General features: G+C 71.4%; 48 protein-coding genes (1 of these 48 running past the window's edge). 14 read left to right on the top strand and 34 right to left on the bottom strand.

Annotated elements, in window-relative coordinates; translation table 11 throughout:
* Positions 1-136: 136 nt before the first annotated feature.
* Together ACFQV6_RS36705 and proS are read right to left on the bottom strand one after the other, a co-directional pair.
* Complete coding sequence (locus tag ACFQV6_RS36705) at positions 137-790, bottom strand: DUF402 domain-containing protein (protein WP_378032375.1); 654 nt, start codon at positions 788-790, stop codon at positions 137-139.
* On the bottom strand, positions 787-2,193 hold the full coding sequence (proS, locus tag ACFQV6_RS36710) for a proline--tRNA ligase (RefSeq protein ID WP_378032298.1): 1,407 nt from the start codon (positions 2,191-2,193) through the stop codon (positions 787-789). Before proS ends, ACFQV6_RS36705 begins: the two co-directional genes overlap by 4 nt.
* A 76-nt stretch (positions 2,194-2,269) precedes the next feature.
* Between proS and ACFQV6_RS36715 the strand changes: the two genes are divergently transcribed.
* A complete protein-coding gene (locus tag ACFQV6_RS36715; RefSeq protein ID WP_378032299.1) occupies positions 2,270-2,473 on the top strand; it encodes a hypothetical protein in 204 nt (67 codons plus the stop codon).
* 62 nt (positions 2,474-2,535) lie between these two features.
* Here ACFQV6_RS36715 and ACFQV6_RS36720 read toward each other — a convergent pair whose 3' ends face one another.
* From ACFQV6_RS36720 to ACFQV6_RS36735, 4 genes are all read right to left on the bottom strand, one after another.
* On the bottom strand, positions 2,536-3,612 hold the full coding sequence (locus tag ACFQV6_RS36720) for an amidohydrolase family protein (protein WP_378032300.1): 1,077 nt from the start codon (positions 3,610-3,612) through the stop codon (positions 2,536-2,538).
* Between the two features lie 173 nt (positions 3,613-3,785).
* Positions 3,786-4,394 carry a Uma2 family endonuclease gene (locus ACFQV6_RS36725; RefSeq protein ID WP_378032301.1) on the bottom strand — a complete coding sequence of 203 codons (609 nt, stop codon included), beginning with the start codon at positions 4,392-4,394 and terminating at the stop codon, positions 3,786-3,788.
* A 65-nt stretch (positions 4,395-4,459) separates the two neighbouring features.
* On the bottom strand, positions 4,460-6,010 hold the full coding sequence (gene ffh / locus ACFQV6_RS36730) for a signal recognition particle protein (protein WP_378032302.1): 1,551 nt from the start codon (positions 6,008-6,010) through the stop codon (positions 4,460-4,462).
* Positions 6,011-6,093: 83 nt separating this feature from the next.
* Positions 6,094-6,324, bottom strand: a complete 231-nt coding sequence (locus tag ACFQV6_RS36735; RefSeq protein ID WP_378032303.1) for a hypothetical protein — start codon at positions 6,322-6,324, stop codon at positions 6,094-6,096.
* Positions 6,325-6,563: 239 nt separating this feature from the next.
* Between ACFQV6_RS36735 and ACFQV6_RS36740 the strand changes: the two genes are divergently transcribed.
* Positions 6,564-8,342 carry a stealth family protein gene (locus ACFQV6_RS36740; RefSeq protein ID WP_378032304.1) on the top strand — a complete coding sequence of 593 codons (1,779 nt, stop codon included), beginning with the start codon at positions 6,564-6,566 and terminating at the stop codon, positions 8,340-8,342.
* A gap of 31 nt (positions 8,343-8,373) precedes the next feature.
* The gene (locus ACFQV6_RS36745) at positions 8,374-9,636 is read left to right on the top strand and encodes a nucleotide sugar dehydrogenase (RefSeq protein ID WP_378032305.1); all 1,263 of its coding nucleotides are present in this window, start codon (positions 8,374-8,376) and stop codon (positions 9,634-9,636) included.
* Between the two features lie 745 nt (positions 9,637-10,381).
* Here the strand turns inward: ACFQV6_RS36745 and ACFQV6_RS36750 are convergent.
* From ACFQV6_RS36750 to ACFQV6_RS36770, 5 genes are read right to left on the bottom strand one after another with little or no spacing between them, the layout of a single operon-like run.
* Positions 10,382-10,846 (bottom strand): GtrA family protein, encoded by a 465-nt coding sequence (locus ACFQV6_RS36750; RefSeq protein ID WP_378032306.1) that lies wholly within the window; start codon positions 10,844-10,846, stop codon positions 10,382-10,384.
* Complete coding sequence (locus ACFQV6_RS36755; protein ID WP_378032307.1) at positions 10,833-11,813, bottom strand: glycosyltransferase family 2 protein; 981 nt, start codon at positions 11,811-11,813, stop codon at positions 10,833-10,835. The genes ACFQV6_RS36750 and ACFQV6_RS36755 overlap by 14 nt, the downstream gene beginning before the upstream one ends.
* The gene (locus ACFQV6_RS36760; protein ID WP_378032308.1) at positions 11,810-13,414 is read right to left on the bottom strand and encodes a hypothetical protein; all 1,605 of its coding nucleotides are present in this window, start codon (positions 13,412-13,414) and stop codon (positions 11,810-11,812) included. The genes ACFQV6_RS36755 and ACFQV6_RS36760 overlap by 4 nt, the downstream gene beginning before the upstream one ends.
* On the bottom strand, positions 13,411-14,124 hold the full coding sequence (locus ACFQV6_RS36765; RefSeq protein ID WP_378032309.1) for a hypothetical protein: 714 nt from the start codon (positions 14,122-14,124) through the stop codon (positions 13,411-13,413). Before ACFQV6_RS36765 ends, ACFQV6_RS36760 begins: the two co-directional genes overlap by 4 nt.
* 5 nt (positions 14,125-14,129) lie before the next feature.
* The gene (locus ACFQV6_RS36770) at positions 14,130-16,472 is read right to left on the bottom strand and encodes a glycosyltransferase (protein ID WP_378032310.1); all 2,343 of its coding nucleotides are present in this window, start codon (positions 16,470-16,472) and stop codon (positions 14,130-14,132) included.
* Positions 16,473-16,620: 148 nt separating this feature from the next.
* Here ACFQV6_RS36770 and ACFQV6_RS36775 point away from each other — a divergent pair, with 148 nt between their 5' ends.
* The gene (locus tag ACFQV6_RS36775) at positions 16,621-19,038 is read left to right on the top strand and encodes a glycosyltransferase family 2 protein (RefSeq protein ID WP_378032311.1); all 2,418 of its coding nucleotides are present in this window, start codon (positions 16,621-16,623) and stop codon (positions 19,036-19,038) included.
* Between the two features lie 129 nt (positions 19,039-19,167).
* Complete coding sequence (locus ACFQV6_RS36780; protein WP_378032312.1) at positions 19,168-19,650, top strand: CAP domain-containing protein; 483 nt, start codon at positions 19,168-19,170, stop codon at positions 19,648-19,650.
* Positions 19,651-19,744: 94 nt separating this feature from the next.
* On the opposite strand, the gene ACFQV6_RS36785 is transcribed toward ACFQV6_RS36780, so the two are convergent.
* The 8 genes from ACFQV6_RS36785 to ftsY form a co-directional block, all read right to left on the bottom strand.
* Positions 19,745-21,787: an acyltransferase family protein gene (locus tag ACFQV6_RS36785; protein ID WP_378032313.1), complete on the bottom strand. Its 2,043-nt coding sequence runs from the start codon at positions 21,785-21,787 to the stop codon at positions 19,745-19,747.
* 1 nt (position 21,788) lies between these two features.
* A complete protein-coding gene (locus ACFQV6_RS36790) occupies positions 21,789-22,823 on the bottom strand; it encodes an O-methyltransferase (protein ID WP_378032314.1) in 1,035 nt (344 codons plus the stop codon).
* 55 nt (positions 22,824-22,878) lie between these two features.
* Entirely contained in the window at positions 22,879-25,329 is a 2,451-nt protein-coding gene (locus ACFQV6_RS36795; protein WP_378032315.1) for a glycosyltransferase family 2 protein, read from the bottom strand.
* Between the two features lie 75 nt (positions 25,330-25,404).
* Positions 25,405-27,672: a [protein-PII] uridylyltransferase gene (locus tag ACFQV6_RS36800; RefSeq protein ID WP_378032316.1), complete on the bottom strand. Its 2,268-nt coding sequence runs from the start codon at positions 27,670-27,672 to the stop codon at positions 25,405-25,407.
* A 6-nt stretch (positions 27,673-27,678) separates the two neighbouring features.
* Positions 27,679-28,017, bottom strand: a complete 339-nt coding sequence (locus tag ACFQV6_RS36805) for a P-II family nitrogen regulator (protein WP_328461554.1) — start codon at positions 28,015-28,017, stop codon at positions 27,679-27,681.
* Between the two features lie 33 nt (positions 28,018-28,050).
* Positions 28,051-29,430: an ammonium transporter gene (locus tag ACFQV6_RS36810; RefSeq protein ID WP_378032317.1), complete on the bottom strand. Its 1,380-nt coding sequence runs from the start codon at positions 29,428-29,430 to the stop codon at positions 28,051-28,053.
* A 173-nt stretch (positions 29,431-29,603) separates the two neighbouring features.
* Positions 29,604-30,401, bottom strand: coding sequence for an aminoglycoside phosphotransferase family protein (locus tag ACFQV6_RS36815; protein WP_378032318.1), 798 nt, complete (start codon positions 30,399-30,401; stop codon positions 29,604-29,606).
* A 76-nt stretch (positions 30,402-30,477) separates the two neighbouring features.
* The gene (gene ftsY, locus ACFQV6_RS36820) at positions 30,478-31,674 is read right to left on the bottom strand and encodes a signal recognition particle-docking protein FtsY (RefSeq protein ID WP_378032319.1); all 1,197 of its coding nucleotides are present in this window, start codon (positions 31,672-31,674) and stop codon (positions 30,478-30,480) included.
* A 138-nt stretch (positions 31,675-31,812) separates the two neighbouring features.
* On the opposite strand from ftsY, the gene ACFQV6_RS36825 reads away from it, so the two are divergent.
* Together ACFQV6_RS36825 and ACFQV6_RS36830 are read left to right on the top strand one after the other, a co-directional pair.
* The gene (locus tag ACFQV6_RS36825; protein WP_378032320.1) at positions 31,813-33,540 is read left to right on the top strand and encodes an alkaline phosphatase D family protein; all 1,728 of its coding nucleotides are present in this window, start codon (positions 31,813-31,815) and stop codon (positions 33,538-33,540) included.
* Entirely contained in the window at positions 33,537-34,058 is a 522-nt protein-coding gene (locus tag ACFQV6_RS36830; RefSeq protein WP_378032321.1) for a DinB family protein, read from the top strand. Before ACFQV6_RS36825 ends, ACFQV6_RS36830 begins: the two co-directional genes overlap by 4 nt.
* Before the next feature lie 7 nt (positions 34,059-34,065).
* Here the strand turns inward: ACFQV6_RS36830 and ACFQV6_RS36835 are convergent, their stop codons facing one another.
* The 3 genes from ACFQV6_RS36835 to ACFQV6_RS36845 all read right to left on the bottom strand — a co-directional run bounded on the left by ACFQV6_RS36835 (position 34,066) and on the right by ACFQV6_RS36845 (position 38,711).
* Complete coding sequence (locus ACFQV6_RS36835; RefSeq protein ID WP_378032322.1) at positions 34,066-34,680, bottom strand: HAD family hydrolase; 615 nt, start codon at positions 34,678-34,680, stop codon at positions 34,066-34,068.
* A 7-nt stretch (positions 34,681-34,687) separates the two neighbouring features.
* On the bottom strand, positions 34,688-38,269 hold the full coding sequence (gene smc / locus ACFQV6_RS36840) for a chromosome segregation protein SMC (protein ID WP_378032323.1): 3,582 nt from the start codon (positions 38,267-38,269) through the stop codon (positions 34,688-34,690).
* 247 nt (positions 38,270-38,516) lie between these two features.
* The gene (locus ACFQV6_RS36845) at positions 38,517-38,711 is read right to left on the bottom strand and encodes a hypothetical protein (RefSeq protein WP_196413816.1); all 195 of its coding nucleotides are present in this window, start codon (positions 38,709-38,711) and stop codon (positions 38,517-38,519) included.
* Between the two features lie 560 nt (positions 38,712-39,271).
* Between ACFQV6_RS36845 and ACFQV6_RS36850 the strand changes: the two genes are divergently transcribed.
* From ACFQV6_RS36850 to ACFQV6_RS36860, 3 genes are read left to right on the top strand one after another with little or no spacing between them, the layout of a single operon-like run.
* Positions 39,272-40,789 carry a DUF3492 domain-containing protein gene (locus ACFQV6_RS36850; RefSeq protein ID WP_378032324.1) on the top strand — a complete coding sequence of 506 codons (1,518 nt, stop codon included), beginning with the start codon at positions 39,272-39,274 and terminating at the stop codon, positions 40,787-40,789.
* Positions 40,786-42,378, top strand: a complete 1,593-nt coding sequence (locus ACFQV6_RS36855; RefSeq protein ID WP_378032325.1) for a hypothetical protein — start codon at positions 40,786-40,788, stop codon at positions 42,376-42,378. The genes ACFQV6_RS36850 and ACFQV6_RS36855 overlap by 4 nt, the downstream gene beginning before the upstream one ends.
* Positions 42,375-42,929: a spherulation-specific family 4 protein gene (locus ACFQV6_RS36860; RefSeq protein ID WP_378032326.1), complete on the top strand. Its 555-nt coding sequence runs from the start codon at positions 42,375-42,377 to the stop codon at positions 42,927-42,929. The genes ACFQV6_RS36855 and ACFQV6_RS36860 overlap by 4 nt, the downstream gene beginning before the upstream one ends.
* Before the next feature lie 608 nt (positions 42,930-43,537).
* Here ACFQV6_RS36860 and mutM read toward each other — a convergent pair.
* The 9 genes from mutM to rsmD form a co-directional block, all read right to left on the bottom strand.
* Complete coding sequence (gene mutM, locus ACFQV6_RS36865; RefSeq protein ID WP_378032327.1) at positions 43,538-44,386, bottom strand: bifunctional DNA-formamidopyrimidine glycosylase/DNA-(apurinic or apyrimidinic site) lyase; 849 nt, start codon at positions 44,384-44,386, stop codon at positions 43,538-43,540.
* 11 nt (positions 44,387-44,397) lie between these two features.
* Positions 44,398-45,564, bottom strand: coding sequence for a mannosyltransferase family protein (locus tag ACFQV6_RS36870; RefSeq protein ID WP_378032328.1), 1,167 nt, complete (start codon positions 45,562-45,564; stop codon positions 44,398-44,400).
* 8 nt (positions 45,565-45,572) lie between these two features.
* On the bottom strand, positions 45,573-46,388 hold the full coding sequence (gene rnc / locus ACFQV6_RS36875) for a ribonuclease III (RefSeq protein ID WP_378032329.1): 816 nt from the start codon (positions 46,386-46,388) through the stop codon (positions 45,573-45,575).
* Complete coding sequence (locus tag ACFQV6_RS36880) at positions 46,381-47,337, bottom strand: phosphate acyltransferase PlsX (RefSeq protein ID WP_378032376.1); 957 nt, start codon at positions 47,335-47,337, stop codon at positions 46,381-46,383. The genes rnc and ACFQV6_RS36880 overlap by 8 nt, the downstream gene beginning before the upstream one ends.
* A gap of 45 nt (positions 47,338-47,382) precedes the next feature.
* Positions 47,383-47,556 (bottom strand): 50S ribosomal protein L32, encoded by a 174-nt coding sequence (rpmF, locus tag ACFQV6_RS36885; protein WP_378032330.1) that lies wholly within the window; start codon positions 47,554-47,556, stop codon positions 47,383-47,385.
* Positions 47,557-47,561: 5 nt separating this feature from the next.
* The gene (locus ACFQV6_RS36890; RefSeq protein ID WP_378032331.1) at positions 47,562-48,170 is read right to left on the bottom strand and encodes a YceD family protein; all 609 of its coding nucleotides are present in this window, start codon (positions 48,168-48,170) and stop codon (positions 47,562-47,564) included.
* A gap of 86 nt (positions 48,171-48,256) precedes the next feature.
* Complete coding sequence (locus ACFQV6_RS36895; RefSeq protein WP_378032332.1) at positions 48,257-48,754, bottom strand: hypothetical protein; 498 nt, start codon at positions 48,752-48,754, stop codon at positions 48,257-48,259.
* Between the two features lie 134 nt (positions 48,755-48,888).
* Positions 48,889-49,368 carry a pantetheine-phosphate adenylyltransferase gene (coaD, locus tag ACFQV6_RS36900; RefSeq protein ID WP_378032333.1) on the bottom strand — a complete coding sequence of 160 codons (480 nt, stop codon included), beginning with the start codon at positions 49,366-49,368 and terminating at the stop codon, positions 48,889-48,891.
* Positions 49,365-49,928 carry a 16S rRNA (guanine(966)-N(2))-methyltransferase RsmD gene (rsmD, locus tag ACFQV6_RS36905; RefSeq protein ID WP_378032334.1) on the bottom strand — a complete coding sequence of 188 codons (564 nt, stop codon included), beginning with the start codon at positions 49,926-49,928 and terminating at the stop codon, positions 49,365-49,367. The genes coaD and rsmD overlap by 4 nt, the downstream gene beginning before the upstream one ends.
* Positions 49,929-50,241: 313 nt before the next feature.
* Here rsmD and ACFQV6_RS36910 point away from each other — a divergent pair, with 313 nt between their 5' ends.
* Positions 50,242-51,288, top strand: a complete 1,047-nt coding sequence (locus ACFQV6_RS36910; protein ID WP_378032335.1) for a hypothetical protein — start codon at positions 50,242-50,244, stop codon at positions 51,286-51,288.
* A gap of 95 nt (positions 51,289-51,383) precedes the next feature.
* Positions 51,384-52,706, top strand: a complete 1,323-nt coding sequence (locus ACFQV6_RS36915) for a hypothetical protein (RefSeq protein ID WP_378032336.1) — start codon at positions 51,384-51,386, stop codon at positions 52,704-52,706.
* A gap of 71 nt (positions 52,707-52,777) precedes the next feature.
* On the opposite strand, the gene ACFQV6_RS36920 is transcribed toward ACFQV6_RS36915, so the two are convergent.
* Genes ACFQV6_RS36920 through ACFQV6_RS36930 form a run of 3 tightly spaced genes read right to left on the bottom strand, consistent with a single transcriptional unit; the run spans position 52,778 to position 56,933 of the window.
* On the bottom strand, positions 52,778-53,128 hold the full coding sequence (locus tag ACFQV6_RS36920) for a DUF952 domain-containing protein (protein WP_378032337.1): 351 nt from the start codon (positions 53,126-53,128) through the stop codon (positions 52,778-52,780).
* Positions 53,125-55,308, bottom strand: coding sequence for an ATP-dependent DNA helicase RecG (gene recG / locus ACFQV6_RS36925; RefSeq protein ID WP_378032338.1), 2,184 nt, complete (start codon positions 55,306-55,308; stop codon positions 53,125-53,127). Before recG ends, ACFQV6_RS36920 begins: the two co-directional genes overlap by 4 nt.
* Positions 55,305-56,933: a DAK2 domain-containing protein gene (locus ACFQV6_RS36930; protein WP_378032339.1), complete on the bottom strand. Its 1,629-nt coding sequence runs from the start codon at positions 56,931-56,933 to the stop codon at positions 55,305-55,307. The genes recG and ACFQV6_RS36930 overlap by 4 nt, the downstream gene beginning before the upstream one ends.
* Positions 56,934-57,106: 173 nt before the next feature.
* Between ACFQV6_RS36930 and rpmB the strand changes: the two genes are divergently transcribed.
* Both rpmB and ACFQV6_RS36940 read left to right on the top strand, forming a co-directional pair.
* On the top strand, positions 57,107-57,298 hold the full coding sequence (rpmB, locus tag ACFQV6_RS36935) for a 50S ribosomal protein L28 (protein ID WP_026207002.1): 192 nt from the start codon (positions 57,107-57,109) through the stop codon (positions 57,296-57,298).
* Between the two features lie 261 nt (positions 57,299-57,559).
* Positions 57,560-57,671, top strand: partial view of a DUF559 domain-containing protein gene (locus ACFQV6_RS36940; protein ID WP_378032340.1) — the 5' portion only. 803 nt of this gene lie beyond the right edge of the window; only the first 112 of its 915 coding nucleotides appear in the window; its start codon is at positions 57,560-57,562; its stop codon lies beyond the right edge, outside the window.

The raw sequence follows: 57,671 nt of genomic DNA on the forward strand, positions 1-57,671 counted from the left end.
ACCCGGCCGAACACCGCGCCCTGCAAAACCTACTCACCTCACCCCAGCCAACCGGTTGACACAGGGCACTCCCGCCGGGGCCGGGCCGGGGCCCACCTTCGGCGGCCCTGGCCCTTCATTCTGCGTGAGTGTGAAATCAAAAGCCGGCGCGCGGCCTGTCCCAGCCGGCGGGAACCTCGGCCGGGACGGGCCAGGTGGGGTCGGGGTGGAAGGTGGTCCAGGTGCCGTCGAAGGGGAAGTCGGCGGCCTCGATGCGCTTGATGACGCGGCGGCCCTCGGCCCAGACGGCGGCCTCGTCGGGCACCCAGTAGTGCTCGGGGAGGGCGAGGCGCTCGGCGAACTCGTCCTCGTCCTTCCAGCGCCACGAGCGGTCGGGCATCACCTCGATGTCGAGGTCCTGGTCGACCACGTCGACGCCGGCGATCACGCCGTCGTCCCAGCGGACGGCGTGTTCCTCGAGGTTGACGTACCAGTTCTTGAACGCGCCGTCGCCGGTGCGGAAGAACCACACCGAGTGCTCACCCTCCGGCGGGATGAACTTGAGGATCCCCGGGCCGTTCCAGCTGGACGGGACCAGCTTGTGTTCCAGGGTGACCCACTCCGCGAACGGCATGTCCCGGACGCCCCGGTCGTCGGCGGCGACCTCGATGATCACCGGCGTGTGGCGGGCCAGCCAGAGCAGCAGGCCGCGCTCGTCGTCCGAGACCACCCGGCACGGGCGGACGTTGACCAGCCGCCCGGCCGAGAAGTTCCGGTAGAGAACCGCTCGGCCCGGCGCGAAGACACTCAGTAGGACCGGCCCAGGTAGGCGATCAGGCCGGGCTCCTCGTCGGACTCCGGCATCGTGCCGTCCTCGCGGGTCAGGCAGCGGACGGTGACGGCCTTGCCGTTCGCCTCCTTCTCGCCCGCCTCGCCGACGGCCGACCACGGCACGCGGGCCCAGCCGGTCTGTGACGCCTCGAGCGCCTCACCGAGCGTCTTCACCTCGACCGTGTGCTCCTCGCGGAAGGCCAGGGCGTCGTCGTAGAGGCGCTGCTGGTCGGCCTTGAGCGAGGCCTGAACCATGGCGGCGACCTCGGCCAGCGCGATCGGGGTCTTGGAGCCGTCGATCCGCCGGGCCACGACCACGTTGCCGGTGGCCAGGTCGCGCGGACCCACCTCGACGCGGATCGGGATGCCCTGCAATTCCGCGTCCACCGCGCGACGACCGAAGGGGATGTCCGAACGGTCGTCGAGTTTTACCCGTACGCCCGCGTTTTTAAGATCTTCATGGAGCTGGGCCGCCACCTCGGCGACACCCTCGCCCGCCTTGACCACCATGATCTGGACCTGGATCGGCGCGAGACGCGGCGGCAGCCGCAGGCCGTTGTCGTCACCATGCACCATGATCAGGCCACCGAGCATCCGGGTCGAGGTGCCCCAGGACGTGGTCCAGGCGTGCTCGACGGTGCGGTCCGCCGAGGAGTAGGTGATGTCGAAGGCCTTGGCGAAGTTCTGCCCGAGCTCGTGCGAGGTGCCCATCTGCAGCGCCTTGCCGTCGCGCATCATGGCCTCGACGGTCATCGTGTTGGTGGCACCGGCGAACCGCTCACCACGGGTCTTGCGGCCGGGCACCACCGGGATGGCCAGCATCTCGGTCATGAACGCCTCGTAGACGTTCTTGTGGATGTCGCGGGCGTGCTCCCGGGCGTCCTGCTCGGTCGCGTGCGCGGTGTGACCCTCCTGCCAGAGGAACTCGGTGGTGCGCAGGAACGTCCGCGGGCGCAGCTCCCACCGGACCACGTTGGCCCACTGGTTGAGCAGCAGCGGCAGGTCACGGTAGGAGTCGACCCACTTGGCCATGAACTCACCGATCACGGTCTCGCTGGTGGGGCGCACCACGAGGGGCTCGGCGAGCTCCTTGCCACCGGCGTGGGTGACCACTGCCAGCTCGGGCGAGAAACCCTCGACGTGGTCGGCCTCGCGGCGCAGATAATTTTCCGGGATGAACAGCGGGAAGTAGGCGTTCTGCACGCCCGCTGCCTTGATCCGGCTGTCCATGTCGGCCTGCATGCGCTCCCAGATGGCGTAGCCGACCGGCCGGATCACCATCGTGCCGCGCACCGGGCCGTTGTCGGCGAGCTGCGCCTTGGCGATGAGGTCCTGGTACCAGCGGGGAAAGTCCTCCGCACGGGGAGTGAGCACGCGAGCCATGAGGACGCATCTTAGTCTCGCGCCGGGTGCGACCTCGCGGGCGGGCGTGCCGTGTCCCTCTCCGGAGAAGGACGGGGTGACGGATGGACTTCGATGGCTTCTACCGGGACACCGGGCGTCGATCCACTCCGTCTCGACCGCGGACGGGAAGGCGACCGGGATCGCGGAGGTGCCGGCCCTGGGCGGCAGGTGCGCCTGGAACGCGGAGATGCTCGCCTGCCCGGTCCGGCCGGACGGTCCGGGGAGTGTCGAGCTGCGGATCTGGCGCTTCACCCGGTGATCGTTTTCGGGCGGTGATCATTTGATTGCGGCTTATTTGATTACGGCTTATTTGATGACGGCTTATTTGATGACGGCGCCTCGCAGGATGATGCGGCGGGGCGCCTTCACCACTCGCAGGTCCACGCGCGGGTCGGCGTCGTAGACGACCAGGTCGGCCAGCCCGCCCTCGACCAGCCCCGGGAAGCCGAGCCACTCCCGGGCCCCCCACGACGCCGCCGCCAGGACGTCGATCGCCGGGATGCCGGCCTCGTGCAGGTAGAGCATCTCGTCGGCGGCCAGCCCGTGCCGGATGCCGCCACCCGCATCCGTGCCGACGTAGATCGGGACGCCGGCCTCGTACGCGGCCAGCACCACGGACGGGAAGCGGTCGCGGAGGGCGATCATGTGGTCCGCGTACCCGGCGAACTTCTCCCGGGCCTGATCAGCAATCTTCCCGAAGGTCCGAATGTTGATCATCGTGGGGACCAGTGCGGTGCCCCGCCGTGCCATCTCGTCGACCAGGTCCAGCGTGAGCCCGGTGCCGTGCTCCACCGAGTCCACCCCGGCCCGCACCATGATCTCCACGCCCTCCTCGGAGAACGTGTGCACCGCGGCCCGCGCCCCGGCGGCGTGAGCGGCCTCCACCGCCGCGGCCATCGTCGCAGCGTCCCAGCTCGGCGCCAGGTCACCCACCTCACGGTCGATCCAGTCGCCGACCAGCTTCACCCAGCCGGTGCCGGCCCGGGCCTGCGCGGTGACGGCCGCCGCGACCTCACCAGCCACCACCTCCACACCGATGTCACGCAGATAGCGGCGGGGCGCGGCCACGTGCCGCCCGGCCCGCGCGAGGCGTGGCACGCCCGGTTCGTCATCAAGTTCGGGGTACGGGTACGGCGAACCGGCATCCCGGATAGCCAGAACACCCGCGTCCCGATCGGTGGCGGCGAGCTCGCGGGCCTGATCGACGCTCTCGATCGGCTTCGCACCGTAGGCGATGCCCAGGTGGCAGTGCGCGTCAACCAGCCCCGGAACGATCCAGCCACCGCCACTGACCGTCTCGGCGCCCGCCACCGGCTCGAAGGTGACCCGATCCCCCACCAGCCAGACATCCCGAATCTCGCCGTCGGGCAGAACAGTCCCACGCACATGCAACGCCATGAACCAGTCCTACCGGATCAAGGCCCCGCCTGTCGTGGCGCCCCCGCCCCACCCTCAACCAGTCCCGCCCGATCAAGGGCGCCCTTTGTCCTGGTGAGGCCGAGTCGTCGTGACGAGGCCGAGGCCCAGCGACAACAAACGCGCACGTCGGCGTTACGTGCGAGCCAACCGAACTACGGCCGGGCCACCGCTCGAATCCGGTCCCGCCGCCGCGTCCAGGCCGGCAGATCCAGCGTCATCTCCCACGGCTGGTCGACCGTAACGAGCCGGTCAGTGTGCCGCACCTGTTCGTAGTCCCCACCCGGACCGAGCACGAACTGCGTAAGCGTCACGCACTCCGCCAGCGGGTCGACGATCCAGTAGTGCGGAATCGCCACATAGGCATACTTCTTCACCTTGCCGGTCCGGTCGAACCTCTTCGTGGACTCCGAGGCGACCTCGACCACGAGCGGCACGTCACCCGGCCGAACCGGCGATTTCCCGGCGCCCTCCTCGTGGATGAGGACCACGTCGGGACGCAGCTCATTGCGCCGGTCCAGGAGCACCGCCTGTTCCGGGTTGACAAGGATGTTGTCCGGGCAGTGCTCCCGGGCGGCGAAAGCGATCTCCAGAACCAGAAACTGATGGATGGGCAGGGCGAGGGGCGACAAGACGAGCCTTCCGTCGATCAACTCGTAACGGAGATCGTCGGGAAGGTCCGCGATGTCGTCGACGGTCAGGTCGTCTCGCCCCAGCAGGTGCTCGATCAAGTCCCACTCGTTCAGGTGCGGCGCAGCGGTCATCGGCTCCTCCTCAACGGATTCGCCTTCGACCATACTAGGCACCAGTCCAGATGCTCTATGCCAACTTAGCGCTGGTCATCCTTGGGCTTGTTCAGCTTGTTGAAGTCGATCTTCGGCAGCTTGAAGCCGGGCGGCAGCCCCTGCCCGCCGCCGAGCGCACTCGGGTCCATGCCCGGCGGCAGCTGCGGCATCCCGCCCGGGAAGCCGGCACCACCGGGACGCCCGGCGACGCGCGGCCGGTTGCCGCCCTTGGTGCCCTTGCGCTTGTTCTTCGAGCTCTTCGTCGCGCTGCGGCGGCTGCCCGGCAGGCCCATCATGCCGGTCATCTGCTTCATCATCTTCTGCGCGTCGACGAAGCGGTTGAGCAGCTGGTTGACGTCCATCACCGTAACGCCGGAGCCGTTGGCGATGCGCAGGCGGCGGGAGGCGTTGATGATTTTCGGGGTGGTGCGCTCCTGCGGGGTCATCGAGCGGATGATCGCGGTGACCCGGTCGAAGTGGCTGTCGTCGAGCTCGTCGAGCTGGCCCTTGAGCTGGTTCATCCCGGGCATCATGCCGAGGATGTTGGCGATCGGGCCCATCCGGCGGACCGCGATCAGCTGGTCCAGGAAGTCTTCCAGCGTGAACTGCTCGCCACCGAGCAGCTTGTTGGTCATCTTCTCTTTCTGATCCTCGTCGAAGGCCTGCTCGGCCTGCTCGATGAGGGTCAGCATGTCGCCCATGCCGAGGATCCGGCTGGCCATCCGGTCCGGGTGGAAGACGTCGAAGTCCTCGAGCTTCTCACCGGTGGAGGCGAACAGGATCGGCTGGCCGGTGACGTGCCGGACGGAGAGCGCGGCACCACCGCGGGCGTCGCCGTCGAGCTTGGAGAGGACGACACCGGTGATGCCCACGCCGTCGCGGAACGCCTCGGCGGTCTGCACGGCGTCCTGGCCGACCATCGCGTCGATGACGAAGATGACCTCGTCCGGCTGGACGGCGGCGCGGATGTCGGCGGCCTGCCGCATCATCTCGGCGTCGATGCCGAGGCGGCCGGCGGTGTCGACGATGACGATGTCCTTCGCCGTCCGCCGGGCGTGCTCGAGGGAGTCCTTGGCGACCTGCACCGGGTCACCGACGCCGTTGCCGGGCTGCGGGGCGTAGACGTCCACCCCGGCCCGGCCGGCGAGCACCTGGAGCTGGTTGACCGCGTTCGGCCGCTGGAGGTCACAGGCGACGAGCAGCGGCTGGTGGCCCTGGCCCTTGAGCCAGCGGGAGAGCTTGCCGGCCAGCGTGGTCTTACCGGAGCCCTGGAGGCCGGCCAGCATGATGACGGTGGGCGGCTGCTTGGCGAAGACCATCCGCCGCCCCTCGCCACCGAGGATGTTGATCAGCTCTTCGTGGACAATCTTGATGATCTGCTGCGCGGGGTTGAGTGCCTGGGAGACCTCGGCGCCGCGCGCCCGCTCCTTCAGGTTGGCGATGAACGCCTTGACCACCGGCAACGCGACGTCCGCCTCCAGCAGCGCGAGGCGGATCTCGCGCGCGGTGGCGTCGATGTCGGCATCAGTGAGCCGGCCCTTGCCGCGAAGCTTGGTGAAGATCCCGGAGAGGCGGTCACTCAAGGTGTCAAACACGGTGCGCTGGTCCTTAGGTTCGGCTCGGCCCGTCGATGGTAAAAGTTGGCGCCGCCCGCAAGCCTAGCCGCACCGCGCGCGCCTCACCGGTTCCGCATCCGGTACGTCTTGGCCGCCGCCTCGATCCGCCGCTGGGTCCGCGTCCCGGGTGCGATCGACTGCTTCACCTTGCCGTACAGGTAGAGCCCGCCGGCCACCGCGATCGCGCCCACGATCAGGTAGAAGAGGAACGGCCCGATCAGCGAGCTGACCACCCAGCCCACCACGATCACGCCCGCGATCAGTCCCACGAGATACGCCACTGCCTTGCCCATCGCGGCCTCCTGCCGTCGTCGGCTTGTCGCCTCCTCCACCATGCCGGGCCCACGCAAGTGCCCGCATCGGCCGTGACCCCGAGGCGTTCCCCTAGGGGTGGCTCTTCTGGAATTCTGCGCAACACGTCAATAAAGGGCGTATACCGCAGGGAAAGCGTGCAACTCCTGATATAGACCGCAACTTCCGTCTCAGCCGTGACGTTAAGGCTGGCGACGAACCGCGGCGAAAGGACGACGGCGTGACCCTGCGGCAGATCCTGCGGCTGACCCCCTGGGCGGTCCGGCGACGGGTCTTCGAGGCGGTCGAGGCTCGTGTCCTGCCCCGGGTCGCTCCCGAACGGCGGCTCGGCATCGCCCGTACCCTGATGCCTTTGGCGCCTGTGCGACTCGCCGGCCGGACCGGTGCGACAAGCCTGCGCGTCCGCACCAGTAAAGGCCTGGTGGCCGCCCGGATCGAGACCGCGACCGGCCCTGTCGAGGTCCGCCGCCACAACCTGGACCGGGTGGTACGCGCCCTGGACCTGGCCGGCGTCGACTGGTTCCGGGTGCCGTCCCGCGTGGCCGTCCGCACCACCGTCGCCGTCCGCGAGGCCGACCGCGACCAGGTCCTGCGGCTGCTCCGCGAGCTGACCGCCGACGATCACGGCCTGCTCCGGACCGTGCTGCCGAAGGGCCGCCGCGGCAGGCACACGCCGCGGGTCGTGTCCGTCTGCTGGCCGGTCACCGATCCGGGCGGCAGCATGCTCCTCGGCACCCAGTACGCCTGCGAGGTCGAGTTCTGGCGCGAGCAGAGCGGCCGGCTGGTGGCACCACGGCGCAACCCGATTGCCGACTCGATCCCCGCCGACGAGCCCCGCGTGCTGGCGCCCGAGCCGGTCTTCAGCGCGTTCAGCTCCCCCGGCGACGTGGCCGGCTACCGGACCCGCCGGATGTTCACCGCTGTGGACCCGGACCGGATCGACTTCCCGATCGACGTGGTCTACACCTGGGTCGACGGCTCCGACACGGCCTGGCAGCGGCGCAAGGCGCGGGCGCTCGCGGACAACGCCTGGGTCGGCGAGGTCAGCTCACAGACCGCCAACGACTCGCGGTACGCCAGCCGCGACGAGCTGCGCTACTCGATGCGCGCCCTGCACGCCTTCGCGCCGTGGGTGCGCCGGGTCTTCCTGGTCACCGACGATCAGGTGCCGCCCTGGCTGGACCTGGGCCATCCCCGGCTCACCGTGGTCAGCCACCGGGAGATCTTCGGCGACACCGGGAAGCTGCCCACCTTCAACTCGCAGGCGATCGAGTCCCGGCTGCACCGGATCCCCGGGCTCGCCGAGCACTTCCTGTACCTCAACGACGACGTGGTGCTGGGCCGGCCGGTCACCCCCGACCTGTTCTTCACCCCGGGCGGGCTGACCAGGTTCTTCCCCTCCACGGCGCGGGTCGACGCCGCACCCCGCGGGCCCGCTGACCGGCCCGCCGACTCGGCCGCCAAGAACAACCGGCGGCTGATCGAGGAGGCGTTCGGCCGGGTGCTGACCCGCAAGATGATGCACACACCGCACCCGTCCCGGCGCAGCGTGATCGCCGAGATCGAGAGGCGGTTCGCCGAGCAGGTGACGGCCACCGCGGAACACCAGTTCCGGCATCCGGACGACATCTCGCTGCTCTCCTCGCTGCAGCAGTACTACGCGTACCTGACCGGCAAGGCGGCACCCGGCGAGATCCGCTACCTCTACACGGACCTGGCGAAACCGGCGACGCCGCTGCTGCTCGCGCGGCTGCTGCGGAACCGCAACGTGGACGCGTTCTGCCTCAACGACGTGGACGTGCACAGCGCCGCGGTGCCCGACCAGGATGCGCTGCTCGCCGAGTTCCTCCCGGCGTACCTGCCGTTCATCTCGCCGTTCGAGCTGCGCAAGCCCCGGGCGGGGACGGCACCCGCCGCCCGGACGCTCACGGCGCCGCGCCAGCCGGTCCCACCCAGCCCGGTCCCACCCAGCGACGTGGCCCTGCCGCCCGTCGCCTGATCTGCGACTCCCATCCGACAAGGAGATTCCTGTGAGCTACGACGTCGTCATCCTCGGACTCGGGTACGTCGGGCTGCCACTGGCGCAGCAGGCGATCCGGGCCGGCATGTCGGTGCTCGGCTTCGACGTGGACGAGACGGTGGTGAGCGCCCTCGGCGCCGGCCGTTCGCACGTCGACGACCTGAGCGACAAGGACGTGGACGAGATGCTGTCCGGCGGTTTCGTCCCGACCACCGACGAGACCCTGATCGCGCAGGCACGCACGGCGGTGATCTGCGTGCCGACCCCGCTCTCCGAGGGTGACGGGCCGGACCTGCGCGCGGTGGTCGGCGCCACCTCGGCGATCGGCCGCAACCTGCGCCCCGGCATGCTCGTCGTGCTGGAGTCCACCACCTATCCGGGCACCACCGACGAGGTGGTCCGGCCGCGGCTGGAGCAGCTCTCCGGCCTGACCGCCGGCATCGACTTCCACCTGGCCTTCTCCCCCGAGCGGATCGACCCGGGCAACGAGACCTACGGCGCGCACAACACACCGAAGGTGGTCGGCGGCTACACCCCGGCCTGCACGGATGTGGCGTCGCGCTTCTACGGCCGGTTCGTCGAGACGGTGGTCCGGACCCGCTCCACCCGTGAGGCGGAGACGGCGAAACTGCTGGAGAACACCTACCGGCACGTCAACATCGCCCTGGTCAACGAGATGGCCCGGTTCTGCCACGAGCTCGACATCGACCTCTGGGACGTGATCCACGCGGCCTCCACCAAGCCGTTCGGGTTCCAGGCCTTCTACCCGGGCCCCGGCGTCGGCGGCCACTGCATCCCGATCGACCCGAACTACCTTTCGCACAACGTCCGCAGCAAGCTCGGCTACCCGTTCCGCTTCGTCGAGCTGGCCCAGGAGATCAACACGACGATGCCGGCCTACGTCGCCCGGCGCGCGCAGAACCTCCTCAACGCCGACGGTCAGGCCGTCCGCGGAGCCACGGTCCTGCTGCTCGGCATCACCTACAAGGCCAACATCGCCGACCAGCGCGAGTCACCCGCCGCACCGCTGGCCCGCCAACTGGCCTCGCTCGGCGCCACCGTCGCCTACCACGACCCGCACGTCCGCACCTGGGACGTCGGCGGCGTCCCGGTCGAGCGCACCGACGACCTCGAGGGCGCCGCGGCCTCCGCCGACCTGGTCATCCTGGTCCAGAACCACCGCGAATACGACCCCGACCACCTGGCCCGCATCGCCAAACGCTTCTTCGACACCCGCGGCGTCACCACCACCCGCGAAGCCCACCGCCTCTGACCCGCCCCCTTCACAGACCAGACCCCTCTCTTCACAGACCAGACCGCCTCTCTTCACAGACCAGACCCCTCTCTTCACAGACCAAACCGCGAACTTCCAGATCAACCCCTACTTCCAGATCAACCCCTATTTCGTACGGTCGGCGCAAAGCTCACTTCCGTCCACGCGACCACCTGCAACTCCATACCGCCCGGCGCCCGCCGGGCGGACCTGCCCACTCCAACTCACCCCTCACCCCCTCACGCCCAGCCAAACAGCCCCGCCGAGCACCCGAACAACCCAGCTGGCCCTCAGCGGGGCCTCCCGCCCAAAAACACACCCCTCACGCCCAGCCGAACAGCCCCGCCGAGCACCCGAACAACTCAGCTGGCCCTCAGCGGGGCCTTTCCGCCGCAAACACACCCCTGACGCCCAGCCGAGCGAACCAGCTGGACGCCAGCGGGGCCTTCCAGCCGCAAACACACCCCTGACGCCCAGCCGAGCGAACCAGCTGGACGCCAGCGGGGCCTTCCAGCCGCAAACACACCCCTGACGCCCAGCCGAGCGAACCAGCTGGACGCCAGCGGGGCCTTCCCGCCGCAAACACACCCCTGACGCCCAGCTGAGCGAGCCGGCTGGGCGTCAGCGGGGCCTTTCGGCCGCGAATACACCGCTGACGCCCAGCTGAGCGAGTCGGCTGGGCGCCAGCGGAGCCTTCCGGCCGCGAACACACCGCTGACGCCCAGCCGAGCGAGCCGGCTGGGCGTCAGGGGGCAGCGGAGGCGAAGGTCCAGCGGGAGTTGAGGGCGTAGTTGAGAGCGGGGATCAGTAGCAGCGCCACGGCTTGAACCAGCGCGTACGGACCGTCGAGCAGCTCGGCACCGATCCACAGGACCACGGTGTTGAGGGTGAAGGCCGCAGCCGTCACGGCCAGGAACCGCGGGCCGGCCACCGCGTGCCCCGCCGACGACCGGAACACCCATAGGTGCTGGAGCAGGTAGGACACCACCACACTCACCGCGAACCCCACCGTCGACGCCGGCACCGGCGGCATACCCGCCCACGCCGAACAGGCCAGCCCGACCCCGAGATGGGTGGCCGCACTCAGCCCGCCACTGACGGCGTAGCGAAGCAGCCGAGCCAGAGCGGCGCGGCGACAAAGCGGAGCGAGACCGGCGCGGCGACAAAGCCGGGCCAGAGCGGCGAAGCGGGTCGGTTCAGTGGTCCGCACGTTGTTCGACGACCCATTGTTCGGGAACGGCGGCCTCAGCGGGCCCGGTGGCTCGCTCCTGAACCAGATAGCGCGGCCGCCCCCGAACCTCCTCGTGAATGCGGGCCAGGTACTCGCCGATCACCCCGAGCCCGATCAGCACGAACGTCCCGGTGACGAGCAGCAGCAGGATGACAGTGGTGAACCCGGCCACCGATCCCCCGCTGATCCAGCGCACCAGCGTCTGCACCCCGAGCACCACCGCGAACACCGCGAAGCTGAACCCGGCCAGCGTGACCATGTGCAGCGGCGCCGACGTGAACGAGGTGAGACCGTTCACGGCGAGCCGGAACAGGCCGCTGAGCGTCCACCGGGTGGCACCCCCCTCACGGTGGTCGATGTCCACCTCGACGGTCGCCCGGGTGAACCCGATCCAGCTGCTGGTGCCCCGGAAGAACGTGGAGTGCTCGGGCATGCGCCGCAAAGCTTCCAGCGCCGGCCGGCCGAGCAACCGGAAGTCGGTGGCGTCCACGAGATCCACCTTGGTGAGGCCGGTGAACGCCTTGTTGAACACGCGGGCGCTCAGCCGGTTGCCGAGCGACTGCCCGGTCCGGTTCGTCTTCACGGCTTCGACCACGTGTGCTCCGGCCTGCCAGCGCCGCACCATGGCGGGGATGGCCGAGGGCGGGTGCTGGAGGTCCGAGTCGATCACCACGACGGCGTCGCCGGTCGCGTAGTCGAGCCCGGCCAGCATCGCCGGTTCCTTGCCGAAGTTGCGGGACAGCCGCAGACCGTGCACTCGTGGGTCGAGCACGGCCTGCTGGGCGATGCGGGACCAGGAGTCGTCGGTCGAGCCGTCGTCGACGAGCACCAGTTCGAAGCGGAGGGCGGCCTCGCCCATCACCTCGGCGACGCGGGCGACGAACCGTTCGACGCCGGCGCCCTCGTTGTAGACCGGGGCGACCACGGAGATCAGCGGATCGTTCATGTGATCACCCGGCAGAACGGGACGCCGGCGATCGTCCGCGCGGCCATGTCGAGCGAGTCGGTGTAGCGCTGCTGCTGGAACGGCCTGCTGTCGTTGTTGCGCAGCGCCTCGGCCAGCAGGGCGCAGCGCCGGGCGTCACCGGCTTCGCCGCGTTCGAAGGAGGCCATGGCGAGCGCGATCCGGTTGTCCAGTTGCGACGTCGACCAGCCGGCGGACTGGTCCGCGTAGTTCCGGTTGGCCGCGACGGAGCCGGCCGCGCAGAGCACCAGGGCGGCCAGGGCGAGTCCGGCGGCGCGGCGCCTGGCCCGGGTGACCAACAGGAACAGCGTGACGGCGAGGAGCATGCCGGCGGGCGCTGTGGTGGCTGAGTCGCGCCAGCCCTCCGTCCACAGCCCCACTCCGGCGAGGTTGGTGTTCACCTCGACGCTGAGGGCGGCGGGCAGGGCGCCGAAGACGAGCAGGGCCAGGGCCGCGAGAGCGAGGCCCGCGAGGGGCCGGGTGGTGGGCCGGGTCGAGGCCGGGACTTTTTTCATCGTACGAACGACGAGCACCGCCATCAGGAGAAACGCCGCGAGAGGCAGGGGTCCCCACAGCCAGGCTCCGGGGGCCTCGCCGGTGGCCGCGCGCCACTGGGCCGGCGGCAACCAGGCCAGCATCCGGGCCGGCAGCACGAGCAGTCCGCGGTCGCCCACCGCCAGGTCCGAGCCGTGATAGCAGCTGCCGTCCGCACAGTAACCCTGGATGATCCACCGGACGGCCGCGAAGACCGGCAGGAATCCGGCCCAGAGCAGGCCGGTCAGCCGTACGCCGGGCGCGCGCAGCATCTGCCGCGGACTCTGCCCGAGCACGAACCGCGCACGAACCAGCACAGTCACGGTCGCCAGCGGCACAGCGAAGTAGGCCGGCTCGTTGAAGACCGCCAGCGCACCGCCGGCCGACAGCCCGAGAACCGCGTGCCACCAGCGGAGCCGTTCCAGCCGGCAGGCCGCGACGGCGACGAGAAGGACCAGGGCCGCGGTGGTCAGGTAGAGGCCACCGAACAGCGTCGTGGTGCTGTTGCGCCCGGCGGCGATCAGGCCCGCACCGACCGCGTACGGCAGGAGCAGCGCCACCACCGACGGTGGCGTACCGAAGAGCCGCCCCCGGGTCAGCACGCTCTCCGCGAAGAGCACCACGGTGAACGTCAGCAGGATCGCCGCACCGATGGTGACCAGGCGCAACGCGATGCCGGCCGGCAGGTGCAGCTGCTGCATGCCGAGGAAGGCGAGCAGGTCGAGGGCCTTCTCCACCATCCGGCCGAGCGGGCGGAAGTTCCCGAGCCGCAGGTACGTCTCCCCGGTGGCGATCGTGTGCGAGACGATCCGCAGCGGGTCGTCGCGGAACATGCCGCCGTGCCAGTAGATGTTGAATCGGTGGTCGCCGCGGGGCGCGACGGCCGCCAGCGGCACCAGGACGATCAGGGGCATCAGGACGCAGCGGCGCAGGACGTGTCCCCAGAGCGAGCGGCCCGGGGCCGGCGTCTCCTCGGACTGTCCGGGAGCAGAGCCACGCCGCACCCCAATGCCCGGTTGCTGGCGTACTGTCACGGTTTCGGCGGTCACGACTGCTGCAACGACCGCTGCACCGGCGGGGTTGTGTCGGGCCTGCCCAGCAGATCCGCCAGAGCCGGCGGGTGATCCGGATCGACGAAGATCACCTGGCTCGCGGCGTGCTCACCGGACAGCCGAGAGAGCCGCTCGGCGAGCACACCGTCCCACGGCCGGTCCGGCCGGTGCCGGTGCCAGGTCTGCCGGTCCGGCAGGTACTCGATGATCAGGCCGGCCTTGCGCAGCAGGGAGAACGCCGGATCGTCGGTCAGCACCACCGCCCGGTGGTCGGCCTCGACGAGCAGGCGCCGCTGAAGGGCCAGCACGAACGAGCGCAGTGCGGGCAGGCCGAGGCCGATCGCCACGTAGAGGTGGGTGGGCAGGACCGGCGTGACGACCCGGGACTTGCGCGGTTTCACCGGTGCCGGGCGGCGTATCCGGCCGACCAGGCGGCGCAGCAGGCGCGGCGAGGAGTGCAGCGGGTCACGGGCGAACGTGACCAGCGTGCGCCCGAGCCGGTAGGAACCGCTGGCCCGCAACCGCCGGACGGCCTTGCGCTCCTTGTCCCGCTCCCGGGTGAGTCCCTCGCACCGGGTACGCCAGGCGTCGCGCTGCTGTTCGACAGTGCGCAGCCGCACCACGAGCGCCTGGAGGCGGGCCGGATCGGGTTCGGGACCGGACGGCCCCCCGGTGAGAACCGCGAGCTCCGTGGACGTCTCGGACATGCTGGTCACGCTCCAGTCGATGTCGGGCCGGGCACCACGGTCCCGATCAGCACGGGCCCAGCGAGTGAGGATCCGGTGAGTGCGGGTCCGGTGAGTGCGGGTCCGGTGAGCGCGAGACCCGCCGGCGCGGGATCGGCCCGTGCGGGATCGGCCGGTGCGAATTCGGCCATCGCCGGATCGGCCAGCCCGACGAGCCAGCGCGCCGCCGCGGCGGCACCGTTGCCGATCCGCAGCTCGGCGCAACGGCTGCTCAGCCGCTCGCGCACGTCCTCCCGTACCGCAAGGTCCAGCACCCGGTCCAGGTCCTCGCCCGCCGGGTCCTCGACGATCAGCGCGGCACCCGCCGCTGCCGCGAAGCGGGCGCGGCTCACCTGGTCGTCCAGGGACGTCTCCCGGTTCGGTACGAAGACCGTGGGAACGCCGAACGCCAGCAGCTCATGGAACGAGTTGTAACCCGACGCGCTGATCACCAGGTCCAGTCCGCGCAGATACCGGCTGATCGGGTACAGCTTCACCAGAAGGGTCCCGGGGACCGGCGGCATCGGCTCGGTCGCGATCGTGGACTCCGCGAGCACCACCTGGAACCCGGCGTCACGCAGCCGCGCGGCGATCCGCGCGGCGGGCGTCGAGATGTCGTTGATGTTGCCGGCGCCGAGCTGGAGCAGCGCGGCCGGGCGCTCCGGGTCGAGCCCCAGCGCCTCCCGGGCGGCCTCCCGGTCCACCAGCTCGTGCCGGTCGAGGTAGGTGATCGGCTCCACCGCGTGGACCCGGTCCCGGTCCGGGACGGTCGGGCCCTCGTCGGCCGCGGCGGCGAACTCGCCGGGCTCCAGGATGCCGTCGAAGACCGCGCCCCGCTCGATCCACTCCGCTCCGGTGTCCCGGCGCCACATCGGCCGCCGCACCCAGACCCAGGTGACGTCACGGCGGGCCCGCACCGCGGCGACGATGCCGTCGTGCGGGACGCTGTCGACCGCGACCACGGCCGGGCGGTGCAGGTCCACCAGGTGTTCGAGGCGGCTGCGCAGCAGCTCCGACCAGCGCTGCCGGGGCAGTCCCAGCACACGGCGGGACGGGATGTACTCGGTGAGGAAACCCTCCCGATGCGCCACCGAGGCGCCGTGCGACTGGGTGGCGATCACGGCCGGCGTCTCCGGCGGCAGCCGCCGCCCGATCGCCATCAGCCGGGACAGGTGGCCGAGGCCGGCGCCGTTGTCGCTGACCAGCAGCACGCCACGGGCCGGCTCGTGCTCCGGGGACGTCACCGGTTCTCCGTGCGCCGGGGACGGGCCGGGCGGGTGAACGCCACGCTCGGCGAGGCGGGCCACGTGCGACGGGTAACCGAAATTGCCCTCGACGAACTCGCGGGCCCGCCGTGCCACCGCCCGGCAGCGGTCCTGGTCGTCGTAGAGCTGGTGGATCAGCGGCACGACGCCGGCCGGTGTGGTGTAGAGCGCGGCGTCGCCGAAGACCGGCCGGAAGTGCTCGCCGATCACCACCGGCACACCGGCCGCCATCGCCTCCATGATCGTCCGGCCGAACGCCTCGACCAGGTCGGGATCGTGGAAGTAGACGAAGAAGTCGAGCCCGCGCAGGAACTCACCCGGTGTGACGGTGCCGAACTCCAGCACCTCCCAGTTCTCCGGCTGCCTGCCGAGCTTCTCCACCGCCAGCTCACCGCCGCCGAGGATGCGCACCCGCAGGCTGGAGTTGTCCGGATAGGCCTGGAGCAGCTCCTCGGCGGTCCGGGGCCACTTCACCGGGTCGGGCCGCCCGTGCCGCCCGATGACCGGGACACCGGCGACCGGGCCGTTGCGTTCGGCCCACCAGTCCGCGGTGTCGATGATCTCGTGCCAGTCGGTCTCGGCCAGCGGCGCGTCAGGTGCCGCGCGCAGCACCTCACCCCGTACCTGCGGGCTGATCGGCGCCCACTCGAGCCCGGTTTCGAAACAGCTCTCCAGGCGGGTCTTGACCTCGGCGAAGTCGTAGTAGCGGGCCGGGTCGGCGGCGTCACCGGGAGCCTGGTTGAGCACCACCACGGTGCGGTCGGCCCGGATCCGGGGAACCACCGGCAGATCCTGGGTGAAGATCCGCGGCTGGCGGATCACCAGCAGCCGGGCGTGCACCGTCTCCCCCTCGGTGCCCAGGTCGGCCTGCCCCTCGCGGAGCAGCTCGACGAGCAGCGGGTTGAACGGGCGATCCCGTTTCAGATGCGGCGACCGGACCTGGACGAGCACGGTGGAGAGACCGGCGCGGGCCTGCGCGCGGACCTCGGCGGCGATGCTGGCCGAGGTACCGCCCGGATACCGGAAGTCCGAGAGGATCGCCACGTCATGGACGTTCTCGGTCATGGTGTTTCTCTCCGATGCTCGGCGCCTCGCGTACCCCGCGGGCACGACGAATACCCCGCGAACACAACGAACGGCGCTCGCCCGGCGTCACGCTCCGCATCACCGGGGCGTTGATCCCGCTGACGGCGACACCAACCGGCGGGGGCCCATGCGCAGGCAGCACACGACACCGGACGCGTACGGAACGGACCTGCTGGTCCGGCAGTGGCGGGAACTGATCGCGGTGGCACCGACCGGCCCGGCGACGGCCGCCCTGCACACCCGCTCACCGGGTGCGCGGACGATGATGGCGTACGCCGCGGCCCGCCGCCCGGTCGACGAGCTGATCTCCGGCGCCCGCGAGGGCCGCCTCTTCCCGGACGCCGGCTCGTGGGCACTCGGCGAGCTGGCCCGGGTGATCACGCTCCAGGACCTCTACCCGGACGACCGCGGTGACGGCCTGGCCCTGTTCGACTCGCTCCTGCGCACCTTCGGTACCGCCGGGGTGGCCGGTGAGCACCAGGGGCTGCACGCCCAGCTGGCCTTCGCCGCCGGCGACCACGGCCGGGCGGCGAAGCTGCTCGCCGACTGCCCGGACCTGCCCGAGCCGGTACGCGCCGCCCTCACCGTGGACCTGAGCACCAAGGACGAGTGGCCGGCCCGGTTCAACGAGCTGCTGCCCGGGCCCGGCCTGTCCCTGGACGGCGACGGTGACGTGCCGTTCGACCGGATCCGCTCGCTGCACGCGCCCCGGCGGGGCTCGGCGCACCGGATCAGCACGATCGTGACCACCTACCGCCCCGGGCTGGCGCTGCTCACCGCGGTCCGCTCGCTGGTGGCGCAGTCCTGGACGAACCACGAGATCCTGGTGGTCGACGACGGGTCGGGACCGGAGTTCGAGGTCGTGCTGAGCCGGGCGGCCGCGATCGACCCGCGGGTGCGGATCGTGCGGATGCCCGAGAACGGCGGCACCTACCGGGCCCGCAACGCCGGCCTGGACGCCGCGTCCGGCGAGTTCGTCACCTTCCAGGACTCCGACGACTGGTCGCACCCGCTCCGGCTGGAACGGCAGGTGACCCCGCTGCTCGACGACGGCACGCTGTTCGCGACGACGTCGGTGGGTATCCGGGCCACCGAGGACCTGGTGCTGACCCGGCCGGGCGTACCCGAGTACCGGTCCTACAACCTGTCGTCGCTGATGGTGCGGCGCGCCGCGGCCCTCGCCCGGCTCGGCTACCTGGACACCGTCCGCAAGGGAGCCGACGCCGAGTACGTGGAGCGCGCCCGTGCTGTCTTCGGGCGCCGCGCCGTACGGCACCTGGGCGGTGAGCCGCTCGCGCTGATCCGGCTGACCGGCGGCTCGCTCTCCAGCGCCGACATCACACCCGGTTGGATGCACCCGGCGCGGTGGGCGTACCTCTCGGCCTTCCAGGGGTGGCATGCCCGCGTCGCGGCGGGCAACGCCGACCCGCTGCGGCCTCGCGAACCCCGGCAGCGTGCCTTCGCCGCTCCGCGCGCGCTGACCGGCGACCTCGGCCGCGGTGTCTACGACGTGGTCCTGGCCGGCGACTGGAGCGCGCGGGACGACGTCGCCTGGCCGGCGAGCGAGCGGGTACGCGCCGTCGCCCGCCCGGGCCGGACAGTGGCCCTGCTGCACCTCGCCGAGCTCGGCAACGTGGCGGACCGCCCGGCCAACCTGGACCCCGCTCTCCAGGCGATGGTCAGCTCGGGCGCGGTGGACCAGGTGGTGCTCTCCGACGAGGTGCACGCCCGGCTCGTCGTGGTGCAGAGCCCCGGCCTGCTCACCTTCGCCCCCGGCTCGCCGTGCGGTATCCGCGCGGACCAGGTCGTCGTCGAGGCCGATCCGCAGTGGACGAGCGCTGCCGGGCCGTGTGTCGCCGAGTCCCGCCGCATGTTCGGGGTGGCACCCGCCTGGGCACCGGCCGGTCCCGCCGAGCGTGCCGCCCTCGCCGGTGGCCCGTTCGGGATCCGCCCGGCCCGCGCCGATCTGCCCGGCACGGTGAACCTGCTGCGCTGGCGCCTGCACCGGCCCGGCCCCCGCTCGGACCGTCCGGTGATCGGCCGCCTCTTCCGGGGCGACGCGAGCGACTGGCAGCGGCTCGAGGAGATGCTGCCCGGCTCGAAGACGCTCGACGTGCGCGTCCTCAACCGCTCCGGCATCCAGCACCTCCCGCCGAAGGGCTGGCTGGTCTTCCGCCCGTCCGACATCGACACCCGCGCCTTCCTGCACCAGCTCGACTTCTACCCGTACTTCCCCGCCGACGAGCAGTGCACGGTGGCCGTACCGGAGCTGCTGATCGCGCTGGCGGCCGGATGCGTACCGCTGCTACCCCACCGGTACGCGCCCACCTTCGGCCCGGCCGCGCTCTACTGCACGCCGGACGAGGTCGCCGCCACCGTGATCGAGCTGCACAGCCGCCCGGAGCGACTGCACGAGCAGAGCACCCGCGGCCTGGAGTTCGTCCAGCTCGGTCACCACCACGGCCGGTACGCCGACGCCGTCGCGGCCCTGCTGCAACCGGAAGGCGACCCGGCCGGACCCGATGGTGAACCGGTGAGCGGGTAACCGCCGGGCCCGGCAACCGAACCGCGACGACGAGGCACCCGGTCTGCCATCCGACGAACCGGAGGAGACGCCGAAGAGAACGGTGAACCTGGCGACGTAGCCAGGCGCCGAACTCCGAAAGGGTCTCCTTTGCTCTCGCTGCTTCGTCGTTTCGCCCTGATCGCCCTCGTCCCCGCCGCCCTCACCGGCGCAGCGATGATCGCGTCTCCGGCCGAGGCAGCGCCCGTCTCCGAGGCGACCCTGCAGGCCGACATCAACCGCCTCACCAACGTGCAGCGCAAGGCACACGGTTGCGCGGCCCTGACCGTCAACGTGGCGCTCACCAAGGCGGCCCGCGGTCACAGCACCTACATGGCGAAGTCCGGCACGTTCAGCCACACCGGCCTGGGCGGCACGAGCTTCGTGGCCCGCGTCAAGACCGCCGGTTACAGCAAGCCGGCCGCCGAGAACATCGCCTGGGGTTACCGCACCGGCGCCGACGTGGTCAAGGGCTGGATGAACAGCCCGGGTCACCGCGCCAACATCGTGAACTGCAAGAACAAGACCGTCGGCGTGGGTGCGGTGTACGCGAAGAGCGGCGCCCCGTACTTCACCCAGGACTTCGGTTACTGATTCCTGATCTGGGCCGGACCCCCTGCCGGCCTCCGTGGTGCCCCCGCACCACGGGGCGAGCCCCCTGCCGTCGCGACGGCAGGGGGCTCGTCTGTCATCCGCTCCAGGGCAGCCGGGCGTCGAACATCGGCGTGGCGAGGCGGGCGTACGCCTCGGTCAGGTGGTTGCTGTCGCGGTAGACGAGCGTGTTGCCGACCACCAGCGGGCAGCGGGCACCGCACAGCCACGGCAGCGGATCGATCATCGGGATGCCGGCCCGGGCCGCCGCCGCCCGCTGGATCTCCCGCCAGCCCGGCTCGAGCACCACGGTGTCCGCCGGTGCCGCGCAACCGCCGGTCCGCCGGGCCCGCCGGGTGAGGCAGTCCGCGGGCTCACCCGCGAAGAACGGGGTGTCACCGACCATCACCACCGCACCGGAGTGCCGTTTCAGCGTGGCCAGGGTCCGCTTCCAGCCGGCCCGCCACACCGCGTCCGGATCGGCGGGCGGCCCGGCCAGCAGCTCCCGGTAGTTGACGCTCGACGAGACCACCACCAGCTCGGGGCGCAGTTCGGCGATCCGGCCGAGCATCTGGGTACGCCAGGTGTCGCACTCCGGGTACACGCGCATGGTCCGGCGCTCGATCATCGCCATCTCGGCCGGGCTGCACGCGCTCCGGGTCCAGTTGATCAGCCGCCAGCCGCGCCGCTGCGCCAGGCCGGCGAAGGCCGGATACCACTGGAGCGCGTGCGAGTCCCCGAACAGGACGATCGTCCGTTCCCCGCGCGGATCGCCGTAGACGCAGTCGCTCTTCGGGCTGAACGGCCCGGTGAGCCCGACGTGACAGCCGTCCAGCTGAGGCGCGAGCCGCTGCCGGGCCGCGGCGGACAGCCGGGGAGTCAGGTTCCGGGGCAGGCGGGTGGCACCGGTGGCGGCCACGACCAGGCGGTTCAGCTCGGCGGCCGGGTCGGCGGCGCGGGAGAGCGCCAGCTGGGGATCGGGTGCGGTCCCGCCGGTCGGCACGGCGGGCGGGAAGAGCATGCCGAGCCCGGCGAGGGCCGCGGCGGTGGCGGAGAGTCCGGCGCCGAGGAGCAGGCCACGGCGAGGGCGTACCGACCAGAGGCGGTGGTGGCGGACCGGGTTCTCGAGCAGGTGGTGGCTCGCTACGGCGAGGGCCAGGGCGGCTGCGGCGTACCCGGTGCGGGCGGCGAGGCCCGCGGGGGCCAGGAAGAGCAGCGGCCAGTGCCAGAGGTACCAGCCGTACGACATCCGGCCCAGCCAGCGCATCGGCGGTGTCTCCAGGAGTCGGTTGCCGGCCGCTGCGATGACCGCCACCGTGCCCAGCACCGGCAGCAGGGCCGCCGCGCCGGGGAACGGTGTCGCGGCGTCGAAGGCGACAGCTCCGCAGAGGATCGCCGCCAGACCGGTCCAGGCGAGCCACGGCCGGTGCCGGAGCCGTCCGGTCAAGAGCAACGCCAGCAACGCGCCCGCGCCCAGCTCCCAGGCCCGGCTGAGCGAGCCGAAGTACGCCCACGGCTGCGCCCGCTCCAGCTCGGACACGCTCCACGCGAACGAGGCCGCCGAGAGCCCGGCCAGGACGGTCAGCGGCACCCACCGCCGGCGCAGCCCGCACAGCGCCAGCACACCGATCAGAATCGGCCAGACCAGGTAGAACTGCTCCTCGACGGCGAGCGACCAGAAGTGCTGGAACGGCGACGGCGCCCCGTCCGCGAAATAGTCGGTGCCGACATCGGCCAGCCGCAGGTTCACGGTGTAGGTGGCGGCCGCGAGAGCGTCGCCCGCGTACCCCGCGAACCTGGTGGGCGGCGCCCACAGCCACGCCCCGGCCAGCGTCGCGGCGATGACCAGGGTGGCCACCGGCAGCAGCCGGACCGCCCGGCGGGCGTAGAACCGGGGCAGGTCCAGGCGGCCGGACGCGGCCAGTTCCCGGCTCAGCAGCGAGGTGATCAGGAAGCCGGAGATGACGAAGAAGACGTCGACACCGACAAAACCACCAGCCAGCCCCGGTACGCCCACGTGCGCCAGCACCACGAGCAGCACCGCGACGGCGCGCAGGCCCTCGATGTCCCCCCGGTGCGGTGTCCGCCGCGCCGCGGGGGCCTTTCCGCCCTCGCGGCGCAGAGGCAGCGTGACGGTCATGTCAGCCGCGCGCGGTGGCCATCGTCGGCGGCCGGGAGAACGACAGCACGGCGTGCCGCCCGAGCAGCTCACCCTCCCGGGTCAGCCCCTCGAACCGCTCGGTCCAGGCGGCCAGGGCGGCCAGCTCGTCCTTGCGGGTGGCGTCGTCGAAGATGATCGTCGCCTGGTCCGCCAGCCGCTTCTCGATCATGTGCAGGGCGGGGTACCGGGCGTCCGCACCGGTCCGCTCCGGCGGGCCGTCGATCAGCACGAAGTCGATGTCGCTCAGGTCGGCCAGGGTCTCCGGGTCGTACCAGGGGTAGTCCCGCTCGTCGATGGTGGCCGGGACCAGCGGCGCGTCGCGCACCTCGGCGACACCGGTGAGACCGTGCGCGGTGAGCGCGGCCCGGGTCTGCGCGGCGTACCCGGCGTCGTGGTCCAGCGAGATCAGCCGGCCGCCGGTCTTCTCCAGCACGTAGGCGATCCACACCGACGAGGTGCCGCTGCCCAGCTCCAGCACCCGGCGCGGCCGCCGGGTCCGGATCAGGTGGAGAACCTCCAGCAGGTCCGTCGGGTTCAGGGCGAAGCCGCCGGAGGACGGCATCGGCGCCCGCGGTGTGAAGGCCTGGAACAGCTGCACTGTCGCCTCGATCTCGCGCGGCACGGCACGCAGGTCGTGGGTGCCGGGCAGCAGATCGGCGCGGTGGGCGACCTTGGCGATCGCCTCGGCCAGCTCCAGGTGACGGTCGCCGGCGGTGAGCCGCTCCCGCTCCACGGCCGCGACCAGGCGGCGCTGCATCTCCTCGACGGTGGTTCGCAGGTCACGCTGCGCGGCCAGGCCGGCCTTCTGCGCCTTGCCGATCCGGCGCAGGACCAGCATCAGCCCGGCCAGGACCGCGCCGGCGAGAACCGCCAGCAGCGCGGTGGCCGTACCGGTGTGCCCGGTGAGGCCGGTCACCGCCGTACCGGCGCAGAGGACACCGGCGATCGCCACCACCGCGGCCTGCGCTCCGGAAAGACGGGGCAGCCGGCGGCGGACTCGGCTCAGCTGACTCATGTGGACTCCTCATCGGTGCGCTTCCCCTGGCGTAACGGCGCTGGTGGTGACGCCGTTACGCCCCGGCGGGCAGCCGCTGGGCCGGTGCGCCCGCGGCGGGCAGCAGCAGGGTGCCGATCCGCTCGATCAGGGCGTGCGGGCGGCGGTCGGTGGCGACTGCCTCGCGGGCCCGCGCGCTCTGCCGGGCGTACCGGGCGGGGTCGGACTGGAAACGGCGTACCACCGCGGGGACCTGTGAGGCGTGGCACGGCACGGCGGCCGGCCCGAACGCCTCGGCGAGACGCTCCGGAACCAGCACGACGCAGCCGGTCGCCGCGGCCTCCAGGGCCGGGCGGGACAGCAGCTCGGCCGCCTGCTCGGCCGGGAAGTGCAGGTAAAAGTCGAGCTGAGCGGCGAAGGTGCGGGGGTCGACGTCGGCGGCCTCGTAGACCAGCCAGGACGCCGGCAGCCGGTCCGGGCGCAACGGGCTCTCCGGCAGCCGGAGACGGACGTCAGCGTCCCGGCAGCGCCGCGGGACGGCGAGCACCTCGGCCAGGTCACCCGGCCACTCACCGGCGTCGCACAGGTCGGTACCGACCACGGCCGGCCCGCGCGGGGCGGGCAGCGGGCGGGCCACGTCCTGCGGTTCGGCGACGGCGGGCATGTCGTACGCGGTCAGCTCGGCGCCGGCCAGCGCGGCCCGGATCCCGGCGTCCTGCGGGCACCAGAGCGGTTCCACCCCGAACAGCCGTACGGCGGCGGCCGTCACCGCCGGCACCGTGTACCGCCGGTCGGTGCCGTCCTGCCGTGCAGGCGCCCGGTCGGCGACCACGAGCACGCGGCGGGGCCGGACCCGGCAGCCGTCCTCGGGGGCGAACTGCAGCACCTCGGGCTGCCGCACCAGCAGCACACCGGCCTGCGCCTCGTCGGTCTCCAGCACCTGCTCCAGCCGGCCCAGGTTGATCAGCCGCTGCACCTCGGGGCTGAGCGGGCGGCGGTGGCGGTGCACCGAGCGCAGCGACTCCAGGTGCAGGATCGCCACCGAGTGCCCGGCCCGGCGCAGCGCCTCGATCTCGGCCAGCGCGAACCGCTGGGAACCGGTGAGGAACCGCCAGTCGGCGGCCACCACCACGTCGTACGCCCGCGCCCGCGACCCGCCGCTGAGATGGGCCGGCGCCACGAACGGGCGATGACCGGCGCGCTCGGAGTGCAGCGGCCGGGCCGAGGCGTGCCAGCAGCGGTACGCCGACATGTACGCGGTCCGCGCCGGATGCATCCAGTAGGCCCGGATCTCGGCCCGCGACAGCGACCCGTCGGAGAGCCGGATCAGGGCGAGCGGCCTGGTGACCCGGCGCAGCGCCTTGAACCCGAAGGTGGCCCGGATCCGCTCCAGGTACTCCGAGTCGGCAGCCTTGCGCACCTCGTCGAACCAGCCGATCCGGCTGGTCACCGCCTCGCGCCGGAACAGCAGCGAGGAGACGTTGACCCGGCCGCGGCGGATACCGGGGCGGGTCATCACCAGCTCGTCGGTGACGCTGATCCCCTCGGAGACCGAGGCGACCACGGCCGGGCGGGAGAGCAGCGGCTGTAGCTGGAGCTCGATCCGGCGCGGATGGGACCAGTCGTCGGAGTCCTGGAAGGTGACGAACTCGCCGCGGGCCGCCGCCACACCGGCGTTGCGGGCCGCGTAGGTGCCGCCGTTCTCGGTGAGCCGTACCAGCCGGACGCGCGGGTCCAGGTCCTCGGCGGCGGCGAGAACCGCGTCGTACTCGGGGCCGGACGCGTCGTCCACCACGATGATCTCGAGATCCGGCCAGGACTGGGCGGCGATCGAGCGGACCGCGGTGAGCAGGCCCGGACCGGGGCGGAAGGACGTGACGACGACCGAGACCCGCTCACCGGTGGGCTCGCCGGCCAGCCCCGCGGTGCCGGTGAGCCGGTCGAACGGCACCCGTTCCGGGGCGGCGGCCAGCATCGGCGGCGGCGCCGGGAAGAGCGCGCCGAACCGGTCCAGCCAGGTCTCCTCCTCGGCGGTACCGCCGGCGTGCGGGTTGGCCAGGTCGATCTCCAGGGCCTCCCGGGCCGCCGAGGGCAGCCGCCGGTACGCCGACAGCAGGTCACGAGCCTGTTCCGGGCCCTGCCAGGCGTACGCCAGCTGGGTGTGCAGCACCTGATGCTCCACCGGCAGCGCCCGGGCGCCCAGCGCGGTACGGATCAGCGCGTACAGGGCCATCGCGTCGTCCCGGTCGCCGGGCAGCTCGTCCTGCAGCGCGATGGTCTGTGCCAGCCCGGCCAGCAGCTCCGCGTCTATCCGGCGGCGGCGCACCCGGCGCAACCGGCGGGTGTCACAGGTGCGGGCCGCCTCCAGCAGTTCCGCCAGGCTGATCCCGGTGGCCGCGTGGGCGAGCACCTCGCGGGCCGCCACCGAGCGGTTGCGCATCGCGGTGTGCGGCAACGACACCCCGGCTCCGGAACCGGCAAGCCTGACGTGGTCGTCCAGCAACGCGACCGGCTGCGACTCAGCCATCGACTCTCCGTCCGTACCCCGGGCTATGTCGATCAGCTCAACGCCGGGTGACGGCCTCGGGTGACGGAGTCCCGGTCAGACGGCGGCCAGGACCGCCGCTTGGACCCGGTCCCGCTCGGCGGACTCGGACCACGCCCCGACCAGGTAGAACGCGTCCACGATGTCGCTGCCGAGGGTGGAGATGCGGGCCGCGCGGATCTCCGCCCCGGCCTCGTCGAGGGCCGTGGTGACCCGGTAGAGCAGACCCGGCGAGTCGGCCGCCCGCAGCTCGAGCACCACCGCGTCGGTCGCCACGTCGCGCTGCCAGACCACCCGCGGCGAGGCGGTCCCACCGCGCGCGCTCATCGCCCGGGCGCGCACCCGCTGGGTCACCGAGACGTCGCCGGAGGCCACCCGGCGCAGGTCCGCGGCGAGAGCGACCGGGTCGTACGGCGAGCCGTAGCGCGGTTGCGTGTAGAACTCGACGATGGCGCGCCCGCCGACCGTCGTGGTGTTCGCCGCCACCACGTCCAGCCGGTGCATGGCCAGGCAGGCGGCCACCCCGGCGAGCAGTCCCCGGCGGTCGGCGGCGGCCACCGCGACCCGGTCGCCGTCGAGATGCACCACGGGCAGCCCGCCGTCGAGCAGTTCCGGGTCCGGCCGGGGCGGCTCGGGCAGCGCCCCGGTGTCCAGGGCGGTGTGCACCTTGCGGACCAGTTCGGCCATCAGCCGGCCCTTCCAGTCCGACCAGGCGGCCGGGCCGGTGGCGTGCGAGTCGGCCCGGGCCAGCGCGTGCAGCAGGTCCAGGGTGGCCGGGTCGCCGACCGCCGCCGCCACCGTGGAGATCGTCTTCGGGTCGCTCAGGTCGCGCCGGGTCGCCACGTCCGGCAGCAGCAGGTGCAGCCGGACCATCTTCTCGACGGTCGCCACGTCCGCCGGGGGCAGGCCGATCCGGGTGGCGATGTCCGCGGCGATCGGGGCGCCCACGATGCTGTGGTCGCCGGGCAGGCCCTTGCCGACGTCGTGCAGGAACGCGCCGACCAGCAGCAGGTCGGGGCGGTCCACCTCACGGGTGTACTTGGTGGCTTCGTAGGCGGCCTGCACCAGGTGCCGGTCCAGGGTGTACCGATGGATCGGGTGGTGCTGGGGCAGGCTGCGCATCCGGGCCCACTCGGGGAGCCAGGCGTCGATCAGCCCGTACCTGTCACAGGTCTCCCAGGCCGGCAGCAGCCCCGGACCGGAACCGAGCAGCGAGACCAGGGCGGCACGGGCCCGGTCCGGCCAGGGTGTGGTCAGCGGCGGGCAGAAGGCGGCGAGCCACTCGCTGGTGGCGCGCGCGATCGGGAGCTGCGTGATGGCGGCCGCGGCGGCCACCCGCAACGACAGGGTGGGGTCCGGGACCGGCCCGATGGCGGTCCGGGCGAGGACCAGCTCGCCGTCCTGCTCCACGACGTCGCGGGCCACCGGGCGGCGGGCCGGTGCGCCGACCGGGGCGCCCCGGCGCCGGCCGCTGCGCAGCCGGTCGATGGCACGCCAGGCGTCGTCGACGGCGTGGGCGACCGTACGGGCATCGCCCGCCACCCGCCGCAGCAGCGTGTCCGGGTCCTCGATCTCGAGCAGGTCGGCGACCGCCTTGCGCTCCTGGGCGACCAGCCGGTCGACCCGGCGGCCGACCGCGAGATGCAGGGCGTCACGGGTGTCGAGCAGGCGCAGGTTGGCGGCACGGACCGCTGGTCGCATCGTGTCCGCGATGCCGGCCCGGCCGATACCGCGCAGCAGGGTGACGTCGCGCAGCCCGCCGGCCGCCTCCTTGAGGTCACCCTCGAGCAGGAAGGCGAGTTCCCCGTGCGCGGTCCAGCGGCTGGTGGTCAGTTCCTTGAGCTGCGGCATCAGCCGCACGGCGGTGCGCCGCCACTGATCGCCGGCGGCCGCGACCAGCTCGGCGGAGAGTGTCCTGTCGCCCGCTACGTGCCGGGCGTCGAGCAGGCCGAGCGAGACCTTCACGTCGTCGTGGGCGACCGAGAGGGCCTCCGGAAGCGTACGCACGGAGTGGTCCAGCCCCAGCCGGGCGTCCCAGATCGGGTACCACAGCGCCGAGGCGATCCGGTCGATCCCGGCCGTGCCGTTGTGCAGCAGCACCAGGTCGAGATCGCTGTACGGCGCGCAGTCGCGCCGGCCGAGCCCGCCCACCGCGATCAGGCTGACGCCGCTCAGGTGGGCCGGGAAGAGCTTGGCGAGCCAGATACCGAGCGCCGCCGCCCGCTCGTCGCGGGCAGCGGCGCCGATGTGGTCACGAAGCTCGTCGAGCGAGCCACCAGCCGGGCGCGCGGGCGGGGCCGGGGGCTCACTCAACGGGTTCGTCATCGTCGTCTACAGAGCGTCGAGGCCGCGCTCGCCGGTACGGACCCGGACCACCTCGTCGACGGAGGTCACCCAGACCTTCCCGTCACCGATCTTGCCAGTCCGCGAGGCCGTGATCACGGCGTCGACGATCTTCTCGACGTCGATCTCGTCGGTCAGCACCTCGACCTTGATCTTCGGCAGGAACTCCACCGTGTACTCGGCACCCCGGTACACCTCGGTGTGGCCCTTCTGCCGTCCGTAACCCTGTACCTCGCTCACGGTCAGCCCGGCGACGCCCAGGGCGTGCAGAGCCTCCTTCACCGCGTCGAGCTGGTAGGGCTTGATGACTGCGGTCACCAGCTTCATGCTCAGTCCTTCCATCGGAGCAGCCATCAGAATTTAACCGGAGATCTTCTCGGTGACCGGCGGGGTGTCCTCGGTGACACTGCTGCCCGGCTTGAGCCCGGCCATGGCGAACGCGCCGCCACCGCCGCCGCTGCCACCGGCGGTCGACAGGTCGTAGCCGCTCTCGGCGTGCTCGGCGAGGTCGATACCGTCGATCTCGGCCTCCTTGGAGACCCGGAAACCGATCGTCTTGTTGATCGCGAAGCCGAGGGCGAAGGCCACCGCGAACGAGTAGACGGTGACGATCAGAGCGCTGATCGCCTGGATGCCGAGCTGGGTCACGCCGCCGCCGACGAGCAGGCCCTCGTTCTCGACCAGGGCGTTCACCGAGGTCTGACCGAAGAGGCCGATCCAGAGGCAGCCGATCCAGCCACCGACGAAGTGCACGCCGACCACGTCGAGCGAGTCGTCGTAGCCCAGCTTGTACTTCAGCGAGACCGCCAGGGCGCAGACCACACCGGCGACCACACCGAGCAGGGTCGCTGCCCACGGTGCGACGAAGGCACAGGCCGGGGTGATGGCGACCAGACCCGCGATGGCACCGGAGGAGGCACCGACCAGGGTGGGCTTGCCGTCGCGGATCCGCTCCACGACGAGCCAGCCGAGAACCGCGGCGGCGGTGGCCAGCTGGGTGTTGATGAACGCCAGACCGGTGATGGCGTCGGCGGTCAGCTCGGAGCCGGCGTTGAAGCCGAACCAGCCGAACCACAGCAGACCGGTGCCGAGCGCCACCAGCGGGATGTTGTGCGGCTTCATCGACTCACGCGGCCAGCCGGCCCGCTTGCCGAGCACCAGGACCAGGGCGAGCGCCGCGGCACCGGCGTTGATGTGCACCGCGGTACCACCGGCGAAGTCCAGCGCGCCGAGGCCGGCGCCGATGAAGCCACCGCCCCAGACCCAGTGTGCGACCGGGAAGTAGACCAGGGTGGCCCACGCACCGGCGAAGATCAGCCAGCCGCTGAACTTGGTGCGGTCGCTGATCGCGCCGCTGATCAGGGCGACCGTGATGATCGCGAACATCATCTGGAACGCCATGAAGACGTAGAGCGGGATACCCGTACCGCTGGGGTTCTCCGCGCTGGCGCCCCACAGGTCCGCCTCGCCGAGGAATGTCTTCGTGCCCAGGTAATCGCCGACGTTGCCGATCACGCTGCCCGTGTCGGTGCCGAACGCCAGGGAGAAGCCGTAGAAGAACCAAAGTACAGAGACGAGCCCCATGGCGCTGAAGCTCATCATCATCATGTTCAGAACGCCCTTGGACCGGTTCAGGCCGCCGTAGAACAGCGCCAGTCCAGGGGTCATGAGCAACACGATCGCACTGGAGATCAGCAGCCAGGCGGTATTGCCGGTATCAATCGTCGGTGCTTCAGGCACGCTGGCCTCCTAGAGTAGGAACCCTCCCTCCCGGCTCAGCATGGCTACATCGCCCCTGGCCGGATGCGGCGAAGCTTTCCGCCCCCCTGTTTCGCGCACGGTCTTTGCGCGATTACCGGCGAGTGACGGCGTGTTTCCGACGTGTGAAGAAAAACTCACAGACGCGGGCGGCGTCAGCGCAGCGCGTACTCCAGGGTGTGGCGCTCGTAGTCGAGCAGCCGCAGGTCACGCATCGGGCGGCGCAGGTGGCCCTTGTGCACGATCCGGACGAACGCCGGGTCGCCGGCCGCGGCCATCCGGCGGATGCCCTCGACATGGTCCACGATCCGTTTCCTTATGGTCCGCACGAGCCGGTGCCGGTCCCGCGGGATCAATCCGTACGCGTCGGCGAACAGGCGCAGCCGCCGCGGCCGGTTGGGCCGCTTCCACCCCAGCGTGTAGGAGTCCCGGTCGCTGAAGAGCGGCACCCAGGTCCACGCCGCATACGCCACGTCGTAGAGACGTGAGCCGGGCGACGCCAGATCGAAATCGATGAGGGCCAGGGTCCCGTCCGGCCGCCAGACCACGTTGTGCGGGGCGGCGTCGTGGTGGCAGATCACCTCGGTGTCCGGCGGTGGCGGCCCGAACGAGCGCCAGACCGAGCCGGGCGGAGGAACGAAGCCATACTGCGCGTCGTGGAACATCCGCAGCATCGTGGCGACGGTGACCAGCGCCTCCTCGGTCACCCAGTGCGGTGCCAGCGGATACTCGCCGCACTCGCCGTCCAGGTAGGAGAGGACCTCACGGTTCTTCTCGTCCATGCCGAGCGCGTGCGGTGACCCGGTGAAGCCGACCCGCTCCAGATGGTTGAGCAGGGCGTGCACCGCGGGCGTCCACGGGCCCGCGTTGCGCCGGACGGTGTCACCGATCCTGGAGACCGTGCTGACGTTGCCACCGTGCAGCGGAATCTCGCGCACCGGCTCCTGCGTCACTCACGGCCTCCCACGATCCTGTCCAACCGCCCGCCCCCGCCCTGAGGAGGACTGAGGCTGAGCCTGCGACCCGAGCCTACGCGTCCCCGCCAAGCAGGGCCTCGACGAAGGCCGCCGGCTCGAACGGCGCGAGGTCGTCCGGACCCTCGCCGAGACCCACGAGTTTGACCGGAATACCCAGCTTGCGCTGCACCGCGATGACGATGCCGCCCTTCGCGGTGCCGTCGAGCTTGGTGAGGACCACACCCGTGACATCCACCACCTCAGTGAACACCCGGGCCTGTTCGAGTCCGTTCTGTCCGGTCGTGGCGTCGAGCACGAGGAGCGTCTCGTCGACCGGGCCGTGCTTCTCCACCACCCGCTTGACCTTGCCCAGCTCGTCCATCAGGCCGACCTTGTTCTGCAGGCGCCCGGCGGTGTCGACGAGCACGGTGTCCACGCCGATCTCGATACCGCGCTTCACCGCGTCGAACGCCACACTGGCCGGGTCACCGCCCTCCGGGCCGCGGACCGTCTCGGCGCCGACCCGCTCGCCCCACGTGGCCAGCTGCTCGGCGGCGGCCGCGCGGAAGGTGTCAGCGGCGCCGAAGAGCACGGTGCGCCCGTCGGCGATCAGCACCCGCCCGATCTTTCCGCAGGTGGTGGTCTTACCCGCCCCGTTGACGCCGACGACCATCATCACCGCGGGCCGGCCGTCGTGCGGTGTGGTCTTCAGGCTGCGGTCCATGTCCGGCTCGAGGGCCGCCACGAGTTCGTCGGTGAGCTGCTCGCGAACCTCGGCGACGGTCCGGCTGCCGAGCACCCGCACCCGCTCCCGCAGCCGCTCGACGATCACCTGGGTGGCCTCGACACCGACGTCCGCGGTGATCAGGCTGTCCTCGATCTCCTCCCAGTCGTCCTCCTCCAGGTGGTCCCGGGAGAGGACGGTGAGCAGGCCCCGGCCGAGTGCGGTCTGCGAGCGGGCCAGCCGGGCACGCAGCCGGACGAGCCGGCCGGCGGTCGGCGCCGGACGGTCCAGCACCGGTTCCTCGACCACCGGCTCCTCGACGAACGGCTCATCGACGACAACCGGTTCGCCGGCGGGCCTCTCGATGAGCGGCGGAAGCTGCTCATCGGCCGGGGGCACCTTGACCGGCGGCCGCTCCAGGGTGGTGGTCGAGCCCGGTGCGGGCGGCGGCGGGATCTCCCGGCGGCGCATCTTCGGCACCACCAGCCCGACCGCGCCCACCACCAGCACGACAAGCAGGATCACTGCGGCGACCACGTATTCCATGCCCGAATCCTGACAGATGCGCCGGCGGGCCGTGGCGAGGGCCACGCACTGGCGGTTCCGCCCCTGGGTAACGCAGGATGGGACACCCTGACAACGCCGTGGAGGCTCTCCCATGCGTCAACACCCCGGCGCCGTCCGGTGACGGCTCAACTGCTCATCGGACCGGTGCTGCGCCGCGTCGTCGGCGACCGCGCGACCCTGTGGCTGGAGACCAGCGAACCCGCCCAGGTGCGGGTCGAGGTCGACGGCGGTGGCGCCGGCACGGCGAAAACCTTTTCGGCGTACGGTCATCACTACGCGGTCGTGGTCGTCTCCGGTCTCCTGCCGGACACCGCCCAGGGATACCGGGTGACGCTCGACGAGCACCAGGTGTGGCCGGCGGCCGACTCCGCTTACCCGGCGCCCGTCATCCGTACCCGAGCCAGTGACGACAGCGCCCAGCCGGTGAGCCTGACCTTCGGCTCCTGCCGGGAGGCGACGCCGGAGGCGACCGGACGGCGCCTGCCGCCGGACGCCCTGGACGCCTACGCGCGGCGCCTGATGGCCGACCCGGAGGCCCGCTCCGACCTGCTCGTGCTGCTCGGCGACCAGGTCTACGCCGACAAGACCTCGCGCAAGGTCCGCCGCTTCCTGCGCCACCGCCGGCAGAACGGCCACGACGGCCCGGACAACCAGGTCGTCGGCTTCGAGGAGTACACGAAGCTTTATCTGGAGTCGTGGCGTGACCCGGAGGTGCGCTGGCTCTTCTCCACCGTGCCGAGCGTGATGATCTTCGACGATCACGAGCTGATCGACGACTGGAACACCTCGGCCTCCTGGCGCTCCGACATGGCAGAGCAGGCCTGGTGGCGGGAGCGGATCGCCGGCGGGCTGGCGTCCTACTGGATCTATCAGCACCTCGGCAACCTCAGTCCGGACGAGCTGGCCGCCGACCCGCTGTTCCAGAAGGTGATCGCCGCCGACGACGCCACCGAGTTGCTGCGCGAGTTCGGGCGGCAGGTCGACGAGCCCGGCTCGGCGGAGAACACCGACCAGCCGTACCAGTGGAGCTTCGCCCTCGATCTGGGCCGGACCCGCCTGGTCGTGCTCGACAACCGCTGCAACCGGGTGCTGACGCCCGGTGCGCGGGCCATGCTGCCCGCCGCCGAGTGGGACTGGTTCCTCGACCGGGCTCACGGCGACTACGACCACCTGGTGATCGGCTCCTCGCTGCCCTGGCTGATGCCGCCCGCCATCCACCACCTGGAGGCGTGGAACGAGCGGGCCGCCGAGTCCCGGCACCCGCTGACGGCGTCGTTCGGTGAGAAGGTGCGGCGCGCCGTCGACCTGGAGCACTGGGCCGCGTTCGGCAAGTCGTTCGAGGCGCTCGGTGAGCTGTTCCGGCGGCTCGGCGAGGGCGGGCCGGGCTCACCGGGCCACCGGGTCGGTGCCGGCGGGGCGTACGCGGCACCGTCCTCGATCAGCGTCCTCTCCGGTGACGTGCACCACTCCTATGTCGCCCGCGCCGACTTCGGTCACACCATGGCCACCCCGGTGATGCAGCTCACCTGCTCGCCGATCCACAACCAGGTGCCCGCGCCGATGCGCCCGCTGATGCGCATCAGCTGGTCCCGCACGGTGGCCCGGGTGGCCCGCGGCCTCTCCAAGGCGGCCGGCGTCCGCAAGCCGACGCTGCGCTGGAAACGGCTCGCCGGGCCGTATTTCGGCAACGCGGTGGCCACCCTGCGCCTGGACGGCTCCACCGCGACCGCCCGGATCGAGGGCACCACCAAGGACGGCAATCTGTACGACGTCGCCGCCGTCGAGTACCACCCGGGTAATCAGGTGGCGGACGGGTCGGCGTTCGCGAAGGATGTCGCTCAATGACTACCTGGACCGCGCCCGAGGCGCACCGCACCTCCGAACCCCGAACCGGCGACGAGCGCGCCATGCTGCAGGGCTGGCTCGACTGGCACCGCCAGACCCTGCTGCGCAAGTGCGCGGGCCTGACCGCCGAGCAGCTGAGGACGGCCAGCGTCGAGCCGTCCAACCTCACCCTGCTCGGCCTGGTCCGGCACATGACCGAGGTCGAGCGCGGCTGGTTCCGCCGGCGCGCCGGCGGCCAGTCCGAGCTGCGGGACGTCTACTGCACCCCGGACAACCTGGACGGCGACTTCGACGACGTCGCCACCGCGGACGCCGAGGCCAACCTCGTCACCTTCAACGAGGAGCTGAAACTGGCCGACGCCGCGGTCGCCCACCTCCCCCTGGAGAGCGAGCACGAGGGCCGCGACGGCCCGAACAGCCTCCGCTGGGTCTACCACCACATGATCGAGGAGTACGCCCGCCACAACGGCCACGCCGACCTCCTCCGGGAACGCCTCGACGGCACCACCGGCGACTGACCGCCGATCACTGCGGCAGGTCGAGCACCTTCCGGAGGTACGGCAGGTGCTCGGTGCCCGCCCAGCGGTAGGCGGACAGGTTCGCCACCCGCGCGCCGCGGACCACACGGTCGTCGTCGTCGATGATGAGCACGTGTTTCGGCAGGCGGCCGATGGCCAGGCAGGCCTGCTGGAAGAACTCGGGTGCGGGCTTGTGCACCTTGAGCTCCGACGAGTTGACGATCACGTCGACCTCGCCGGTGAGACCGAGCGCGTCCAGGTCGCCGCGGAGCCGGTCGGTGGCGTTGGTGGCGATACCGACCGGGCGGCCCGCGGCGCGCACCTCGCGGACGAACGCCAGCACGTCCTGATCCACCTCGCCGCGGTAGGCCTGCCACTCGGCGACCGCCGCGGCCGACTCCTCATCGGAGAGTGGCAGCCGGTCGGCCACCAGCCTCATCCACTCGGCGTCGGTGATCTCGCCGGCCATCGCGGGACGGTAGATGTCCCAGGACATCGCGGTCTCCAGGAACGAGGCGGGCTTCAAGCCGTACTTCAGCTCGGCGGCGATCATCGGAGCCGGGTCCCAGCGGCGCAGCACGCCGTCCAGGTCGATCAGCAGGGCCTGGGCACGGTCGCGCATGTCTTTCCTAGTCCTCCGGTTCGCGGTTGAGCCGCTGGCTGATCACCTGGGTGACGCCGGCGCGCATCGTGACGCCGTACAGGGCGTCAGCGACCTCCATGGTGCGCTTCTGGTGCGTGATGATGAGCAGCTGGCTCTTCTCCCGCAACTGCTGGAAGAGGGTAATCAACCGGCCCAGGTTGACGTCGTCGAGGGCCGCCTCCACCTCGTCCATGATGTAGAAGGGCGAGGGACGGGCCCGGAAGATGGCGCAGAGCATCGCGACGGCGGTCAGCGAGCGCTCACCGCCGGAGAGCAGCGACAGGCGCTTGATCTTCTTGCCCGGCGGGCGGGCCTCGACCTCGACGCCGGTGGTGAGCATGTCCTCCGGGTCGGTGAGCACGAGCCGGCCCTCACCGCCGGGGAAGAGCACCTGGAACACGGCCTGGAACTCGCGCGCGGTGTCCTCGAACGCCGAGGTGAAGACCTCGAGGATCCGCTCGTCGACGTCCTTGACCACGGTGAGCAGGTCCTTGCGGGTCGCCTTCAGGTCCTCGAGCTGGTCGGAGAGGAACTTGAAGCGCTCCTCCAGAGCGGCGAACTCCTCCAGCGCGAGCGGGTTGACCTTGCCGAGCAGGGTCAGGTCACGCTCGGCCTTGTTGGCCCGCTTCTCCTGGGTCTGGCGGTGGAACGGCACCGGCTGCGGCTCCGGCTTGCCGTCCTTCTCGGCCAGCGCCACCTCGGCCTGTGTCGGGGGTACGAGCTGGTCCGGACCGTACTCGGTGATCAGCGTCTCGACGTCGAGGGAGAAGTCCTCGGCCGCCTTCGCCTCCAGCTGCTCGATGCGCATCCGCTGTTCGGCGCGGGCCATCTCGTCGCGGTGCACCTCGCTGGTGAGCCGCTCCAGCTCGGTGCCGAGGCGTTTCGCACTGGCCCGTACCTCCTGCAGCTCCGCCTCGCGGCTGGTGCGCGCGTGCGCGAGCTGATCCCGGGCCTCGGCCGCACCGGCGAGCGAGACGGCCACCCGCTGGAGGGCCGCCGCCGCACCGAGGGCGACCGCACGGGCGATCTCGGCACCCCGGGCGCGTGCGGCACGCCGGGCCGCGGCCCGCTCCCGGGCCTGCCGCTCCGCGTTGGCCTGGCGCAGCAGGGAGTCGGCGCGGCCGGCGATGGAGGAGACCCGCTCCTCGGCGGTACGCACCGCGAGGCGTACCTCCATCTCGTTCTGCCGCGACTGCGGCACCAGGGCGGCCAGCCGGTCCCGTTCGTCGGTGGACGGCTCCTCGTCGAGCGGCGTGGCCTCGGCCAGCCGCAGCCGCTCCTCCAGCTCACCGAGGCGGAGCAGGTCGGTCTCGCGGGCTCCCTCGGCCTTCATCCGGGAGGCGCCGAGGCGCTCGCTCTCCGCCTTCGCGGAGCGGGCCGCGGCACCCAACTCGGCCAGCCGGCGGGCGGCCGCGTTGCGCTCACCCTCGGCGGCCCGCTTGGCCTGGGCGGCCAGGTTCACCGCCTGCTTGAGCTCGGCGACCTCGGCCCGGGCCGCACCGAGCTGGTCCTTGACCTCGGCGATGGTCTGCTCGGCCGTGGCCCGCTGCGCCTTGGCCTCGTCGACCGCGGCCTGCACCTCGATGTAGCTGGTGGCCTTCGACGAACCGCCGGCCGCCGCGTAGGCGCCGAGCACGTCGCCCTCCGGCGTCACCGCGCGCAGCTCACCGTTGTCGGCGACCAGGCGGGCGGCGGCGGCGAGATCGGGGACGAGCACCACATCGCGCAGGGCGCGGTTGAGCGCCGGGCGGATCTGCTCCGGGCAGTCGACCACCTCGGGCGCCCAGACGGCACCCTCGGGCAGGGCCGGGCGCAGGCTTTCCAGTGAGCCGCGCATGCCGGGCCCGGCGGTTCCGGCGACCACGAGGTCGGCGCGGCCCGCGTCGGCGATCTTGAGCGTACGCATGGCCTCGATCGCCTCGTCGACGCCCGAGAGCGCCACCGAGTCCGCGAGCCCGCCGAGCGCCGCCGCCAGCGCCACCTCGTGCCCCGGCCGGACGGTCAGCAGCGAGGCCAGGCTCCCCAGCAGCCCCGGCACCTGCCCGGCCCTGGCGAGCAGCGCCCCGGCGCCGTCCTTGCGCTTGAGGCCGAGGGCGAGCGCCTCCTCGCGGGCCTTCCAGCTCGCCGCGTCCTTCTCGGCGGACCGCTCGGCGTCCGAGAGCTCACGCACCACGGCGGCGGCCCGGTCGTGCGCCGCGACCGCCTCGTCGTGCCGGGCGTCGAGGTCCGCGTTGTCCCGGTCGGCCTCGGACGACTCCGCGGCTACCAGATCCACCTCGGCCTGCGCCGCCTCGGCCCGCATCAGCGCGTCGGTGTGCGCCGCCGCGAGCCGTTCGATCTCCTCGTCCGCACTGCTGGTACGCGCCCGCGCCGCGTTGACGTTGCCGGCGAGCTTGGCCAGCCCCTCCCGGCGGTCGGCGATCGCCTTCGCCGCCGTACGCAGTTCACCCTCCGCCGCGGCCAGCTGCCGTTCGAGGTCCTGCCGGTACTCGACCGCCTCCGCCAGGCGCATCTGGTCCTCGGTGAGCGCCTCGCGCAGCTCCTCCTCCTGCTCGCGGACCCGCTCGGCCTCGGCCTCGAGCATCTCCGGGTCGCGGCCGGGCCGTTCCTCGTCGGGAGTGGCCGCGAGGTGGCGCAGCCGTTCCGTGGCGAGCTGCTCGGTGGAGCGGAACCGCTCCTGGAGGGTGGACATCCGGTACCAGGTGTCCTGAGCCGCCTGGAGCAGCGGGGCGTCCTCGGCGTGCGCCGCCTCCAGCTCGGCGAGCCAGCGGCTGACCTCGCGGTTCTCCTCCTCGACCTGCTGGCGGCGCTCACGCATCGCCGATTCGTCGGCGATCTCCTTGTCCAGGGTCGTCCGCAGGGTGTGCAGGTCGTCGGCGAGCAGCCGGAGCCGGGCGTCACGCAGGTCGGCCTGGATGCCGGCGGCGCGCCGGGCCACCTCGGCCTGCCTGCCGAGCGGCTTGAGCTGGCGGCGCAGTTCCGCGGTGAGGTCGCCGAGGCGGTTCAGGTTCACCTGCATCGCGTCGAGCTTGCGGATCGCCTTCTCTTTGCGCTTGCGGTGCTTGAGGACGCCGGCGGCCTCCTCGATGAACGAGCGGCGGTCCTCGGGCTTGGCGTGCAGCATCGCGTCGAGCCGGCCCTGCCCGACGATGATGTGCATCTCACGGCCGATGCCGGAGTCGCTGAGCAGCTCCTGGATGTCGAGCAGGCGGCAGGCGTTGCCGTTGATCTCGTACTCGCTGGCGCCGTCCCGGAACATCCGGCGGGTGATCGACACCTCGGTGTAGTCGATCGGCAGGGCGCCGTCGTTGTTGTCGATGGTGAGCGTCACCTCGGCGCGGCCCAGCGGTGCCCGGCCGGCGGTACCGGCGAAGATGACGTCCTCCATCTTGCCGCCGCGGAGCGCCTTGGCGCCCTGCTCGCCGAGAACCCAGGCGATGGCGTCGACGACGTTGGACTTGCCGGATCCGTTCGGGCCCACGACACAGGTGATGCCCGGTTCCAGCCGCAACGTGGTAGCGGAGGCGAAGGACTTGAAGCCCTTCACCGTCAGGCTCTTGAGGTGCACGGATCTCCGAGGGTCGGCGGTGGTCTGCTGGTGGCAGGCTACCCGCAGGTGCTCGGCGGAGCAGGGACACGCCGCGCCCGCAGCGCCGTCACGGCCGAGAAAACGGGCAAAAAACTGCGCGCCACCACGGGTGTGGAGGCGCGCTCTTTCTTTGGTGCCGGTGGTGCTTCGGTTACGTTCCGGTGTGCGAGGGGAATGTGAACGCCGGGTGGTCCACCCCGCGGTACCCGCCGGCGTTCGCCGGAGCTCAGGTCAGTGCGGGCTCGGTCAGCCGCGCGAAATCGTCTGCCTCCGCCGCTGCCGCGGCGAGACGATCATTTTCCGCCCGCAAGCGGGTGACCTCGAACTCCAGGGCCTGCACCCTGGAACGCAGTCGGGTGACCTCGTCGAGGAGGCGCCGGTCGGGCGCCGCACCTACGTGGCCGTAGAGGGCCTTCGCCATCGTGACTCCTTGTGACGCGCTGCGTCTCGTTTTGGATGCGTTGTGCCTTTGGAGATGCGTTGCCTATGAAGATGCGCTGCCTTCTGATGGCCGGGATTGCCGGCCTGGTGCGCCCAGTGCGCGGTGCACACCCAGCACTCACGGGCACGCGTGAGCACAGAAACCCGCCCGGGTAACAAGCGAGGTTCTTTGGGTGCGAGATCTCAAACCCTGAGTGGACCGGGGCATGAGTGGGCGCGACTGGCGACACCTCCATAGTCCGCCGATACCCACCCTCCGTCAAGCCGAGGGAGGCTCAGTTGCCCGCTCGGAACCAGTGAATCACGCCACCAGCGTTGTTCATCTGCTCTTATCCGGCTTCGCGCGGTTTGTCGATCTATCATGCGGCGGCCCGTGCGGGGTGTCGCGGGACGGTCGTCGATGCGGCAGGCCCCGCAGCTAACACCCTTTCGGACAAAAACGGGCAAACATGGACGACAAATAGGTGTAAAAGGGACGGAATTGTGTCGCCTAGCCGACATGCTCCGGTAACTTCGGCGGGTTGTGTCGTTGCCTCCACCGTGAATCCGACCCCGTCGCGTGAGCGCATCTGCCTGTTGACCGGCGGCGGGTACCCGTACCGGCGGGACGCGCTCGGAGGGTGGTGCCGGACCCTGGTCGAGGGTCTGCGCCGTTTCCGCTTCGAGTTGCTGACCGTCACGGACCGTGAATTGCCGTCCGCGCCGGCGTACCCGCTCCCGTTCAACGTCGGCTCGGCGCGTGCTGTCGCCCTCGGCCGAGACCCGGTTCGTGGTGAGCGGCGGCGGGTCAGCACCCCGGACGGCGCCGCCGAGGCCGCCGCGCTGCTCTGCCGCGGTCTGCTCGGTGACGAGGCGCCGGTCACCGGTGACTTCGCGACCGGCCTGCGCGGGATCGCCGAGCTGGCCGGCTCACCGGACCCGCTGGCCGGGCTGCCGCTCGGCGACGCGCTGCTGGAGGCCTGGCGGCACCGGCAGAGCGGGACCGGCTCCGGCCGGCCCGAGCTGCCCAAGCTGAGCGTGCGGGACGCGCGTACGGCGGCGACCCTGCTGCGGCACGCGCTGCGGGCGATGGCCGTACCGCTGCCCGAGGTGGAGCTGGTGCACTGCGTGGGCGGTACGACACCGCTGCTGGCCGCGCTGGCCGGGCGCTGGCGTACCGGTACGCCGCTGCTGCTCACCGAGGCCCGCGCGGCGGTGCCCCGGCAGCGGCCCGCCGAGGACCGGCTGTCGGCGAGCGTCCGGACGGTGCTGAGGAGGTTCCGGAGCTCGGTGGCGCGTACGGGCTACGCGGAGGCGGAACTGATCGCACCGCTGAGCACCTACCACCACGGGTGGGCGCTGGAACACGGTGCGCGCCCGTCACGGCTGGTCCAGGTGCCCGCCGGGGTGGACCCGAGGGAGTACCCGGGTGCGGTCGAGCTGAGCGCGGCCCCGGCCGTCGTCTGGGCCGGCAGCGGTGGACCGGACAGCGGGCTCAGCCTGGTGCTGGAGGCGTTCACCGAGGTCGCGGCGGCGGTGCCGGGCACCGTGCTGCACCTGGTCGGCGTCACCGCGGCACACGAGGACCACTGCGCCGTGCAGATCGAGCGGACCGGGCTCGGCCGGACCGTACGCCTGCACCCGCTGCCCGCCGACCCGCGGGACCGCTACACCGTCGGCCAGGTCGTCGCGCACGTGCCGGGGCCGGCCGACCCGCCGTACCGGCTGGTCGAGGCGATGATGTCGGGCCGCCCGGTGGTCGGCGTGGACGTCGGCCCGGCGGGCGAGACGCTCGGCGACACCGGGATCCTCGTACCGCCGAACGACCCGTCGGAACTCGCCATCGCCATCGTCGACCTGCTGCGTACGCCGGCCCGCCGCCGCACGCTCGGAGACGCGGCCCGGCAGCGGGCCCTCAACCACTTCACCGTCGACCGGGTGGTCCGGGTCTACGGCGCCCTCTACACCGACCTGGCCGCGCCGCCACCGGCACCGGCCTTCCCCCTGGCGCTCACCGTCCCGGCGCCCCGCACCCTGATGCCGGCCACCGTGCGCTGGCTGATCCGGGAGACCACATGACGATCACTCCCCCCACGCGGACCGCCCGCAACCGCAACCGCCGCCGCAACGCCGGCGCGAACGAGCAGCCGCGGCACGCCGCACCCAACCAGGCTCCGGTACGCGAGGACCTCACACCGCCGCGTCGCCCCAACACCCGGCCCGGCCGCCATTCCGCCGAGTTCATCGAAGCCGAGTTCCCCGAAGCTGAGTTCCCCGAAGCGGAGTTCCCCGAAGCTGAGCCGATCCCTGACTTCGGCTCCGACGTGGCGTTTCCCGCGCCTCAGCTGGAATGGCCGCCCCCGGTCGCGGCGGCCGCCACTTCCGAGCCGGTGGACGTGCACCCCGAGCCGCTCCCGCCGGGAGTTGCTGAACCGCACCAGCAGCGGGCGGGAAGCGCTGAACCGCATAAGGAGAGCGCGGAGCCGTACGCCAAAAAACGTGGCAGCCGGCGCGCGCCCGCCCGCCGTGCCTGCCTCGGCCTCGCGCTGACCCGCTGCGTCTTCTATCTGGGACCGCTCAGCGTGGCGGTCGCCGCCGCCCCGCCGCTCGGCCGGGTCGCCTGGCCGGTGCCCGCCGTGATGCTGCTCCTCGGCTGGACCGCCGCACAGGGTCTGACCAGCGTCGGTGTGACGGTTGCCCGCAGGTGCGGCCAGGCCGCCGCGGCCCGCCTGGTCGGCGCCGGATTCGCGGCAGTGACCGGACTCTGGTGCGCGCTGATCTGGATCGCACCGGACGCCCTGATCGGCCCGGACCGCGCGCTCGCCGCGACGATCGGCATCGGCGGGCTGCTCACCTTCGGTTCGGTGACCGCCGCCCTGGTCACCCGCTCGGAGGCGTCCGTCGCCGCCTGGTACGTCCCCTGCTGGCTACTCGCCGGCGCCGCACCGGCCGGCACCGTGCTGGGGCTGCCGATCGAGACGCTGCTGCCCGCCGCGATCGTGGCGGTCGCTGTCCGCGCCTTCCGGCCCGCCGTGGTCGCCGGCCGCACCACCCGCACACCCCGGCTGACTCCCGTGGAACGCCGCCGCGGCGCCGCCTACCTGGTGATCGGCGCGTCCCAGGCGATCTGCGTGGTGCTGCTCTGGCGCACCGCACCGGATGTCACGCCGCTGCCCGCGGTGCTGCCGCTGCTTGTCGCCGTCCCGCTGCTGGAGACGCTGATCGGCTGGCACACCGACCGCATCGACGCCGGCCTCGACTCCGCCGAGACACCCGCCGAACTGGACCGGCACATCCGCAACGTCACCGCGATCACGCTGGCCGGGATGCTCCCGCCGCTGGCCGCCGGTGGTGGGCTCGCGCTGGCCGCACACCAGCTCCCGTACGGGCTGTCCACCATGCCCGATGCTCGCGAGGTGGTGCTCGCCCTCGCCGCCGGAACACTGCTCGGCGGGGTCTTCGCCGTCACCTTCCTGCTCGCCGCCCGGTTCCGCGCCGGAACAGCCGCCGCCCTGGCCGCGCTCCCGCCGTTCGCCGCGGCCGCACTCGCCCTCTTCCCATCAGCCGCCGGACCGCTGCCCGCCGCCGTCGCCGTACTGGCGGCCACGCACATCGCCGGCCTGCTCATCGTCGCCCTGACCGCCGCCGACCTCCGGAGGACGCCGTGAAAACCCTGTTCCCCCCGTACGCCCACCCCGCCCCCGAGCTGGAGCTCGACGCGGACACCTGGATCATCCGCGAGGAGCCGGGTGACCGCCGGACCCTGCACCAGTCACTGGGCCGCATCGACCTGGACTGGGGCAGCCGGTCCCTCGCCGACGTACTCGCCGATGTGGACGCCTGGCGTGCGGACGGCGTGGAGGGTCTCTTCCTCGATCGCGCTCCGGCTGGTTCCGGTGGTGTCGGGCCGGTCGCGCTGACCGTGCGACTGGCGGCGCGGCGGGGTCTGCATCGGGTGGTGCTCAACCCGGGGGTACCCACGCATCCGCTCTATCGCGATCTGGGCGTGCGCATTTGCACATTCGAGGGGCCGTGGGAGGCATACCAGAGCTGGGACGGCGAAGGCTGCCGGCCCGGTGACGGGCACATCGTGCACGGGGTGCCGTCTTCGCTGCTCACGGCCGCACGCCGGTTGATGGGACGCCGCGGCGCGGGCTTCGGCCTGGCCACCGACGCCAGCCCCATCCTGAGCACCGTGGGTGCACATCGCGCCGATTAAGACCTTTCATTCATCCGTACGCCCGAAGCAAAGTCCCACCCACCCCCGCACCACATCCCCTCCCCTCGCGACGCCTGCACGGGTGACCGCCTGCACGGGTGACCGCCTCCCCGGTGGCCGCCTCTCCCGCCGGTCGGCGCCCGCCGCCACCCGCGATCTTGTGGACCTGCCCATCAATGGTGCACCCGAAGTCCACAAGATCGCGGAGTTCCTGGTGGCCGAGGGCGCTGGCGGAGTTACCCCATGCCGATCTTGTGGAGTTCGTCCACAACGGTGCACGGGAAGTCCACAAGATCGCGGGCCGGCGGCGGCCGGCGGCGGCCGGCGGCAGGCGGCGGCCGGCGGCAGGCGGCGGCCGGCGGCAGGCGGCGGCAGGCGGCGGCTGGCGGGGGGCGGGGGGCGGTGGGGTGAGGGTGACCCACCACTCACGCCCGGCTGGCGCGGCATGGTCTGGAGTTGCAGCCGCTCGCGTGGACAGAAGAGAGCTGTACGTCCGGCGTACGAAAAAAGAAGAGTGACCTCAGCACCAACGTTGCGGAAGAAACGCAGCGGGCCGGGGAAACGCCTGCGGAAGACGCCAGCGGGCCGGGGAAACGGAAGACGCGGGGTTACGCGTGGCGGGGGCGGGGTTGGCAGCGGGGGCAGCTGAAGCTTGAGCGGTTCATGAAATGTTCGCGGCGGATGGGGGCGCCGCAGCGGCTGCACGGTTCGCCCTCGCGGCCGTAGGCGTTGAGGGAGCGGTCGAAGTAGCCGCTGTCGCCGTTCACGTTGACGTAGAGCTCGTCGAAGCTGGTGCCGCCGGCGACGATGGCCTCGCCGAGTACGTCGCGGACGTGGCCCAGCAGGCGCTTCACGGCGGGACGGGTCAGCTGGTCGGTGGGGCGGGCTCCGTGCAGTCTCGCGCGCCAGAGTGCCTCGTCGGCGTAGATGTTGCCGACGCCGGAGATCAGGGTCTGGTCGAGGATGGCGCGCTTGATCTCGGTGTGCCGGCCGCGGAGGCGGGCCACGAAGGCCTCGTCGTCGAAGAGCGGGTCCATCGGGTCGCGGGCGATGTGGGAGATCTCGCCGGGTAGTTCGGCGCCACCCTCGGAGACGGAGAGGCCGCCGAAGGTGCGCTGGTCGACGAAGCGCAGCTGCGGGCCGCCGTCGGTGAAGGTGAAGCGGATCCGCAGGTGTTTCTCGTCGGGGACCTCGGCCGGCTGCATCAGGAGCTGGCCGCTCATGCCGAGGTGGCCGATGATCGCGTCGCCGGAGTCGAGGGGCAGCCACAGGTATTTGCCGCGCCGGGCGATGTCGAGGACGGTGCGGCCGGCCAGCACCGACACGAAGTGGGAGTCGCCGGGGACGTGGCGCCGGATCGCCCGCGGGTGCAGCACCTCGGCGGTGTCGATGGTGCGGCCGGTGACCCACTTGGCCAGGCCCTGGCGAACGGTCTCGACCTCGGGGAGTTCGGGCACGGGGGCTGCTCCTACAAGGTGAAGGGCCAGACGGTGATCAAATAGGCGCCGTACCAGAGGCCGAAGATGGCCCAGGCGGCGATCGACAGGACCGCGACCCGGGGGCGGGCGCGGGCGGCGGCCACGACGGCCGGCAGCAGCGTCAACAGTACGGGCAGCAGCAGCCGCGGTTTGGAGTGGTAGAAGCCGGCCTGCCCGTACACCAGGATCATGGCGACGACACCGTAGACGGCGAGCGGCAGCCACGGCTTCTGCGCCAGCGCCACACCCGCCGCGGCCAGGGCGGCGAGCAGGATCAGCGCGACGCTCATCGGGATCCAGCCGTCGCCGGTGCGCAGTGTGCTGTTCAGGAACTGCAGGGTGCTGTCGCCGAAGTCGAACGAGGTGCCCCAGCCCGCGGTCTGAATCTTGAACCAGGCGCTCGGCTCACCGACCCGCAGGGCGACCCAGCCGAGGTAGAGCGGCACACCGGCGAGCGCGACGGCCGCCGCGGTCAGCGGTTGCCAGATCTGCTTCCGGTCCTCGCGGATGGCCATGATCGCCGCCACGGCGAGGGCGAGGGCGGCGGCCGCACCGGTCGGGCGGGACAGCGCGGTGGCCAGGCCGAGCAGCCCGGCGGCCCACCACACCTTGCGGTGGGCGGCGACGAGCATCCCGGCCACCAGGGCCAGGTAGATGCTTTCCGAGTACGCCATCGACAGCACCACGGAGGCCGGGGCGGAACAGCAGATCGCCACCAGGGCCCAGCCGGCCCGTTTGCCGTACAGGCTGGTGCCGAGCAGGTGGAGGCCGATCGCGGCGCCGATCGAGGCCAGCCAGGCGACGACGACGGCCGCGGTGCCCGGTTCGAGGCCGAGCAGCGCCCCGGCCCGGATCAGCATCGGGTAGACCGGGAAGAAGGCCAGCTCGTTGCCCTGGAGGACCTGGTTGTCGTCGAACGTGTAGCCGTGCGGATAGCCGTCCATCGCGACCCGCAGGAACCAGCCGGCGTCCCAGACGAGCAGGCGGTCCCAGACCGGGCGGGGCTCGGCTGTCGCGCCGCCCAGCCACCAGATCATGACGAGCTGACCGACCCGGGTCAGCCCGAGCAGGCCGACCGCGACCAGGATGCCCTGTCCCCCGCCCGCGGCGTCCCACAGACGTACCGGATCGGCCTTCTTCTCTGTCTCCGCCTGCACAGCCGGGATCATGACACGTCGGGCTCTTCCGTCTCGACCGTCCCGGCCGTCTCGAATGTCCCGGCTGTCCCGGATGTCGCGGCTGTCCCGGCGTCCTCGACCGTCTCGACGGCTTCGGCACGCTCGGTCAGCGTGCGCCACGCCGCCGCGGCCGCCCGCTGCTCGGCCTGCTTCTTGCTGCGCCCCTCGGACCCGCCGTAACGCTCACCGGCCACCACCACCCAGGCGGTGAACGTCTTCGCGTGGTCCGGGCCGGAGTCCTCGATCTCGTAGTCCGGCACGCCCAGCCCGAGAGCCGCGGTCAGCTCCTGGAGGCTGGTCTTCCAGTCCAGGGCCGCACCGCGACCGGCCGACTCGGCCATCAGCGGGTCGAACAGCCGGTGGATCACCTCGCCGGCGGTCTCCAGGCCGTGCTCCAGGTAGATCGCGCCGAGCAGGGCCTCGAGGGTGTCGGCCAGGATGCTCGCCTTGTCCCGGCCGCCGGTCGTCTCCTCGCCCTTGCCGAGCAGCAGGTGCGGGCCGAGACCCAGCGGGCCCAGCCCACGCGCCACCTCGGCCAGCGCGTGCATGTTGACCACGCTGGCGCGGAGCTTCGCGAGCTGACCCTCGGGCAGGTCCGGGTGGTTGTGGAAGAGCGCCGACGTGATCACCACCCCGAGCACCGAGTCGCCGAGGAACTCCAGGCGCTCGTTGGTGGGCAGCCCGCCGTTCTCGTAGGCGTACGACCGGTGGGTCAGGGCGCGTTCGAGCAGCTCCGGTTTGAACGGGATGCCGAACGCCTCCTCCAGCGGCAGGGTGGACGGGCGGCGACGCTTGTCAATCATGCGATACCTCGCTGTACCTGAGCAGATCGGCGATGGCCGCGACCGAGGCGCGGCGGTGCAGGTCGGCCGCGAAGCCGATGCCCGCGGCGAAATCGGGTCCGGTGGCCGCGCCGTGGCAGACCACGACGGTGCCGCCGACCCCGAGAAGCAGCGCGGCCCGGGGCGGCGGTTCGGTGTCGGGGGTGGGTGGGCCGGTGAGGGCGTACGCCGTCTCCAGGCCCTTGAGCAGTACGTTGCCGGTGAAGCCGTCGGTGACCACAACATCGGCGGCGGTGCCGGAGACGACATCACCGCCCTCCACGAGGCCGGCGTATCGGGCACCGGCGGGCAGTGGGCGGGCGGTGAGCAGGGCGGGCACGGCACGGCGCAGGCGGTCGCCCTTGCCGGTCTCGGTGCCGATGGTGAGCAGGCCCACTCGGGGCGCGGTGAGGTGGTGGGCGACGGAGGCGTACGCGGCACCGAGGCGCGCGTGCACAGCGAGCGTCTCGCCGTCGGGGTCCACGGTCGAGCCGACGTCCAGCAGGATCAGCCGGCCGGTCAGCGTGGGGAGGACGGCGGCCAGCGGAGGGCGGCGTACGCCCGGCCAGCGGCCCAGTTGCCGGGCCGCGGCGAGGACCGTCACGGCGGTGTCCCCCGCCGAGACGAGCGCGTCGGCCGCACCCTCGGCGACCGCCCGGACGGCTCCACGGACGGTGTCGGAGGAGGTGACAGCGGTGGTGATCCGCTGCCGGTCCACCGGTGACAGGGCAGAGATCACCGCGTCGGCGGCATCAGCCGGGCCGACGAGGGTCAGGTGCAGGAACGGGTCCGCCTGGCAGGCACGCAGAGCGCCGTCAACCACGACGTCGGGAGCTTGGTCCCCGCCGAGGAGGTCGACGGCGATCCGCACGGTGCCCGGCTCCCCGACAATCCGTTGTCCGGGAGCCGCGGCACCGGTGGTTCGCCACAGCTCAGGTGCGACCCGCCCGATGATCGGGCGCGTCACGTGGTGGCGTCAGACCTCGAGGACCTGACGGCCGTTGTAGGTGCCACAGACCCCACAGGCCGCGTGCGGCAGCTTCGGCGACTTGCACTGGGGGCAGGCGGCGGTGACCACCGCAGTCGCCTTCCAGTTGGCCCGGCGCGAGCGGGTGTTGCTGCGCGACATCTTGCGCTTGGGGACGGCCACGGTTCCTACTCCTCAGTGATCTTCTGCGGGTGTTGCTGCGAAGCCGCGTCAGGCAGCTCGGCGTTCGACAGGTTGCGCAAAGCGGCCCAGCGGGAATCGACTTCCTCGTGGCTGTGATCAGCCGGGAGGTCGTCGAAGTGCACCCCGCAGTCGGGGCACAGCCCAGGGCAGTCCGGACGGCAGAGCGGGTTGGTCGGCAGTGTGAGCACCACCGCGTCCCGCACCACCGGCTCCAGGTCGAACAGGTCGCCATGCATCCGGCCGACCTCGTCCTCGTCGGTGGTCTCCTCGGTGGTGCTGTCCTCGTAGGCGAACAGCTCCGCGACGGAGACCTGGAACGACGTGTTGATCTCGTTGAGGCAACGCCCGCACTCGCCGGAGAGCGAGCCGCGCACGGTGCCACTGACATACACCCCCTCGGAGACCGACGTCAGGCTCAGATCGAGCTCGAGGTCGGAACCCTCGGAGACCGAGATCAGCTCCAGGCCGAGGTCCGCGGGTGCCGGCACCACCCTGTTCAGGGCACGCGTCGCACCAGGCTGCCGGGGGAGTTTCGTCGTGTCGACGACCAGCGGCTGCCTGGGATCCAGGTGACTCTGCGGTGACTTTGGCATCATGAACTCTCAGCCATAGGTAGGCCGACGGAAAACATTACCTGAGCTTGCCGGACATCGTCGAATCGGGCCCGGTCCGGCCGGGGTCAGAAGGGCAGCGGACGCTCGGCGTCCTCGCCCTGGAAGGTCCCGATCTCCCGGAGCGCGTGCATCTTGTCACGGCCTCGCTCTATCGACGCCAGCGCCCGGGTCAGGAACTGCTCGAAGTTGGCCAGGGCGGTGTCGACGTAGTCGTCGACCTCCTCACGCAGCCGCTGCGCCTCGGTCCGCGCCTCGGCGATGATCCGGGCGCCCTCGTGCTCGGCCGACACGGTGATCTCGTTCACCGAGACGAGACGGGCGTGTTCGGTCTCACCCTCGCTGACGATCCGATCGGCCTCGCGGCGGCCGGCCTCGATGATCCGGTCCCGCTCCTCGAGCACCGCGGCCGCCTTGCGCAGCTCCGACGGCAGCTTGGCGCGGAGGTCCTCGAGCTTCTCGATCATGTGGTCCCGGTCGATCATCACGTTCGCCCGGGACATCGGCACAGAGCGCGCGTCGTGCACGATGTCGATGATCTCGTCGATGCCGTCGAGCGGATCCACCGGCGCCTCACTCCTGTCGTCTACCGTCCGACCGCCCCGCCCACCACCCGAAATCGGACTGAAGGCATGTCACGGCGTGGTGCGATCACGTTACTGCGTCACCGCCGAGCCCGTTTCCGGCGCGCCGATGCGGCTCAGTTCTGCTTCAGCCGGCTGATCAGGCGCGCGAGAACCGGGTCCGGCAGGTACGACGAGGCGTCGCCACCCCACTTGACCACGTCTTTGACCAGGCTGGACGACAGGAACGAATACAGCGGATTGGTGGGCATGAACAGTGTCTCCACACCGGACAGCCCGATGTTCATCTGCGCCATCTGCAACTCGTAATCGAAGTCGCTGACCGCGCGGAGGCCCTTGACGACCACGGCGGCACCCTGATCACGGCAGAAGTCGACGAGCAGACCGTGAAAGGCGGCGACACGCACGTTCTCGTACGGCGCGGTCGCCTCGCCCAGCATCTCCAGCCGCTCGTCGATGGTGAAGAGCCCGACCTTCGACTGGTTGATCAGGACTCCGATGATCACCTCGTCGAAGAGCCGGCTGGCCCGTCCGATGATGTCGAGATGCCCGTTGGTGACCGGGTCGAAGGATCCAGGACACACCGCTCGTCTCATGATCGGCGACCGTACCAAAGAGTGGTCTCGCCGTAACGCCGGGTGCGAACGCCTTCGAGGCCGTCCACCCAGCTCAGCGGCCCGGAACGGGTGGATCGCTCGAAAATCACGACGGCGTCCGGCGACAGCCATCCGTTGGACACGAGTTCCTCCTGCACGGTGTCGATCTCGTCGGCGCCGAGGGCGTACGGCGGGTCGGCGAAGACCACGTCGTACGGTCCGCCCTCGGGCGCGCCCGCGAGGGTCGGCAGAACCTTTCCGGTCACGAGCCGGGTCGCCGGGCCGACACGCAGCGCAACGACGTTGTCACGGATGATCCGAGCGGCTTTGGTGTCCGATTCGACCAGAAGTGCATGCGAGGCTCCGCGCGACAGCGCCTCGAGCCCGACCGCGCCGGACCCGGCATACAGGTCAGCAAACCGCGCTTCGGACAGTTCGGTCATCGTCTCCAATGAACTGAAGAAAGCCTCACGTACGCGGTCCGAAGTGGGCCGGGTGCCTGCCCCGCCCGGTGCGGCCAGGCGACGGCCACCATGAGCGCCCGCGATAATCCTCGTCATCACAGCCGACGCTACTTCACCAGCCCCGACAGGCCACGGGCGCGTGAACAAATCCCTCGTGGAGGGCACTACGCGCAACGGCACCGTTCCGTTCGGTGCATGGAAGATCTCAGATTGGTATCAAGAGCATTAGCGGCGCCTGAGACGTTTCTTTGACCTTGATGAGTGGCTAGGGTCAGCTTCCGTCGGAACGGTCACGGTCGTTCCGACGACGACGTGGGGAGGCGTCGTCGCGGGGTTCGCTTCCGTCCCTTAGCGACTGTCGGCTCTTGCTTCCTCACGCCCCTGAACCCCCCTCGTAACAGGAGTTGGCGTGAACCTGTCAAAGTCCCCGCTTCGCCGCAGGACCGGCTCGGTCCTCGCCGGCGCGGCCCTCGGCATGATCGGCATGCTGGCAACTGCCGTGCCGGCCATGGCCTGCCACCCCGAGATCTCCGGCAGCTCGCCCTGTGTCGACAAGAACGGCACCTGGGTCGTCACCTGGCAGGTCAAGAGCAGCGAGCGCTACGACGGCAAGGTCACCGATTTCGAGGCGTCGCCCGCGGGTGAGGTCACCGGCATCAGCAAGGGTGCCGTGCTGCCCCGCAACGGCCTCAAGGTCACGCAGGTGGTGACCGGCGGCGCTCCGTCGGCCAGCCTCAAGGTCCAGGGCGAGTGGGAGAGCAACCGCGGCACCCAGACCGGTACGCGTACCGGCAACATCAACAAGCCGCGCAAGGTCTGCAAGGACGAGACCCCGCCCACCACGCCGCCGACCACCCCGCCGACAACGCCGCCGACGACTCAGCCCACCACCGAGCCGCCGACGACGCCGCCGACCACCGAGCCGACCACCACGGCTCCCACGACGCCGCCGACCACGGAGCCGACCACCACCGCTCCGACGACGACGCCGCCGACCACCACGGCGCCGACCCCGACGCCCACCAGCACCACCCCGGCTCCCGAGATCCCGGTCACCGAGCCGACCTTCGTCTACGACAGCACCTGCGACACCCTGTCGGTCGGCATCGAGGTCCCGGCGGACTGGAAGGAGGCCGTCACGGTCACCTTCAAGCCGAGCACTGGCGAGTCGCAGACGGTCACCGCCAAGCCGGGTGAGACCAAGTGGGCCGAGTTCAAGGCCTCCGAGGGCCTGAAGGTCACCGCGACCCCGAAGGGTTACGAGGACGAGGCCGCGACCATCACCTACAAGGCTCCGGCCAACTGCGCCAGCGGCGGCGGTGGCGGGGACGACGAGGAGCTCGCGCTCACCGGTGCCGCAGCCGGTGGCATCGCCGGTGGCGCCGCGGCCCTGCTGGCCGCTGGTGGCGCGCTCTTCTTCGTGGCCCGCCGTCGCAAGGTGAAGTTCACCGCCTGATAGCGATTCAGCAGCACCGATAACAACAGCAACAACCGGGGGCGCGTCGACAACATGTCGGCGCGCCCCCGCCCATTCCCCTCAATGGAGCACAGATGAAGAAGACCCCTCGCGGGTATCGCGTCCTGGCCGCACTGGCCGGAGCGCTTCTGGGCCTGTCGGCCCTAGCCGGCCCGGCCGGTGCCACCGGCCACGGCAACCCCGGCGGCGGCAACCACGGCGGCGGCGGTGGCAACCACCCGGACTGCGTCTCGGCGGCGGATGCTCGCTGGCTGCACGAGTTCGACGGCAAGGCGGGCACCGCCTCGATCCAGCTGGACAAGAAGCGCACCCACGGCAAGGCGCTCTGCGACCCGCAGTGGTTCTCGCTCGTCTCCTACGCCACCACCTCGACGAATGCCGAGTTCCCGCAGTACCTGCTGGCCAAGCAGGTACTCGAGTTCCCCGCGGACACCTTCACCACGCTCAAGTTCGAGGTCGCCGTGCCCACCTGCTACATGCAGGTCGACTTCGTCTTCGGCGACAAGGTCCTGCCGCTCGACCACAAGGGCGACGGCGAGCTCTACGGCGACCGCAAGGTCGGCAGCGACCGGAACGAGGGCTCACGCTCCTCGGCCCTGCCCGGCAACCCGAAGCACGCCTGGTACAACGGCGACAACGGCGGCACCTGTGCGGCCAAGCCCGAGGTCACCGCCCAGAGCTCCTGCAACGGCGAGGTCACCCTGGCGCTGAACAACCGCTCGGGCAACAAGACCGCCACGTTCGTCGTCACCGGCGAGAACGGCTTCACCAAGACCGTCACCATCAAGGCCCGCGAGCTGGACGACAACGCCGTGGTCGTCCCGGCCGCCTCGGCCGGCAAGATCTCGGTCACCGCGGACGGCATGACACCGTGGACCGGTGGCTGGACCGAGCCGGAGGGTTGCGCGCAGCCCGAGGCCGTGGTCAAGCACACCTGTGACGGCCTCGGCTTCACCGTCACCAACCCGGCCGGCGGCAAGTCGCTGACCGCCACGTTCACCCCGAACAAGGGTGAGGCGCAGACCGCGACCGTGGCCACCGGGGAGACCAAGACGGTCACCTTCGCCGGGCAGGAAGGCCTGACCGTCACCGTCACCGGTGACCTGAAGGCCGCCAACGGTACGGTGACCTGGGCCAAGCCGAAGGACTGCGGCTCGGCCAGCCCGTCGCCGAGCACCACCACCCCCACCGGCACGCCGACCACCACGCCGGAGGAGACCCCGTCGGAGACGCCGGACGCTCCCGCCACCACCACGCCGTCCGACGAGGGCGACGAGGAGCTGGCGCTGACCGGTGCCGCCGCCGGGACCGTCGCCGGTGGTGCGGCCCTGCTGCTCGTCGTCGGTGCCGGCCTGTTCCTCATGGCCCGCCGCCGCAAGGTGAACTTCAAGGCCTGACAGGCCGGCATCAAGGCCTGACAGGCCCCCGCTTAAGGGCCTGACAGACCCGCAATGAAAAGGGCGCGCTCCTACGGGGCGCGCCCTTTCCATGCGCCGAACGATCCGTCCGCCAGCGGGGGGAAATCGTGCACAGCGACCACCGCACCGACCGGCAGGCGACCGTAGATGTGCGGGAACTGGCGCCCGTCCGGCTCCGGCGGGCTGCCGTCCTCCCAGACCACGGGTGCGGGAAGCAGGGACTCGTCGATCTCCAGCAGCAGCAGATCGGTACGGCCGCGGAACCGCAGCGTGGCCGGGACGTGCACCCAGTCCGCCGGGGAACAGTGGATGAAGCCCTCGGTCGCGAGGGTGTCACCCTCGTACCAGCCGGCCGCTGTCGCCTCGGCCCACGCGTCACGCGGGCAGATGTGCAGGATCAACCCTTCTCCAAGAACTCGGCGCGATCCTCGTCGACCAGGGCGGCCACCGAGGCTGCCAGGGCCGGATGGCGGGAGAGATCAGGGTCGTCCCCGATCAGCTCGGACGCCTCCGCCCGGGCCTCCTTGATCAGTTTCTCGTCACGGAGCAGCGAGAGCAGCCTCAGGTGCGAGTGCTTGCCGGACTGCGACGCACCCAGCACGTCACCCTCACGCCGCTGCTCCAGATCAATTTCGGACAGCTTGAAACCGTCGGTCGTGGAGGCCACCGCGTCGAGGCGCTCCCGGGCCGGCGAACCCTCCGCCGACTCGGAGTGCAGCAGGCAGACGCCGGGCGCCGAGCCGCGGCCCACCCGGCCACGCAGCTGGTGGAGCTGGGAGACGCCGAACCGGTCGGCGTCCAGGATCAGCATGACCGTCGCGTTGGGCACGTCCACGCCGACCTCGATCACCGTGGTCGCCACCAGCACGTCCAGGTCGCCCGCGGCATATTTGCGCATCACCGCGTCCTTCTCGTCCGGCGGCAGCTTGCCGTGCAGCACGCCGATCCGCAGGCCGCGCAGATACTCGTTCTCCAGCAGCGGCAGCACCTCGGTGACGGCCAGCGGCGGGCGCCGGGCGGGCTCGTTGTCCGGCGGCGGCGTGTCACCGTCCTCCGGCCCGTCGCCGATCCGGGGACACACCACATACGCCTGGTGGCCGGCCTTCACCTCCTCCTTGATCCGTTTCCAGGCACGATCCAGATAGGCCGGTTTCTCCAGCGCCGGGATCACGTGCGAGGCGATCGGCGACCGCCCCCGCGGCAGCTGCGACAGAACCGACGTCTCCAGGTCGCCGTAGACGGTCATCGCCACCGTCCGCGGAATCGGCGTCGCGGTCATCACCAGCACGTGCGGCGGCCGGGCGGCCTTGGCCCGCAACGCGTCCCGCTGCTCAACACCGAACCGGTGCTGCTCGTCGACGACCACAAGTCCGAGATCCCGGAAATCGACACCCTCGTACAGCAGGGCATGTGTGCCCACCACGATGCCGGCGGTCCCGTCGGCCAGCTTTGCCAGCGCCGCACGCCGGGCCGCCGCACCGAGCGAGCCGGTCACCAGCGTCAGCTGCGTGCCCTCGGCGTCGCCGTCCAGCTCACCGGCGCGGCCCAGGGCGCCCAGCTGGGCACTGATGCCGCGGAAATGCTGGGTGGCGAGAACCTCCGTCGGAGCCAGCAGAGCGGCCTGCCCACCGGCGTCGACGACCTGCAACATGGCTCGTACCGAGACCAGGGTCTTGCCGGAACCGACCTCACCCTGCAGAAGCCGGTGCATCGGATGCGGCCGCGCGAGATCGGCGGCGATCTCCTCGCCCACCTCACGCTGACCCTCGGTCAGCTCATAGGGAAGACCGGCGTCGAACTTCGCCAGCAACCCGGCCTCGGCGCGCGGACGGGCCGTGCCGGGCGCCGCGGCAGCACGTGCCTTGCGCTGCACAAGGGTCAGCTGTACGGCGAGAGCCTCATCCCATTTCAGCCGGTGCTTCGCCCGGTACAGCGCCTCCTCGGAGCTCGGCCGGTGAATTTCCCGCAACGCCGTCCCGATGCCCGTCAGGTTGCGTTTCGCCCGCACCTGCGCCGGCATCGGATCATCCGGTGGCTGGAAGGTGTCCAGCAGCGTCCGCACGCATTTCGCGATGGTCCACGTGGGCACGGCGGCCGCCGCCGGATAGACCGGGATCAGCGCACCGGCGAACTCCTCGATCTCGGCGGCCGCGTCGTCCTGCGTCGCGTCGGCGCTGAGCAGCTGATAGGCCGGGCCGTTCAGCTGGCGTTTGCCCCGGAACTCGGTGACCTTGCCGGCGAACAGCCCCCACACACCCCGCCGCAACTCCCGCTCACGCCAGGCCTGGTTGAAGAAGGTACAGGTCAGCGTCGCGCCGGAGCCGTCACCGATGGTCACCTCGAGCATGTTGCCCTTGCGGGCCCGCATCGGCTTGACGTTGATCCCCTGCACCTGGGCCAGCACGGTGACCTGCTCGTCCACTTGCAAACTGCGCAGGTCGGTGTGCTCGCCCCGCTCGTCGTACCGCCGGGGGAAGTGGTAGATCAGGTCGCCCGCGGTGTGCAGGTCGAGGTGCGTCTCCAGGGCGCCGGCGGTCTTCGCACCGAGCACCTTGGTCAGCGGAGTGTCGGTCGTGGTCATTCGACTCCTGCCAGGAGGTGGTAGCGGGGCTGACCACCGGCGTAACACTGCAACTCGATGAACGGCCAGGTGCGATGCACGTGACGGCGCAGATCCGTCTCCAGATCGGGTGACGCGCCGGCGCCCAGCACCAGCGTGACCAACTCGCCGCCACCACCGAGCATCCGGTCCAGCAGGCGGTGGCTCACGTCGGTCAGGTCGGAACCGATCACGTGCACCTCACCGTCGACCAGCCCGAGCAGGTCGCCCGCCCGGCACGGACCGGCCACCGTGAGCGCGTCGCGCTGGGCGGTGCACACTTCGCCGTACCGGCAGGCGCCGGCGGCCTCGGCCATCGCGATCACGTCGTCGGCGAACGGGCGCTGCGTGTCCCGCACGGCCAGGGCGGCCAGTGCCTGCACCGGCGAGCGGGTCGGCACCACGCTGACGTTGACACCGGCCGCGGCGGCCTCACGCGCCGCCGACGACGCGACGGCATGCGTGTTCATGTCGTTGGGAAGCAGCACGACACAGTCGGCACCCGTCGCGTGGACCGCGGCGAGCAACTCGGCGGTGGACGGATTCCGGTCCACGACCGTGGCGCCCTCGGCCTCGAACAGCGCGGTCAGACCGTCGCCCGAGGCGACCACCACGGCGGCACGCAGGTCGGCGCCGGGCCGTCGTTCCGCCAGGGGCGTGACCCGGATCCGGTACGGCTTGCCGGCGCTGATCCCCGCCTCGATGGCCGGGCCGATCTCGGTGACGTGGACGTGCACATTCCAGGTGGGCGGGTCGCCGTCACCGGTACCGACGATGACCAGCGAGTCGCCGAGGGCGTCGAGGGTGTGCCGGAGGCGCTCGACGGTGGCGGGGGCGGCGTCCAGGAGGAATTGGACCTCGTAGCCCATGCCGGAGCAGTTGTCGGCGGGCTCGGGCTCTAGGGGGTGGTGGTGCGCTTCAGGCGTACGCCGAAGGTTTTGGTGGTTTTGGTGTTCTTCGTGATCTTGGTTGCCTTCGTCGATGACGGCGACCAGGGCGTCGAGGAGGACGCAGAGGCCCCGGCCGCCGGCGTCGACGACGCCCGCGCGTGCCAGGACCGGGAGTTGCTGCGGTGTGCGGGCGAGGGCATCCGCGGCGGCTCTCGCAGCGGCACGCGCGACCATGACCAGGTTGTCGGACCTGATCCGGCCGGCGCCCTCGGCTGCCGCGGCCACCACCGAGAGGACGGTGCCCTCCACCGGCCGGGCGACCGCCGCATAGGCCGCGTCCGTCGCGGTGCGCAGGGCCCGGGCCAGCTCGCCGCCCCGCACGGAGACGGCTGTGGCGAAGGTGTCGGCCATGCCACGCAGGATCTGCGACACGATGACGCCCGAGTTGCCCCGAGCGCCGAGCAGGGCACCACGCGCCATCCGGCGCATCAGCCCGCCAACTGTCGAACCCGTCACCGGCTCCGTCGTGGCGTGCGGGTCGTCGGACTCCAGGGCGGCCAGGGCGGCGGTCAGCGTGAGGACGAGGTTGGTGCCGGTGTCGCCGTCGGGCACCGGGTACACATTCAGGTCGTCGATCTCGCGCTGATGTGCCCGAAGCGCCTCGAGCCCACCACCGCACCAGCGGTGTACCGCAGCGGCATCGAGGGTCTCCAGCACGCGAAAATCGTACTTGTGACCTCCGACAAACGCGGGGTAGGCACCGTGACCGGGGGCGATTGGCTGTACCGGGTGGGCATCGGGTAGCCTTGCCGGGTTGCCTGGGCGATACATGTTCCTGGGCGCCTTCAAGTTTGCGTTTCAACTTTTCGTTTCAAACCCAGGAGTATCCCGTGGCTAGCGTGTGCGACGTCTGTGGCAAGGGACCGGGCTTCGGCCACAACGTGTCCCACTCGCACCGGCGGACCAACCGCCGCTGGAACCCGAACATCCAGTCGGTGCGCACCCCGGCCGGTGGCGGGACCACCAAGAAGCTCAAGGTCTGCACCTCGTGCATCAAGGCCGGCAAGGTCGTCCGCGCCTGACCTGAGTTCCCAGCTCTACTCAACTAGCCGCCGAGCCCCGCTCGGCGGCTAGTTTCCGTCCCACCCGCCTGTCCCCTCCGGCCCCGCTCCCCTCCAGGCCCGCGCTTCCCGGCGCGGTGGCCCGTCTTCCCGGCGCGGTGGCCCGTCTTCCCGGCGCGGTGGCCCGTCTTCCCGGCGCGGTGGCCCGTTTCTCTGGCGCCGTGTCCACAGGCCTGCGATCGGGGTGGCTTTCGAGTTGCCGGTCGGCCAGGATCTGCCGCCATGCCGGCATCCTGCGATCCTCGTCTGCGCGAGTTGCTCGAGTACCAGGACGGTGTGATCAGCCGGACTCAAGCGATCCGGCACCTCTCCCGCCGCACGATCGAGCACCGGC

The sequence above is a fragment of the Actinoplanes sp. GCM10030250 genome (assembly GCF_042666575.1).
Taxonomy (GTDB): domain Bacteria; phylum Actinomycetota; class Actinomycetes; order Mycobacteriales; family Micromonosporaceae; genus Actinoplanes.

Excerpts from the sequence above, each read along its gene's own strand:
- ACFQV6_RS36835 (WP_378032322.1), bottom strand. The coding sequence starts at position 34,680 with ATGCGCGACCGTGCCCAGGCCCTGCTGATCGACCTGGACGGCGTGCTG.
- ACFQV6_RS36845 (WP_196413816.1), bottom strand. The coding sequence starts at position 38,711 with ATGGCGAAGGCCCTCTACGGCCACGTAGGTGCGGCGCCCGACCGGCGC.
- ACFQV6_RS36775 (WP_378032311.1), top strand. The coding sequence starts at position 16,621 with ATGCGCAGGCAGCACACGACACCGGACGCGTACGGAACGGACCTGCTG.
- rsmD (WP_378032334.1), bottom strand. The coding sequence starts at position 49,928 with ATGACGAGGATTATCGCGGGCGCTCATGGTGGCCGTCGCCTGGCCGCA.
- ACFQV6_RS36890 (WP_378032331.1), bottom strand. The coding sequence starts at position 48,170 with ATGCCAAAGTCACCGCAGAGTCACCTGGATCCCAGGCAGCCGCTGGTC.
- ACFQV6_RS36785 (WP_378032313.1), bottom strand. The coding sequence starts at position 21,787 with ATGACCGTCACGCTGCCTCTGCGCCGCGAGGGCGGAAAGGCCCCCGCG.
- ACFQV6_RS36770 (WP_378032310.1), bottom strand. The coding sequence starts at position 16,472 with ATGACCGAGAACGTCCATGACGTGGCGATCCTCTCGGACTTCCGGTAT.
- ACFQV6_RS36915 (WP_378032336.1), top strand. The coding sequence starts at position 51,384 with ATGAAGAAGACCCCTCGCGGGTATCGCGTCCTGGCCGCACTGGCCGGA.
- ACFQV6_RS36805 (WP_328461554.1), bottom strand. The coding sequence starts at position 28,017 with ATGAAGCTGGTGACCGCAGTCATCAAGCCCTACCAGCTCGACGCGGTG.
- ACFQV6_RS36725 (WP_378032301.1), bottom strand. The coding sequence starts at position 4,394 with ATGACCGCTGCGCCGCACCTGAACGAGTGGGACTTGATCGAGCACCTG.
- ACFQV6_RS36855 (WP_378032325.1), top strand. The coding sequence starts at position 40,786 with ATGACGATCACTCCCCCCACGCGGACCGCCCGCAACCGCAACCGCCGC.
- coaD (WP_378032333.1), bottom strand. The coding sequence starts at position 49,368 with ATGAGACGAGCGGTGTGTCCTGGATCCTTCGACCCGGTCACCAACGGG.
- ftsY (WP_378032319.1), bottom strand. The coding sequence starts at position 31,674 with ATGGAATACGTGGTCGCCGCAGTGATCCTGCTTGTCGTGCTGGTGGTG.
- ACFQV6_RS36800 (WP_378032316.1), bottom strand. The coding sequence starts at position 27,672 with ATGACGAACCCGTTGAGTGAGCCCCCGGCCCCGCCCGCGCGCCCGGCT.
- ACFQV6_RS36790 (WP_378032314.1), bottom strand. The coding sequence starts at position 22,823 with ATGAGTCAGCTGAGCCGAGTCCGCCGCCGGCTGCCCCGTCTTTCCGGA.
- ACFQV6_RS36720 (WP_378032300.1), bottom strand. The coding sequence starts at position 3,612 with ATGGCGTTGCATGTGCGTGGGACTGTTCTGCCCGACGGCGAGATTCGG.
- ACFQV6_RS36755 (WP_378032307.1), bottom strand. The coding sequence starts at position 11,813 with ATGAACGATCCGCTGATCTCCGTGGTCGCCCCGGTCTACAACGAGGGC.
- ACFQV6_RS36830 (WP_378032321.1), top strand. The coding sequence starts at position 33,537 with ATGACTACCTGGACCGCGCCCGAGGCGCACCGCACCTCCGAACCCCGA.
- recG (WP_378032338.1), bottom strand. The coding sequence starts at position 55,308 with ATGACCACGACCGACACTCCGCTGACCAAGGTGCTCGGTGCGAAGACC.
- ACFQV6_RS36765 (WP_378032309.1), bottom strand. The coding sequence starts at position 14,124 with ATGTCCGAGACGTCCACGGAGCTCGCGGTTCTCACCGGGGGGCCGTCC.
- ACFQV6_RS36735 (WP_378032303.1), bottom strand. The coding sequence starts at position 6,324 with ATGGGCAAGGCAGTGGCGTATCTCGTGGGACTGATCGCGGGCGTGATC.
- rnc (WP_378032329.1), bottom strand. The coding sequence starts at position 46,388 with ATGATTGACAAGCGTCGCCGCCCGTCCACCCTGCCGCTGGAGGAGGCG.
- proS (WP_378032298.1), bottom strand. The coding sequence starts at position 2,193 with ATGGCTCGCGTGCTCACTCCCCGTGCGGAGGACTTTCCCCGCTGGTAC.
- ACFQV6_RS36795 (WP_378032315.1), bottom strand. The coding sequence starts at position 25,329 with ATGGCTGAGTCGCAGCCGGTCGCGTTGCTGGACGACCACGTCAGGCTT.